The 54,618-nt window shown below is 58.3% G+C and carries 63 protein-coding genes and 5 tRNA genes (2 of these 68 only partly in view); 44 read left to right on the forward strand and 24 right to left on the reverse strand.

What is annotated here, in order from left to right; genetic code table 11:
- The 3 genes from SBC1_RS04210 to SBC1_RS04220 all read left to right on the forward strand — a co-directional run.
- A protein-coding gene (locus SBC1_RS04210) for a replication-associated recombination protein A (RefSeq protein ID WP_165087271.1) crosses the window boundary here: on the forward strand, positions 1 to 929 show its 3' portion. Its footprint begins 385 nt before the window's first position; only the last 929 of its 1,314 coding nucleotides appear in the window; its start codon lies off the left edge, out of view; its stop codon occupies positions 927 to 929.
- 178 nt (positions 930 to 1,107) lie between these two features.
- Entirely contained in the window at positions 1,108 to 2,406 is a 1,299-nt protein-coding gene (serS, locus tag SBC1_RS04215; RefSeq protein ID WP_165087273.1) for a serine--tRNA ligase, read from the forward strand.
- Between the two features lie 176 nt (positions 2,407 to 2,582).
- Positions 2,583 to 2,672 (forward strand) — tRNA-Ser (locus SBC1_RS04220).
- A gap of 147 nt (positions 2,673 to 2,819) precedes the next feature.
- Here SBC1_RS04220 and SBC1_RS04225 read toward each other — a convergent pair.
- Entirely contained in the window at positions 2,820 to 3,185 is a 366-nt protein-coding gene (locus SBC1_RS04225; protein ID WP_165987399.1) for a hypothetical protein, read from the reverse strand.
- A 381-nt stretch (positions 3,186 to 3,566) separates the two neighbouring features.
- On the opposite strand from SBC1_RS04225, the gene SBC1_RS04230 reads away from it, so the two are divergent.
- A complete protein-coding gene (locus SBC1_RS04230; RefSeq protein WP_241202020.1) occupies positions 3,567 to 4,109 on the forward strand; it encodes an outer membrane beta-barrel protein in 543 nt (180 codons plus the stop codon).
- Positions 4,110 to 4,198: 89 nt separating this feature from the next.
- On the opposite strand, the gene SBC1_RS04235 is transcribed toward SBC1_RS04230, so the two are convergent.
- Complete coding sequence (locus tag SBC1_RS04235) at positions 4,199 to 4,549, reverse strand: hypothetical protein (protein WP_165087574.1); 351 nt, start codon at positions 4,547 to 4,549, stop codon at positions 4,199 to 4,201.
- A gap of 275 nt (positions 4,550 to 4,824) precedes the next feature.
- Between SBC1_RS04235 and map the strand changes: the two genes are divergently transcribed.
- The 6 genes from map (at position 4,825) to SBC1_RS04265 (ending at position 9,002) form a co-directional block, all read left to right on the forward strand.
- Positions 4,825 to 5,607 carry a type I methionyl aminopeptidase gene (gene map / locus SBC1_RS04240; RefSeq protein WP_165987401.1) on the forward strand — a complete coding sequence of 261 codons (783 nt, stop codon included), beginning with the start codon at positions 4,825 to 4,827 and terminating at the stop codon, positions 5,605 to 5,607.
- 183 nt (positions 5,608 to 5,790) lie between these two features.
- Positions 5,791 to 6,321, forward strand: coding sequence for a GNAT family N-acetyltransferase (locus SBC1_RS04245; RefSeq protein WP_165987403.1), 531 nt, complete (start codon positions 5,791 to 5,793; stop codon positions 6,319 to 6,321).
- 199 nt (positions 6,322 to 6,520) lie between these two features.
- Positions 6,521 to 7,276 carry a septum site-determining protein MinC gene (gene minC / locus SBC1_RS04250; protein ID WP_165987405.1) on the forward strand — a complete coding sequence of 252 codons (756 nt, stop codon included), beginning with the start codon at positions 6,521 to 6,523 and terminating at the stop codon, positions 7,274 to 7,276.
- Positions 7,277 to 7,372: 96 nt separating this feature from the next.
- Positions 7,373 to 8,188 (forward strand): septum site-determining protein MinD, encoded by an 816-nt coding sequence (gene minD, locus SBC1_RS04255; RefSeq protein ID WP_165087588.1) that lies wholly within the window; start codon positions 7,373 to 7,375, stop codon positions 8,186 to 8,188.
- 9 nt (positions 8,189 to 8,197) lie between these two features.
- Positions 8,198 to 8,452 carry a cell division topological specificity factor MinE gene (gene minE / locus SBC1_RS04260; protein ID WP_031359136.1) on the forward strand — a complete coding sequence of 85 codons (255 nt, stop codon included), beginning with the start codon at positions 8,198 to 8,200 and terminating at the stop codon, positions 8,450 to 8,452.
- 244 nt (positions 8,453 to 8,696) lie between these two features.
- On the forward strand, positions 8,697 to 9,002 hold the full coding sequence (locus SBC1_RS04265) for a YXWGXW repeat-containing protein (RefSeq protein ID WP_165087594.1): 306 nt from the start codon (positions 8,697 to 8,699) through the stop codon (positions 9,000 to 9,002).
- A gap of 232 nt (positions 9,003 to 9,234) precedes the next feature.
- Here SBC1_RS04265 and SBC1_RS04270 read toward each other — a convergent pair whose 3' ends face one another.
- Positions 9,235 to 10,605 carry a chloride channel protein gene (locus SBC1_RS04270; RefSeq protein ID WP_165987407.1) on the reverse strand — a complete coding sequence of 457 codons (1,371 nt, stop codon included), beginning with the start codon at positions 10,603 to 10,605 and terminating at the stop codon, positions 9,235 to 9,237.
- Between the two features lie 305 nt (positions 10,606 to 10,910).
- A complete protein-coding gene (locus SBC1_RS04275; protein ID WP_062080859.1) occupies positions 10,911 to 11,090 on the reverse strand; it encodes a hypothetical protein in 180 nt (59 codons plus the stop codon).
- A 196-nt stretch (positions 11,091 to 11,286) separates the two neighbouring features.
- Between SBC1_RS04275 and SBC1_RS04280 the strand changes: the two genes are divergently transcribed.
- Entirely contained in the window at positions 11,287 to 12,420 is a 1,134-nt protein-coding gene (locus SBC1_RS04280; protein ID WP_165987409.1) for an OpgC domain-containing protein, read from the forward strand.
- Positions 12,421 to 12,475: 55 nt separating this feature from the next.
- Here the strand turns inward: SBC1_RS04280 and SBC1_RS04285 are convergent, their stop codons facing one another.
- On the reverse strand, positions 12,476 to 13,792 hold the full coding sequence (locus SBC1_RS04285; RefSeq protein WP_165087606.1) for an MFS transporter: 1,317 nt from the start codon (positions 13,790 to 13,792) through the stop codon (positions 12,476 to 12,478).
- Here SBC1_RS04285 and SBC1_RS04290 point away from each other — a divergent pair.
- On the forward strand, positions 13,728 to 14,045 hold the full coding sequence (locus tag SBC1_RS04290; RefSeq protein WP_165085157.1) for a hypothetical protein: 318 nt from the start codon (positions 13,728 to 13,730) through the stop codon (positions 14,043 to 14,045). The genes SBC1_RS04285 and SBC1_RS04290 overlap by 65 nt on opposite strands.
- A 68-nt stretch (positions 14,046 to 14,113) precedes the next feature.
- Here the strand turns inward: SBC1_RS04290 and SBC1_RS04295 are convergent, their stop codons facing one another.
- The gene (locus SBC1_RS04295) at positions 14,114 to 14,593 is read right to left on the reverse strand and encodes an energy transducer TonB (RefSeq protein WP_165987410.1); all 480 of its coding nucleotides are present in this window, start codon (positions 14,591 to 14,593) and stop codon (positions 14,114 to 14,116) included.
- A gap of 123 nt (positions 14,594 to 14,716) precedes the next feature.
- Here SBC1_RS04295 and SBC1_RS04300 point away from each other — a divergent pair, with 123 nt between their 5' ends.
- The 13 genes from SBC1_RS04300 to SBC1_RS04360 all read left to right on the forward strand — a co-directional run bounded on the left by SBC1_RS04300 (position 14,717) and on the right by SBC1_RS04360 (position 22,868).
- Positions 14,717 to 14,875 carry a hypothetical protein gene (locus SBC1_RS04300; protein WP_165085161.1) on the forward strand — a complete coding sequence of 53 codons (159 nt, stop codon included), beginning with the start codon at positions 14,717 to 14,719 and terminating at the stop codon, positions 14,873 to 14,875.
- 358 nt (positions 14,876 to 15,233) lie between these two features.
- Positions 15,234 to 16,466, forward strand: coding sequence for a site-specific integrase (locus SBC1_RS04305; RefSeq protein ID WP_165987411.1), 1,233 nt, complete (start codon positions 15,234 to 15,236; stop codon positions 16,464 to 16,466).
- Positions 16,463 to 17,065 (forward strand): hypothetical protein, encoded by a 603-nt coding sequence (locus SBC1_RS04310; RefSeq protein ID WP_165987413.1) that lies wholly within the window; start codon positions 16,463 to 16,465, stop codon positions 17,063 to 17,065. The genes SBC1_RS04305 and SBC1_RS04310 overlap by 4 nt, the downstream gene beginning before the upstream one ends.
- Before the next feature lie 84 nt (positions 17,066 to 17,149).
- Positions 17,150 to 17,353 (forward strand): AlpA family transcriptional regulator, encoded by a 204-nt coding sequence (locus SBC1_RS04315; protein ID WP_165987415.1) that lies wholly within the window; start codon positions 17,150 to 17,152, stop codon positions 17,351 to 17,353.
- Between the two features lie 12 nt (positions 17,354 to 17,365).
- Positions 17,366 to 17,722, forward strand: coding sequence for a helix-turn-helix domain-containing protein (locus SBC1_RS04320; protein ID WP_165987416.1), 357 nt, complete (start codon positions 17,366 to 17,368; stop codon positions 17,720 to 17,722).
- Positions 17,723 to 17,725: 3 nt separating this feature from the next.
- A complete protein-coding gene (locus SBC1_RS04325) occupies positions 17,726 to 18,190 on the forward strand; it encodes a hypothetical protein (RefSeq protein ID WP_165987418.1) in 465 nt (154 codons plus the stop codon).
- A gap of 232 nt (positions 18,191 to 18,422) precedes the next feature.
- Positions 18,423 to 18,800 (forward strand): hypothetical protein, encoded by a 378-nt coding sequence (locus SBC1_RS04330; RefSeq protein WP_165987420.1) that lies wholly within the window; start codon positions 18,423 to 18,425, stop codon positions 18,798 to 18,800.
- Positions 18,797 to 18,934: a hypothetical protein gene (locus tag SBC1_RS04335; RefSeq protein ID WP_165987422.1), complete on the forward strand. Its 138-nt coding sequence runs from the start codon at positions 18,797 to 18,799 to the stop codon at positions 18,932 to 18,934. Before SBC1_RS04330 ends, SBC1_RS04335 begins: the two co-directional genes overlap by 4 nt.
- Before the next feature lie 2 nt (positions 18,935 to 18,936).
- The gene (locus SBC1_RS04340) at positions 18,937 to 19,764 is read left to right on the forward strand and encodes a hypothetical protein (protein WP_165987424.1); all 828 of its coding nucleotides are present in this window, start codon (positions 18,937 to 18,939) and stop codon (positions 19,762 to 19,764) included.
- Positions 19,761 to 19,943, forward strand: coding sequence for a hypothetical protein (locus SBC1_RS04345; RefSeq protein WP_165987426.1), 183 nt, complete (start codon positions 19,761 to 19,763; stop codon positions 19,941 to 19,943). Before SBC1_RS04340 ends, SBC1_RS04345 begins: the two co-directional genes overlap by 4 nt.
- Positions 19,944 to 20,238: 295 nt before the next feature.
- On the forward strand, positions 20,239 to 21,261 hold the full coding sequence (locus SBC1_RS04350) for a hypothetical protein (RefSeq protein WP_207958425.1): 1,023 nt from the start codon (positions 20,239 to 20,241) through the stop codon (positions 21,259 to 21,261).
- A gap of 115 nt (positions 21,262 to 21,376) precedes the next feature.
- A complete protein-coding gene (locus tag SBC1_RS04355; protein WP_165987428.1) occupies positions 21,377 to 22,036 on the forward strand; it encodes a hypothetical protein in 660 nt (219 codons plus the stop codon).
- Positions 22,037 to 22,424: 388 nt separating this feature from the next.
- Complete coding sequence (locus SBC1_RS04360; RefSeq protein ID WP_165987430.1) at positions 22,425 to 22,868, forward strand: hypothetical protein; 444 nt, start codon at positions 22,425 to 22,427, stop codon at positions 22,866 to 22,868.
- Between the two features lie 16 nt (positions 22,869 to 22,884).
- Here SBC1_RS04360 and SBC1_RS04365 read toward each other — a convergent pair whose 3' ends face one another.
- On the reverse strand, positions 22,885 to 23,223 hold the full coding sequence (locus SBC1_RS04365; protein ID WP_165987431.1) for a hypothetical protein: 339 nt from the start codon (positions 23,221 to 23,223) through the stop codon (positions 22,885 to 22,887).
- Between the two features lie 521 nt (positions 23,224 to 23,744).
- On the opposite strand from SBC1_RS04365, the gene SBC1_RS04370 reads away from it, so the two are divergent.
- From SBC1_RS04370 to SBC1_RS04385, 4 genes are all read left to right on the forward strand, one after another.
- Positions 23,745 to 23,984: an AlpA family transcriptional regulator gene (locus SBC1_RS04370; RefSeq protein WP_165987433.1), complete on the forward strand. Its 240-nt coding sequence runs from the start codon at positions 23,745 to 23,747 to the stop codon at positions 23,982 to 23,984.
- 203 nt (positions 23,985 to 24,187) lie between these two features.
- Positions 24,188 to 26,107, forward strand: coding sequence for a glycosyl hydrolase family 28-related protein (locus tag SBC1_RS04375; RefSeq protein WP_165987435.1), 1,920 nt, complete (start codon positions 24,188 to 24,190; stop codon positions 26,105 to 26,107).
- A gap of 11 nt (positions 26,108 to 26,118) precedes the next feature.
- On the forward strand, positions 26,119 to 26,796 hold the full coding sequence (locus tag SBC1_RS04380; RefSeq protein WP_165987437.1) for a hypothetical protein: 678 nt from the start codon (positions 26,119 to 26,121) through the stop codon (positions 26,794 to 26,796).
- Between the two features lie 7 nt (positions 26,797 to 26,803).
- On the forward strand, positions 26,804 to 26,965 hold the full coding sequence (locus tag SBC1_RS04385) for a hypothetical protein (RefSeq protein ID WP_165987439.1): 162 nt from the start codon (positions 26,804 to 26,806) through the stop codon (positions 26,963 to 26,965).
- 91 nt (positions 26,966 to 27,056) lie between these two features.
- Here SBC1_RS04385 and SBC1_RS04390 read toward each other — a convergent pair whose 3' ends face one another.
- Both SBC1_RS04390 and SBC1_RS04395 read right to left on the reverse strand, forming a co-directional pair.
- A complete protein-coding gene (locus tag SBC1_RS04390) occupies positions 27,057 to 27,506 on the reverse strand; it encodes a hypothetical protein (RefSeq protein ID WP_165987441.1) in 450 nt (149 codons plus the stop codon).
- A 207-nt stretch (positions 27,507 to 27,713) separates the two neighbouring features.
- Complete coding sequence (locus tag SBC1_RS04395; protein WP_165987443.1) at positions 27,714 to 27,941, reverse strand: Arc family DNA-binding protein; 228 nt, start codon at positions 27,939 to 27,941, stop codon at positions 27,714 to 27,716.
- Between the two features lie 96 nt (positions 27,942 to 28,037).
- Between SBC1_RS04395 and SBC1_RS04400 the strand changes: the two genes are divergently transcribed.
- The 4 genes from SBC1_RS04400 to SBC1_RS04415 all read left to right on the forward strand — a co-directional run bounded on the left by SBC1_RS04400 (position 28,038) and on the right by SBC1_RS04415 (position 29,765).
- Entirely contained in the window at positions 28,038 to 28,241 is a 204-nt protein-coding gene (locus SBC1_RS04400; RefSeq protein ID WP_165987445.1) for an Arc family DNA-binding protein, read from the forward strand.
- 32 nt (positions 28,242 to 28,273) lie between these two features.
- Positions 28,274 to 28,864 (forward strand): hypothetical protein, encoded by a 591-nt coding sequence (locus SBC1_RS04405; RefSeq protein ID WP_165987447.1) that lies wholly within the window; start codon positions 28,274 to 28,276, stop codon positions 28,862 to 28,864.
- Positions 28,857 to 29,207, forward strand: coding sequence for a hypothetical protein (locus SBC1_RS04410; RefSeq protein WP_165987449.1), 351 nt, complete (start codon positions 28,857 to 28,859; stop codon positions 29,205 to 29,207). The genes SBC1_RS04405 and SBC1_RS04410 overlap by 8 nt, the downstream gene beginning before the upstream one ends.
- A gap of 81 nt (positions 29,208 to 29,288) precedes the next feature.
- A complete protein-coding gene (locus SBC1_RS04415) occupies positions 29,289 to 29,765 on the forward strand; it encodes a hypothetical protein (RefSeq protein ID WP_165987451.1) in 477 nt (158 codons plus the stop codon).
- Positions 29,766 to 29,890: 125 nt separating this feature from the next.
- Here the strand turns inward: SBC1_RS04415 and SBC1_RS04420 are convergent, their stop codons facing one another.
- From SBC1_RS04420 to rph, 6 genes are all read right to left on the reverse strand, one after another.
- Positions 29,891 to 30,397: a hypothetical protein gene (locus tag SBC1_RS04420; RefSeq protein WP_165987453.1), complete on the reverse strand. Its 507-nt coding sequence runs from the start codon at positions 30,395 to 30,397 to the stop codon at positions 29,891 to 29,893.
- Positions 30,398 to 31,514: 1,117 nt separating this feature from the next.
- Positions 31,515 to 31,604, reverse strand: a tRNA-Ser gene (locus tag SBC1_RS04425).
- A 111-nt stretch (positions 31,605 to 31,715) separates the two neighbouring features.
- Positions 31,716 to 32,906: an MFS transporter gene (locus SBC1_RS04430; protein ID WP_165988801.1), complete on the reverse strand. Its 1,191-nt coding sequence runs from the start codon at positions 32,904 to 32,906 to the stop codon at positions 31,716 to 31,718.
- Between the two features lie 40 nt (positions 32,907 to 32,946).
- Positions 32,947 to 34,194, reverse strand: a complete 1,248-nt coding sequence (gene hemW, locus SBC1_RS04435; protein WP_165087613.1) for a radical SAM family heme chaperone HemW — start codon at positions 34,192 to 34,194, stop codon at positions 32,947 to 32,949.
- Positions 34,191 to 34,814, reverse strand: a complete 624-nt coding sequence (gene rdgB / locus SBC1_RS04440; protein ID WP_165987455.1) for an RdgB/HAM1 family non-canonical purine NTP pyrophosphatase — start codon at positions 34,812 to 34,814, stop codon at positions 34,191 to 34,193. The genes hemW and rdgB overlap by 4 nt, the downstream gene beginning before the upstream one ends.
- Positions 34,807 to 35,553 carry a ribonuclease PH gene (gene rph, locus SBC1_RS04445; RefSeq protein WP_243830277.1) on the reverse strand — a complete coding sequence of 249 codons (747 nt, stop codon included), beginning with the start codon at positions 35,551 to 35,553 and terminating at the stop codon, positions 34,807 to 34,809. The genes rdgB and rph overlap by 8 nt, the downstream gene beginning before the upstream one ends.
- 375 nt (positions 35,554 to 35,928) lie before the next feature.
- Here rph and SBC1_RS04450 point away from each other — a divergent pair, with 375 nt between their 5' ends.
- From SBC1_RS04450 to SBC1_RS04470, 5 genes are all read left to right on the forward strand, one after another.
- Positions 35,929 to 36,861, forward strand: a complete 933-nt coding sequence (locus tag SBC1_RS04450; protein WP_165987458.1) for a YicC/YloC family endoribonuclease — start codon at positions 35,929 to 35,931, stop codon at positions 36,859 to 36,861.
- 7 nt (positions 36,862 to 36,868) lie between these two features.
- Positions 36,869 to 37,537, forward strand: coding sequence for a guanylate kinase (gene gmk, locus SBC1_RS04455; protein WP_165987460.1), 669 nt, complete (start codon positions 36,869 to 36,871; stop codon positions 37,535 to 37,537).
- Positions 37,538 to 37,594: 57 nt separating this feature from the next.
- Positions 37,595 to 37,798, forward strand: a complete 204-nt coding sequence (gene rpoZ / locus SBC1_RS04460) for a DNA-directed RNA polymerase subunit omega (protein WP_031359151.1) — start codon at positions 37,595 to 37,597, stop codon at positions 37,796 to 37,798.
- A 62-nt stretch (positions 37,799 to 37,860) separates the two neighbouring features.
- A complete protein-coding gene (locus SBC1_RS04465; protein ID WP_165087635.1) occupies positions 37,861 to 40,293 on the forward strand; it encodes a bifunctional (p)ppGpp synthetase/guanosine-3',5'-bis(diphosphate) 3'-pyrophosphohydrolase in 2,433 nt (810 codons plus the stop codon).
- Positions 40,294 to 40,409: 116 nt separating this feature from the next.
- On the forward strand, positions 40,410 to 40,901 hold the full coding sequence (locus SBC1_RS04470; protein ID WP_165087638.1) for a phage protein NinX family protein: 492 nt from the start codon (positions 40,410 to 40,412) through the stop codon (positions 40,899 to 40,901).
- A gap of 122 nt (positions 40,902 to 41,023) precedes the next feature.
- Here the strand turns inward: SBC1_RS04470 and SBC1_RS04475 are convergent.
- Together SBC1_RS04475 and SBC1_RS04480 are read right to left on the reverse strand one after the other, a co-directional pair.
- Positions 41,024 to 41,100 (reverse strand) — tRNA-Arg (locus tag SBC1_RS04475).
- Between the two features lie 86 nt (positions 41,101 to 41,186).
- Positions 41,187 to 41,263 (reverse strand) — tRNA-Arg (locus SBC1_RS04480).
- A 139-nt stretch (positions 41,264 to 41,402) separates the two neighbouring features.
- On the opposite strand from SBC1_RS04480, the gene greB reads away from it, so the two are divergent.
- Entirely contained in the window at positions 41,403 to 41,963 is a 561-nt protein-coding gene (greB, locus tag SBC1_RS04485; RefSeq protein WP_165987462.1) for a transcription elongation factor GreB, read from the forward strand.
- A 112-nt stretch (positions 41,964 to 42,075) separates the two neighbouring features.
- On the opposite strand, the gene SBC1_RS04490 is transcribed toward greB, so the two are convergent.
- Positions 42,076 to 43,218, reverse strand: a complete 1,143-nt coding sequence (locus tag SBC1_RS04490; RefSeq protein ID WP_165087646.1) for a porin — start codon at positions 43,216 to 43,218, stop codon at positions 42,076 to 42,078.
- 557 nt (positions 43,219 to 43,775) lie between these two features.
- Entirely contained in the window at positions 43,776 to 44,033 is a 258-nt protein-coding gene (locus tag SBC1_RS04495) for a hypothetical protein (RefSeq protein WP_243830278.1), read from the reverse strand.
- A 375-nt stretch (positions 44,034 to 44,408) separates the two neighbouring features.
- On the opposite strand from SBC1_RS04495, the gene SBC1_RS04500 reads away from it, so the two are divergent.
- Positions 44,409 to 45,554 carry an exonuclease domain-containing protein gene (locus SBC1_RS04500; protein WP_165087649.1) on the forward strand — a complete coding sequence of 382 codons (1,146 nt, stop codon included), beginning with the start codon at positions 44,409 to 44,411 and terminating at the stop codon, positions 45,552 to 45,554.
- Here SBC1_RS04500 and SBC1_RS04505 read toward each other — a convergent pair.
- The 5 genes from SBC1_RS04505 to pepN all read right to left on the reverse strand — a co-directional run bounded on the left by SBC1_RS04505 (position 45,551) and on the right by pepN (position 51,328).
- The gene (locus SBC1_RS04505) at positions 45,551 to 46,114 is read right to left on the reverse strand and encodes a chorismate mutase (protein WP_371826746.1); all 564 of its coding nucleotides are present in this window, start codon (positions 46,112 to 46,114) and stop codon (positions 45,551 to 45,553) included. The genes SBC1_RS04500 and SBC1_RS04505 overlap by 4 nt on opposite strands.
- A 307-nt stretch (positions 46,115 to 46,421) precedes the next feature.
- Entirely contained in the window at positions 46,422 to 46,571 is a 150-nt protein-coding gene (locus SBC1_RS04510; protein WP_160312545.1) for a hypothetical protein, read from the reverse strand.
- 678 nt (positions 46,572 to 47,249) lie between these two features.
- Positions 47,250 to 47,325: transfer RNA gene (locus tag SBC1_RS04515), tRNA-Thr, on the reverse strand.
- A gap of 54 nt (positions 47,326 to 47,379) precedes the next feature.
- Positions 47,380 to 48,405: a class 1 fructose-bisphosphatase gene (locus SBC1_RS04520; RefSeq protein WP_165087657.1), complete on the reverse strand. Its 1,026-nt coding sequence runs from the start codon at positions 48,403 to 48,405 to the stop codon at positions 47,380 to 47,382.
- A 214-nt stretch (positions 48,406 to 48,619) separates the two neighbouring features.
- Positions 48,620 to 51,328: an aminopeptidase N gene (pepN, locus tag SBC1_RS04525; RefSeq protein WP_165987464.1), complete on the reverse strand. Its 2,709-nt coding sequence runs from the start codon at positions 51,326 to 51,328 to the stop codon at positions 48,620 to 48,622.
- Between the two features lie 254 nt (positions 51,329 to 51,582).
- Between pepN and SBC1_RS04530 the strand changes: the two genes are divergently transcribed.
- The 4 genes from SBC1_RS04530 to SBC1_RS04545 form a co-directional block, all read left to right on the forward strand.
- Positions 51,583 to 52,323 (forward strand): DUF4136 domain-containing protein, encoded by a 741-nt coding sequence (locus tag SBC1_RS04530; protein ID WP_165087665.1) that lies wholly within the window; start codon positions 51,583 to 51,585, stop codon positions 52,321 to 52,323.
- A gap of 195 nt (positions 52,324 to 52,518) precedes the next feature.
- Entirely contained in the window at positions 52,519 to 53,217 is a 699-nt protein-coding gene (locus SBC1_RS04535) for a CDP-alcohol phosphatidyltransferase family protein (RefSeq protein WP_165987466.1), read from the forward strand.
- A complete protein-coding gene (locus tag SBC1_RS04540) occupies positions 53,214 to 54,032 on the forward strand; it encodes a 2OG-Fe(II) oxygenase (protein WP_243830271.1) in 819 nt (272 codons plus the stop codon). Before SBC1_RS04535 ends, SBC1_RS04540 begins: the two co-directional genes overlap by 4 nt.
- On the forward strand, positions 54,029 to 54,618 hold the 5' portion of the coding sequence (locus SBC1_RS04545; RefSeq protein WP_165987469.1) for a flippase-like domain-containing protein. Its footprint extends 418 nt past the window's final position; 590 of the gene's 1,008 nt are visible here — the first part of the coding sequence; it begins with the start codon at positions 54,029 to 54,031; its stop codon lies beyond the right edge, outside the window. Before SBC1_RS04540 ends, SBC1_RS04545 begins: the two co-directional genes overlap by 4 nt.

Raw genomic sequence — 54,618 nt, forward strand, 5'->3', positions numbered from 1 at the left:
TGTTCGTGTTCGTGGGCGCGACGACCGAGAATCCATCGTTCGAGGTGAACAGCGCGTTGCTGTCGCGGGCAGCCGTTTATGTGCTGAAAAGCCTGGAGGCGAGCGAACTCACCGAGCTGCTGGACCGGGCGCAAGGCGAACTGGGCGGCCTCACATTTACCGATGAAGCCCGAGACGCGCTGATCGGCTCCGCCGATGGCGACGGCCGCAAGCTGCTCAACAATCTCGAGATCGCCGCGCGGGCGGCGGCGCAGCAGAAGTCGACGCATATCGACGGGGCGTTGCTGGGCAGCGCGCTTGCCGAGAATTTGCGTCGTTTCGACAAGGGCGGCGACGCGTTCTATGACCAGATCAGCGCGCTTCACAAGTCGGTGCGCGGCAGCAATCCGGACGCGACGCTTTACTGGTTTTGTCGAATGCTGGATGGCGGCGCTGATCCGCGTTATCTGGCGCGACGCATCGTGCGCATGGCATGGGAAGACATCGGTCTCGCTGATCCGCGCGCAGGGCGGATTGCGCTCGATGCCGCCGAGACCTACGAGCGGCTGGGTACGCCGGAAGGTGAGCTGGCCTTGGCGCAGGCGCTGATTTATCTGGCGGTCGCGCCGAAATCGAATGCGGGCTACAAGGCCTATAACGAGGCGCGTCGGTTTGTCGGCAAGGATCAGTCGCGCGGGGTGCCGGTGCACTTGCGCAACGCACCGACGAAGCTAATGAAGGAGTTGGGTTACGGGCACGAATACCGTTATGCCCACGATGAACCCGACGCGTTCGCGGCGGGGGAAACGTATCTGCCGGACGGCATGCGCGATCCGCACTGGTACGAGCCGACGCCGCGCGGCCTGGAGGGCAAGATCGGCGAGAAGATGGCGAGGCTGGCCGAGATGGACGCGCAATGGCGGCGCGAAAACAAAGGCGAGAAGAAATGATCGCGGCCGCTCTGCATTGTTGACGATTCGTGGGGTGGTCAATTTCAAGATGGTTTTTTCTGGAACGGAAAACGTCCCGAACGTCAGGTCGAACGGCTAACGCGGCCAAAGCGCGCCAATAACCCTCCAGTGCTGAGCTAAAATCGCGGATTCGTACCTACTAAGAACCGGCCCTGCCATGCTCGACATTCAACTTCTGCGCAAAGACCCCGACGCTGTCGCCCAGCGCCTGGCCCAACGCGGCTATACCCTCGACGTCGCTGCGTTCGCGGCACTGGAAACAGAACGTCGCGAGATCCAGACGCGGACCGAAGAACTGCAGATGCGTCGCAACACGTTGTCGAAGCAGATTGGTGCAATGAAAGGCCGCGGTGAAGACACCGCTGCGGTGATGGCGGAAGTGAGCGGGATTGGCGACACCATGAAAGCGTCGTCGGCACAACTCGACGACATCCAGAAACGCCTCTCCGACCTGATGCTCGGCGTGCCGAACTTGCCGCACGAAAGCGTGCCGGTTGGCCGCGACGAGACGGAAAACGTGGAGCTGCGCCGCTGGGGCACGCCGCGTTCGTTCGATTTCGAGGTAAAGGATCATGTCGATGTAGGCGCTCCGCTCGGCCTCGACTTCGAGACCGGCGCCAAGCTCTCTGGCGCGCGTTTCACGCTGCTGCGCGGCCAGATCGCGCGGCTGCATCGCGCGCTTGCCCAGTTCATGATCGACACCCACACCGAGCAGCACGGCTACACGGAGGCGTACACGCCGTATATCGTGAATCCGGAGATCCTGGTCGGCACGGGACAGTTGCCCAAATTCGCGGACGACATGTTTCGGGTGGAGAAGGGCGGCGAAGAAAACACGATCACGCAATATCTGATTTCGACCTCCGAGATTTCGCTGACGAACACGGTACGCGAAAGCATTCTCGAAGCCTCTGCGCTGCCGGTGAAGCTCACCGCGCATTCACCCTGCTTCCGCTCCGAAGCGGGCTCGTATGGCCGCGATACGCGTGGCCTGATCCGCCAGCATCAGTTCGATAAAGTGGAAATGGTGCAGGTTGTCTCGCCGGAAAAATCGTACGACACGCTCGACGAAATGGTCGGACACGCCGAAGCAATCCTGCAGAAGCTCGAACTGCCATATCGCGTGATTACGTTGTGCACTGGCGACATGGGCTTTTCGGCGACGAAGACGTTCGACCTGGAAGTCTGGCTGCCGGCGCAGAACACCTATCGCGAGATCTCGAGCTGCTCGAACACTGAAGCCTTCCAGGCTCGCCGGATGCAGGCGCGGTTCCGGAATGCCCAGGGCAAGCCCGAATTTGTTCATACGTTGAACGGGTCGGGATTGGCGGTCGGGCGCACGCTTGTTGCGGTGCTCGAAAACTTCCAGAATGCGGATGGATCGGTGACGGTGCCGGCGGTTTTGCGGCCGTACATGCGTGGTGTCGAAAAACTGGAAGTACCGGGATCGAAATAAGCGATGGATTGAGCCGGTGTGTTGTAACCGGCTCACGAAAAGGGGTTGGAAATCGATTCCGAGTCGTCTATAATCTTTCTCTTCGCTGAGCATCGACCCGCTCAGCGAAGGCCGCAAAGGGCTTGTAACGAAGTGAGTAGCAAGCCGTAAGAAGCAGCAAGGCGGTTGCAGTAAATGGAAAGGTGGCAGAGTGGTCGAATGCGCTGGACTCGAAATCCAGTGTACGTTTAGGCGTACCGTGAGTTCGAATCTCACCCTTTCCGCCAAATTTAAAAACCCCCGCTGATCGAAAGATCAGCGGGGGTTTTGCGCTTCTGGCGCCGCTAGAACGTCTTGTAAAGCGTGCGACTCAGGCATCACGTAGACATCACCCAGGCATCACATTAATGCGCCGCGCCCCACGCGCGCTCATCTCAGCACTTCGGCAGCAAGTGCTCTATATCGAACGTCGACTTGCCGTCGGGATTTCTACCGGCCGAACTCCGCGCCAGGTTATTCGATGTCCGGCAGGCCCAGTTGTCCGGCTTCTCAAGACTGGGCGTCTGCTTGCTTGACGAAATGTCGGTGCCGGATGAGGGTACCGGTTCGGATGGCGGCGACGTCCCGACGATAGAGGGCGAGCGATACACATGCACAGGCGCCACAGACAGCGAAACTGGCTTGTCGTCGGGCGGGGCGACCGGGTCAGTGGCCCGGGCATCTGCCATGAAGCAAAGCGATCCAGCAGCCACGGCTGTCGTCAGCAAGCTGATGCGGACGTTGCGAGCGAGGTGGTTCATGCGTGTACTTCCGTTGTGAGGGTCCGGTGGAATGGCGGTATAGGCTTCGACGGACACATCCGGGCAACGGCGAAGCGTTTCAAGCAATGAAAATCTCATTTCACTTATTTAGACTAGTTTTATCTTTTCAATCGATAATTAGCTGAATTCGTTTAAGTTAACTCTATAGGCCTGCGGATAACGACCGTTGCAAATAAAGAACAAAATAATCGCAACATCCTGCCATCCGGGCGAATTTGAAACAAATTTTTATAAATAATAACGCCAAAAAGGTAATTAGGATCGTTCTGATTGGTCTTGCATATCTTTGCAATTTAATCTTTCGATTCGTTGCGAGATTCGGGTCAATGTGAATTTATTTTCACAATTGAGCGTGCACGAATGTGGCAATTAAAGCTGTTTTCCGATCTAAATTTACGTATCAATTCCATGTCCAATCTAAAGAAGTTTTTTGCCGCACTGGTTATCGCCCTGACCGGAATTTCGTGCGCACAAGCAAGCGAGTTCGCAGGCCCCTACGCCGGCTTTAAAGTCGGGGAGAACTGGTCTGACGCGTCTGGCGTCGTCAACGTCAAGTCCCATGCCACAACGTTCCCCGGCCTGACCGCAGGCTTCGGGTTCGATGTAAAGCAGTTCATGATCGGCGCAGAAGTGTTCGCGGACTTCCACAACGGTTCGACCACCTACAAGGACGGCGGAGTCGACCTCAAAGTCGGAATGCCATTCAACACGATCATGCCCTACGCTCGCGTTGGTATGACGGGCAGCTGGCCTAATGGGCGGCTTCACGGAGGCTTGGGCGTTGAATACAAGTTCGCGAAGCAATTCAGCGTGGCCGGTGAATGGACCGCCGATTCAAGTAATCACGAAGGAACCAAACGTAATAACAATAGCGTCACGGTTGGGGTGCATTACTATTTCTGATTATTTGAATTATTATTCAAATAAATGTTAAAAATCCCCGGTAGATCATTGATCCGCCGGGGATTTTATTTGGCTGATACCAATCGAATTCAAGTCGTGCAGCGTGCAATATCGAAGCGCATTTCCGGCTCTGGTAATCCGCCATAATCTGCTGAAGATTTTTGCACCTTTACCGTTGACCCATATTGCGACGGCGTGAGCGTAACCAGCCATGCGTTCGGGCCAACCAGCAATTCCGAGGCGCTGCCCAGCTTCGACGTGGACACCGAAGGCAGTTTGTCCTCAAGGCAGTTCAGCACGTCACGGGGCTGGCGGTGCGACGACACGTAGATCACCGGACTCGAAGCGCGAAGCTCAGGAACGCTCGCGGAACTACACGCAGCAAGCGCGAGCACGGACGCTAACAAGGCGGTGAACGGGACAACTCGGCGTGAGGGCATAAGCAATGGGCGTCAGTGGAAACAGGGCAACAAACAGGGCGGCAAACCAGCAACATCAGAACAAAAACAGGCCGCAAAACAGGGGCCAAAACAACCCGCGCAAGCAAACTGGATCAAGCTGCATCAGAGCCTAATGCATGACGTCGCGCAGTCGCAAGACAATCGAACACGCCATCGAAAAAAGAGCAGAAAAGCGCGCGATGCTATCATCGCCGGCATCCTGAATTAATGCGTCAGCGATACATCGATATCGCGCGCGGACACACCAACGCTCCATGGCCATTACACTCAAGTCGCCTGCCGACATAGAAAAACTGCGTATTTCCGGGCGCTTGGCCGCAGAAGTCCTCGCGATGATCGGCGAGCATGTGCAGCCGGGCATCACGACGGAAGAGCTGGATGCGATCTGCAACCGGTTCATCGTCGAAGAACTGAAGGCGATTCCGGCAAACGTGGGCTACATGGGTTTTACCAAGACCATTTGCACGTCGGTCAATCATGTCGTCTGTCACGGTATTCCCAGCCCCCGTGCGCTGAAGGACGGAGACATCATCAACATCGACGTCGCGATCATCAAGGACGGTTATTTCGGCGATACCAGCCGCATGTACTACGCCGGCACGCCGAGCCGTGAGGCCAAACGGCTGTGCGACACGACGTATGAAGCAATGATCGCCGGCATTCGGGCGGTGCGTCCAGGTGCGACGCTGGGCGACGTGGGTTATGCGATCCAGTCCATCTCAAACCGAGAAGGGTATTCGATCGTGCGCGAGTATTGCGGACACGGCATTGGCCGCGTGTATCACGAGGATCCACAAGTGCTGCATTACGGACAACCGGGAGCCGGGTTGCGTTTGAAGCCCGGACTGGTTTTCACCATTGAGCCAATGGTCAATGCGGGCCGCGCTGCAACGCAGCAATCGCGCGATGGCTGGACCGTGACTACCAAGGACCGGTCGTTGTCGGCGCAATGGGAACATATGGTCGTGGTGACGGAAGACGGCTTCGAATTGCTGACACCCTGGCCCGACGGCACAGGCGAATACGCAGCACCCTGATGCATGCGAAGCACCATGAAACAAGCGAGATGGTGGGCTGCAAGGCCCACGATAAGGGCACCTCGCGTATCGATTGCAATAATAATTTGACTCGTTCGCCTGTTCGGTTGAAGCTATTAAATAGACCAAGCCGGCTTAAGAAAGCTTAAGAAGCTTGTGAAAGCTTGAGAGAAAAACACCCGCATGAGTCCTTCACTAACTGTTCGCAGGATCACCGCGCATCAAGGTGCAGTCCTGCGCGAGCTTCGCACGGCCTCATTGCGCGAGGCGCCTTACGCGTTCGGTGAGACGCTGGAGGATGCGTTGTCCGCCGACGTCGCAAGCTTCGACGAAACGGCCGACCGCCACGCGAATTCACCTACCACTGCGTCGTTTATCCTGTACACCGAAGGTCATCCTGCGGGCTTGGTCGGTGCGTTTATCGATGAAGCGCCAGCACCGCGTGCATTCGTCTACGCGTTGTGGGTGGCTCCTGCGGTGAGGCATCTGCGCGGTGGCGAGCTGCTCGTGAATGCCGCTACGCAATGGCTCGCGGAGCGGCGTGTGCATGACGTCTTTGCCTGGGTCGCCGACGAAAATCGCAACGCCATGCGTTTTTACGAGCGCCTGGGCTTTGGTCCTACCGGTGAACGTCGCCGGATTCCAGCGCATCCCGAGGAATATGAAACGCTGCTCGTGCGCCGCGTGAGCGATTCCCGTGACCTGAACGTATGACCTGAACATCTGCGTTGCCAGCGTTTGCCGTGGTCGGATTGGTCACGGCTCGCGTGGTTTGTCTGCTCCGGCTCATCTCGCGGTCCTCTGTCTTGCCTCTCTCGTTTCACATCATGCGGCCCGCGTTCGGGCGGCAATCTGAAATATTCCGTTTGCTTGCCTCACGCCTGTAAAATACGCAAAATTTTTGGCTTTACCTATGTCGCTCAAAAAAACGCCCTTTTTCGAATTGCGCAGCGGCTCTGTCGACACGCTTCTGTTTGTCGTCAAGACTACCGACCTCGACGCGCTGCGAACGGAACTCACGCGGCGCTTCGAAGCGACTCCCGAGTTTTTCGCGAACGATACCGTCGCCATCGACGTGCGCCGTCTGGCTGCCGACGAGCGCATATCGATTCGCGATCTCGCGGCGTTGCTCGACAGCGTAAGCATGCGCCCGATCGGTGTAGTGGCGTCGGGAGACCAGGCATGGGCGGCGGAAAGCGCCCTGCCGTTGCTTGAGGCACGAGACCGGCGCGGTGCACCGAAGCCGTCGGTGGACGCGGGGGTCGAGAACACTGAGGCGGCCGCTGTGATTGAAGCGGCCGTGGCGCAAATGCCTGCGCCCACGGCGCCGGTGCCGAAGACGACCATCATCGACCGGCCGTTGCGTTCAGGTCAGCAGGTCTATGCGAAGGGCGATCTGGTCGTGCTGGGGCTGGTGAGCTACGGCGCGGAAGTGATCGCGGAAGGCAACATTCATATCTATGCACCGTTGCGCGGCCGGGCGCTCGCGGGCGTGCACGGCAACCTCGACGCGCGCATTTTCTGCACGTGTCTGGAGCCGGAACTGATCTCTATCGCTGGTATTTACCGGACGATGGAAACACCGCTCGGCCCGGATGTCCTGGGCAAGCCGGTGCAGATCTGGCTCGACGAAGAAAAACTGATGATCGAACCGCTGCGGCTGACCTGAGAGGCCTGAGACGAATCAGCCAGGCGCGCCTGATGGGGACGGCGCGCTCTCGGACGGGACGCGAGCGGATTTAATTGACGAACACAAGGTACAGGAATGGCAAAAATCATTGTGGTGACTTCGGGCAAGGGCGGCGTCGGCAAGACGACCACCAGCGCGAGCTTCGCATCGGCCCTCGCGTTGCGCGGGCATAAAACGGCTGTTATCGACTTCGATGTCGGCCTGCGCAATCTCGATCTCATCATGGGCTGCGAACGCCGCGTGGTGTACGACCTCATCAACGTGATCCAGGGCGAAGCGAACCTCAACCAGGCGCTGATCAAGGACAAGAAGTGCGAGAACCTGTTCATCCTGCCGGCCTCGCAGACCCGCGATAAAGACGCGCTGACGCAAGACGGCGTTGAGAAGATCATCAACGACCTGATCGCGATGGACTTCGAATACATCGTCTGCGACTCGCCGGCGGGGATTGAATCGGGCGCGTTGCTGGCCATGCACTTCGCCGACGAAGCATTGATCGTGACGAACCCGGAAGTGTCGTCCGTGCGTGACTCGGACCGCATTCTGGGTATTCTTTCGTCGAAGACGAAGCGCGCGATTGAAGGTAAGGAGCCGATCAAGGAACATCTGCTGATTACGCGCTACAACCCGAAGCGCGTGAGCGAAGGCGAGATGCTCTCGCTGACCGACATCCAGGAAATCCTGCGGATCGAATTGATCGGCGTGATTCCTGAATCGGAGGCCGTGCTGCATGCGTCCAATCAGGGTCTGCCGGCTGTGTACCTCGATGGCACTGACGTAGCTGAAGCCTACAAGGACATCGTTTCGCGCTTTCTCGGCGAAGAAAAGTCCCTGCGCTTCACCGACTATCAGAAGCCAGGTCTGTTGCAACGCATCTTTGGCAACAAGTAAGGGGACGCAATGTCGATTCTTTCGTTTTTGCTGGGCGAGAAAAAGAAGTCCGCTTCGGTCGCGAAGGAACGCTTGCAGTTGATCATCGCGCACGAGCGAGCGGGCGGACATGCCCCCGCCGATTATCTGCCGGCGTTGCAACGAGAACTCGTTGCCGTGATTTCCAAGTACGTAAAGATTTCGAGCGACGATATCCGGGTAAGTCTGGAACGTCAGGATGATCTCGAAGTACTCGAAGTGAAGATCGAAATTCCATCGGTTTGACGGTGGGTAGCGATTTGAACCAGCGCTGAGGTGTTTCCTTTGCGCGCAGCATCCAGAGGCCGGAATCGCTTGATTCCGGCCTTTTCACATAGTGCGCCTGCACCTTTAAGTCGCATAAGCGACTTACATCAATATTCCGTTGCAGTTTAGCCATTGCCGTTACACGGTCGCTGTCGGCCAAACCGTGTCCTCGCGCATTGAGTGTGTATCGCCGATACAAGGCGACCAACTCAAGAGGCCGATCATGAAAATACGTTTGTTCATTGCCCAGGCGGCGATTGTTGTGGCCGGCGTCGCGGCTGTCGCAGGAAGTGCGTCGGCTGAAGTCATTATCGTGGCGCCGAATGCGCCGCCGCCCGTGCGCGTGGAATCCGTTCCGCCGGCTCGGGTAGGTTATGTGTGGGATAACGGCCACTGGCGCTGGGAACACGGTCGGTACGTGTGGAATCCGGGGCATTGGCAAGTCGAGCGCGTGGGGTATCACTGGGTGCCGGGGCACTGGGTCGCACGCGGCGGTGCATGGCGCTGGATGCCTGGACACTGGGCCTGAAACTCATCAAGGCCCGGCAGCTTAAGCGCTGCGACACCCCGTTAGCTTCACGGGCGGCTGCTTTAAGCGCCGCCCCATCCGCTGAACCCGTTTCCGGAGTTCCACATGAAAACCAAACTGTTGATTATCGGCTTGCTCGCAACCTTGCTGGGTGGCTGTATTGTCGTGCCGGCGCATCCATATGCTTATCATCCGGTGCCGCGCGTGTACGTTTATTAAGCTAGCGTGAGCCTTATTTGGTGACTGGCTCTTCGTCCTCGACGGGAGTTTCAGGCACTTCGGGCGATGCCCGGGGCACGGGCAAGGGCAGTGGGGTCATGTAGCGCTCGGCCAACGCTTCGTAAAGCGGCGGCGAGAAGAGGCGCGACACCCGGCTCGCAATCAGCGCTGTTGCCATGAGCGAGATCACCAGCGCATGACCGTTGATCATTTCCACCACGATCACGAACGACATGATCGGCGACTGCGTGACGGCCGCCAGATAACCCACCATGCCGAGCGCAATCAGCATCGACAACTGCATGTGGCTGAAGACCATATGGAGCACGTTGCCGAAGCCGGCGCCAATCGATAACGACGGCGCGAAGATGCCGCCCGGAATGCCGGGCAGATACGAGCCAATCATCGAGACCATCTTGAGCAGCGGATACAGCGGCGAGAGCTGCTCGTGGCCTTCCAGCAGGCCGCGCGCCTCGGCATAACCGCTGCCGAAGGTAGTACCGCCCGACACAACCCCGACCACGGCGATGATCAAACCGCAGAGCGTGGCGAACACAACCGGACGTGTCGCGTGCATCTCGCGCAGACGTGCCGGAATCCATTTGGACGTATTGAGCAGCAACCAGCAAAACACGCCGCCCGCGATGCCCGTCACGATGGCCGTGATCAGCACCGCGACCGCCAGCAAGCTGGGGAAATGCGCGCTGACCTCGATGGTGCCGAAATACGTGTAGTTACCGTTCAAGCCCAGCGCCACGATACCCGCGAGGATGATGCCCGTGATCAGCACGCCGCTCGTACGCGCTTCGAAGCTGCGCGTCAGTTCTTCGATTGCGAACACAATGCCGGCAAGCGGTGTGTTGAATGCGGCCGATAATCCTGCCGCCGCGCCGGCCAGCACGAGTTGCCGCTCGATGCGGGCGTTTGAGCGGGGAAACAGTCGTCGAAGGTTGTACATCAGCGCTGCGCCGACCTGGACGGTCGGGCCTTCGCGGCCAATGGTGAAACCACCGAGGATGGCGATAAACGAGATCCCCATCTTCGCGATCAGGATGGCTGGTGACAACAACCGGATCCCCAGTCCCGGCGGACTGTGCAACACGGCGATAACCTGTGGAATGCCGCTGCCTTCCGAGCCGCGAAAGAACTTTCGCGTGAGCCAGACGGATAACGCGGCCACCGCCGGCGTCAAGATCAGCGGCAACCAGACATGGTCGTGCTGAACGGCACGAAACGCGTTATAGCCCCAGTCGATGAGCTTCGCGTACAACACGGCGACCAGCCCCACCGCGATTGCGCCAACCCAAAAAATACCGTAGCGGTGCCAGAGGCTGCGCGCACGTCGAAGAGTAAATCGGGGGAGAGAACGTAACACGCGAATCATGTGCAGTGAGCCATGCGACCGGCTGTCGGCAAAGCGGTGATTATACCGATCTGTCTCAATAATCGAGCCGATTGGTGCCCGATCGCGCGTTTTGAAAGCGCTTTGAAAAAGAAACGGGGCGCAGCTATGAGCCGGCGCCCCAAAACACTCTCGTCGGGGTGGCGAGAGCGGAGAGAAGAACGTAATTAATAAGTAATGTCTTGTTCAGGTTTTTGAATGACACGCAAACGTTTCAACGATTGCCCAGGGAGATTGAAAGTTTTATCAATTACTGTATTAGGGCGACGTGAAGCGCTTACTGAAGATCAGGTTGTCATGACTTCGAAGGCGACTACGGCGGCAATGGCGCCGGCATTTGCAATCAACGCCTGCAGCACGATCCCGCGCCAGCTCGTGGTCCGGAAACGCACGGCCAGCATGAGTGCGGTGAATAGCGCGATGGCGATTATCGCAACAACATCAGCACTTTGAAGATGAATGCGCATGACGTAAGCCTCGCGAATGTTCAGTCTTTATTGAGTATAGGCAGCACGTCCCGGTACGCAAGTTGCACAAAAATACGCAAGAGCCCGGTCGGCGGATTTATCTAATGATCCGATGGGAATTTTCCGGGCGCAGTCCGTACTAACCCGGGTTGGTATTTTCCCGTGCAGGGCAAAGCTTATCCACGGAGTTGCATTTATGAATTCCCCGAATCGCCGTTCTCTCGAAGTGGATTTCTTCCGGGGAGTCGTGTTGCTGGTGATTGCAGTCGATCATATTTCGGGAAGCGTCTTATCCAGATTTACACTCCATAGTTACGCGTTCTGCGATTCCGCAGAAGTTTTCGTGTTCCTGGGTGGATATGCGTCGGCAGCCGCTTATACAACGCTGGCAGCGAACCGGAGCCACGGGGCCGCGCGTCTGCGCTTCCTGAAGCGTAGCTGGGAGATCTATCGGGCGTACCTCTTCACGGCCGTGATGATGCTGCTCGGCGGGGCACTGTTGATGTGGCTGCGCATTGACACCCCGATGATGCAGATCACTGAATGGCCGTCGTTCCTGGCCCGGCCGCTAGGGCTGACGTTTGATGTCGCGACCTTGCGGCATCAGCCGTATTTATCGGCGGTGTTGCCCATGTACGCCATCTTCGCGCTCGCCGTGCCGTTCGTGGTGCCGTTGGCCGGAAGTAAGCCGGTTGTCGTGTTGTTTGGCAGTCTCGGCGTATGGCTTTTTGCATCGTCGCTCGCGCAATGGCTGCCGTCGGCTTACGCGGAAGGGTGGTCCTTCAATCCGTTCGCGTGGCAACTGATGTTCGCGCTCGGCATCCTCGCGCGCATGCAGCCGATCCCTGCCGAATTCCACGATTCGAAAACCGCGCGCTGGATGACCCGCGCGGCAATTGTCGTGTTCCTGACGTTTGCGTTCGCGAAGCTGTTCCTGGAGACGCAGGCGCCCCCCGGATATATGAAGCAGAACCTGGCGAGTCTGCGCATTGTGAGTTTTGTGGTGATTGCGTGGCTGTTCGCGCAGGCAGTGCACGCCGGATGGATCAAGGCGCTAGCGAAGAGCTTGCCGAGCGTGGTTAACATCGGCAAGCAGGGGCTGGTGTGTTTTATTGCGGGCGCGTGCATGTCGCTGGTCATCGATACCGCCTTGCGGCTCGTATCTCTTGGCCAATACCAGTGGATGGCGGGGCTCGGCGGCGACGTCATCGCGATAGGCAGCCTGATCTGGCTCGCGGCGTTCTGGCGCGACCGTAAGGAGGCTCAGCGGGCACGGTTGCCGAAGCGCCCGACGGTTCCGGCGCATGCGACCAACCGGCGCGACAGATAGTTTGAACAACGCGTGCCGGTGAGCTTTACAACGCTTCACCGGCACGCAAAACGCGCTATGAAAGCTTGATGTCCCGCGTTTCCCGCATGCACAGCACGCCGAGCAGGCTGATCGCCGCCGCGACGGACACATACCCGCCGACCCACGCCAAACCGCCGCGATTCGCCAGCAATTGCGCAATATACGGCGCCACCGATGCACCCAGGATCCCGCCCACGTTATACGCGACGCCCGCGCCGGTATAACGCACGTTGGTCGGGAACAACTCGGGCAGCAGCGCGCCCATCGGCGCAAAAGTCACACCCATCAGGAACAGTTCGATGGTGAGAAACAGCGCGACCGCGTAGGTGTTGCCGCTGCCGAGCAGCGGGGCCATTGTGAAGCCGGACAGGATAGCCGCGATACAACCCACAATCAGCACCGGCCGACGACCGAATTTATCGCTGGCCAAGGCGGAAATCGGCGTAGCGATAGCCATGAAAATGACCGCGAAACAGAGCAGCCCGAGGAATTTCTCGCGCGTGAAATGCAGCGTCGAGACGCCGTATGAGAGCGAGAAAACCGTCGAGATATAGAAGAGCGTGTAGCAGACGATCATCGCGACCGCGCCGAGCAGCGTGGGTTTCAGGTATTGGCCGAACAGCGTCGCGATAGGCACACGCACGCGTTCCTTTTTCTCGATAGCTTCACGGAACGCCGGCGTTTCGGCAATTTTCAGGCGCACATAAAGCCCGAGCGCCACCAGCACGGCGCTCACGATGAACGGCACGCGCCAGCCCCAGCTACGGAATTGTTCGTCGGTGAGCGAGAGCGCCAGCCCGAAGAACAGTCCATTCGATGCCAGGAAACCCACCGACGGCCCGAGCTGCGGGAACATGCCGAACCAGCCGCGCTTGTTCTGCGGCGCATATTCGGTGGCGAGGAGCGCGGCACCGCCCCATTCGCCGCCGAGCCCGATGCCCTGGCCGAAGCGCAGGATGCACAGCAGCACCGGCGCGAGGCTGCCGATAGACGCGTAGCCCGGAACAAAGCCAATCAGCGTGGTTGACACGCCCATGACGAGCAGCGAGGCGACAAGCGTTGATTTTCGCCCGATGCGGTCACCGAAATGGCCGAAGATAAACGAGCCGATCGGCCGCGCGATAAACGCAATGCCAAACGTGACGAACGCCGACAACGCTTGCGCCGCGGGCGAGCTATGCGGGAAAAAGACCGGGCCGATAACCAGCGCAGCGGCGGTTGCGTAGACATAGAAATCGTAGAACTCGATCGCCGTACCGATAAAACTCGCGAAGATGACGCGGGAAGTGCTCATTTTCGCGTCGCTTGCGGGCGATGCGGGCAACGAGCCCGAGGGTGAGGCTGATGACATGGCGTCTCCGGTTCGCCCTTCGTGTCGCGCCCAGGAATGGGAACGTGCGTCGGGACACTTTGTATTGAATGCGCAGCGAGCAACAGGCCTCGGGCGTCAGGCGCTCGAGGCGGTGTACGGCGGTGACAACGAACCGCGTTCGACTGCGCGTGGTATGTCGCGGAGTCGAACGGTCAGGCGCCGGCTCAAGCGCTGGATGGGCGACGGCGACGGCTTTGCCGGCATGGCCGGCGTGGGGTATCGAAAATTATAACGATCGTGCGCGGCGGCCGGCAAGGAAACCGTATTGATGAATGCACCAATAGTTCCGCTTAGTTTCGCTCAATCGATGGTTGTCGCCTGCGGTGAATGGATGCTGCGCAGCTGGAACTGGCCGTTGTCGTTGAAGAGCCAGTCTTCGAACAAATCTAGCTGGCCGTTGCCGTCAAGCAGACGCGCAGGCGGCGTGGGCAATGGCGATGCGCGTCGTAGCGACGCGAGCGCGGTGGCTTCGGCTTCGTCGTCGCCATTGGTCCGGTAGACCGACGACCGGATCACGCGGCCGTTGCGGTCCACGGTGAACGCGACCACGACTAGCGAGCGCAGCATGGCTTGCGGCGTGCCTTTGAGTACCAGGGAAGGATTGCGCTCGAAGATGTGTTGCGCCACGCGCACCTTGTACTGATCGAGCGTCGCGCTGCTCACGGCGGCGGCTGGTTTGGATTCGAGCGCGCTGGGCGGCGGGGTGATTGTGCAGGCGGCGATGGTTGCCGCGATCGATAAGGTCAGCGCAATGCGCGCTGTTTTTAAGCTGGAGGTCATGATCGACGAAGCTCCTGCGAATTCTGTGCATTCGTTGCACCCATACTTAACAATACGCGGCGGGTCCGGGTCTTGCTGCCAATTTTGCATGTCCACTGCATTTTGATGCGCAAGGAGAAGACCATGAGCAACGATTCCACCGATGTGAAAAATCCGAAGCCCGCCGAGCATAGCGATAACGAGGCAAGCAAGTTGCCGGATCGCGCGGACGACGACCGTAAGCAGGCCCCAAGCGATAAGCCCGGAAAAAAGCCGGGGGAGGGTGAGCCGGAAGTGGGGTGAGGTTTGGCGGTGTGGTTGGTACGCTAACCCCGCATCGGCGACGATGCGGGGTTTTTTATCGTGGTGCGGCGCTCAAGACTCACTCGCCGGACGAATTGGCGGTGTGAAGCGCTTGGCTATCAAGGTGCGGAATTTGAGGCGAGGAGTTTGAAGCAGAGGTCTGCAGACAAGCCGGAATGCTGGTTTTTGGCGGAAGCGGTGTCCGCCATAACAGGAATTCATCGGAATATACCGGAATAACGTTAAGCCTTTTCCAATAAGGCTTTCGTAAATGCATTGTCCGCTGCGTACCGGGATGGTAGGATCAAATCCTGAAATGTATGGCGGGTACGATGATGGGTTTACGGGAGCAGTCGAAATGCCGAAGGTAGCTAAAGAGCTTGGGGCGCTGGCGGTGTCCCGACTTACTCAAGAAGGAATGCACCCTGTCGGCAAGGTGGCGGGGTTATACCTGCAGGTAACCGGTGCTAAATCGCGTTCGTGGATCTTGCGCGTTAAGGTGGGTGACCGCCGGCGCGAGATCGGGCTCGGCGCTTTTCCTGCAATCTCCCTCGCTGATGCGCGCTTAAAAGCTCAGTTCGAGCGCGACAAAATCAGAACTGGCGTCGACCCTATCCTTGAGCGTCGTGAAGCTGCGAGTCGCCTTAAAGCAAGCCAAGATCTGGAAATGACGTTCGAGGCTTCCGCCAAAAAGTTTATGGAAGCGAAGTCTTCCGAATGGAAAAATCCGAAACACGGCGATCAGTGGCGTAACACGCTGGAAACCTACGCTTATCCGTTCATCGGACGGCTCTTCGTTCGCCACATTGCCCGCGATCACGTGATGCAAGTTCTCGATCCGATCTGGCTAACTAAAAATGAAACCGCATCGCGCCTTCGCGGCCGCGTCGAGGCAATTCTTAATTGGTGCAAGGTGAAGGGTTATCGTTCGGGCGAGAATCCGGCAACCTGGCGTGGCAACTTGGAAACCCTGCTGTCGAAACCGTCAAAGGTTCAGAAGGTCCGTAACCATCCGGCGCTTCCGTTCTCGGAAATGGGCACGTTCATGCAAAACCTCCGAAAGATCGATGCCGTCGGCGCTCGATGCTTGGAGTTTGCGATCCTGACGGCTGCTCGCTCCGGAGAAGTTCGCGGCGCCCGCTTCAGTGAAATCGATCGAGAGACAAAGGTTTGGCGCGTGCCGGGCGAGCGCATGAAGGCTAAGAAAGAACACCGCGTGCCGCTTTCAGAAGCTGCATTTGCCTTGATCGAAAAGATGCCTCAATCCGAAGATGACGGACTGATATTTCCGAGCCCACGTGGCAAGGTGCTGTCTGACATGACGTTGCTCATGATCGTTCGGCGTATGGGCGCTGATGCCGTGCCTCATGGCTTCCGGAGCACTTTCCGCGACTGGGCCGGAGAGATTACGAACTATCCTCGCGAGCTGGCCGAGGTCGCGCTTGCACACGTGAAGGGCGACGCCACAGAGGCAGCTTACTGGCGCAGCGACATCCTGGAAAAGCGCCGGCGCATGATGGATGATTGGGCGCGTTTCATTGCGGTACCGATGCCGAAGGGGTCCGTAATCCCACTTCACAAACAAGCATGACCGACACAACTCGCACCGCGATCGAGGCGGCCTTTCGGAAACTTGAGTTGCTTCCGGGCGTCGAATCTCAGATTTCTACAATGACGGACATGCTTGTGCCGCTATACGGCGGCGATAGGCATCCGTTTCCTGCTCACCTACGCGTTAAAGATCGCAAAACAGCTAACCTGGAAATCGACAAGATATCTAGCGTTGCTAATAAGCTAGCGCTTCTCTTGGACGACCTTTCAGAGCCATCGATAGATGCCTTAGCTGACAGTGGGCTCCTTCAAATCATCCACCACGATCAACTTTCTGCAATCCTAAAACAAGTTGCCACAATCGCAAGGAAAGCTGATTTATCAAAGGCTGCGAAAACGGGAGATCGAGGGCCTGCGAATCATCTCGCAAAAGGAATTGCATCGATTCTTGCGCACGGCTTCGAGACATTGACTGGCAACGTACCGACCCTCGTTACACCCGCTGATACAAGACAAAAGAAGTACAGTCCTTTCATTACCTTGGTCGGCGACGTGTTCTCCGCTCTTAATATCGATGCTAAGCCTGAGGGATATGCAAAAGCTGCGAAGGAAAGTTATCGGCCAAAAGCCGAGAAATAACCTCCTTTCGATTTAACGACTCCAAGTCTCTAAATTCGGTCATGTGCTCCGGGCAGTTCCGGAGCGGTTCACTTGAGGTGAAACATGACCGAGCAATACCGCACTTCTCTCGCAATTCTGCGACGCAAACAAGTCGAAAATGAAACCGGGCTTGCCCGTTCGACGATCTATGACCGCATGAAGGATGGCACTTTTCCGCCGGCGATCAAGATCGGCGTGAAGGCTGTTGGTTGGAGAGCCGGTGACATCGACAGATTCCTCGCGAACCCTGCTGGATTCAGGGCATAAGGGGAAGCGACGATGACCACCAGAAACAACAAGGGGCACGCTGGCAAGAGCGCACCCCCAAAAAAGACCACCGAGAACGATTCTAAGCAGAAGCCGGCTCGGTTGCAAGACATGAGCAGCGCCGCGCAGCGGAAACGCGTTCTCGAATACCTGCGTGCCTCGCCGCAGACCACATACAGCCTTCGCGCCCACGGCATCTCGCACCCTGCACAGCGGGTTCGTGAGCTGATCTGCATTGATGGCTACCTCATCAACAGCGACCCCGTAGTGGCGGTCGACAGCGACGGCTACAGGCATTCGCGCGTTGCTCTCTATTCGCTCGGTGGCGAGCCCGATACCCGTGACCTCTTTGATCTGGAGGTCGCGTGATGTATGGCCAAAGAAGACAAGAACTGGAGCGGCGTAGCACATGTGCGCATCCGGCTCGACATTCTGCACTCACCCGCGTGGCGCACGCTCAGCTTCACGGCGCGCGCGCTGTTCATGGACATGCGTGCCAGTCTGCGATCGACAAACAACGGCGACATCAACGCAGCGCTGGGAACGCTGTCTCACAAGGGCTGGACCTCACGCACGACGATCCTAAAGGCCGTCGCGGAGCTGACCGCATTGGGGTTCATCGCCAAGACCAGGCAGGGCGTGGGCGGCCCGACGACAGGCTCGTGCAGCCTTTTTCGCTTTACCGACGTGCCAACGTTCGAGCAACCGCGGTTAGGGGTGAGCGCTTGCAAGGCCACGTTCGAGTACTTGGTGTTCAAAACGCTCGACGAGGCGGAGCAAGCGCTGCGGGATCTGGCGGCAAGCGAGGCAAAAGCCAAGGCCTCGAAAACAAAATGACCCGCCAGATTCTGGACTCGACCTGTTCAGATTCTGGACTCGATCTATACAGATTCTGGACTCGATGCCATTTATCGCGTTCATTTTCTGGACTCGATAAAACGGCTCAAAGCCTTTCTGTTTATGGCTTGGACCCGGTTTCGGCCCATTTCTCCATCGAGTACAGATTCTGGACACCTTTACTACTACCAACAGAGAGTGCGATTCCTGTTGGCCGGGCGGAGGGGGCAGCATGAGCGAAGTCCAAACCAACTCCCAGATGTGGGCTGCGATCGATGGGACCCTGACCAACGACCCGCACAGACGCAGTCCGCTCCAGCGCACGCTACGGGCGAAGTTATCCGCAATTGATGCAAAGGGAAACGAGGTCAGCGTGCGGCTCATCACTCGGGCCACCAGTCCCTACTACTTGGACATGCTGGGATTCCGCAATGGCGATCGGGTCCGAGTCATTGGGATGATGGGTATCTCCGTGAATCCCGTTGCAGGTAATCCGCCGCATATTTCAATCGATGTAGATAGTGCCGTGCGGCTAGAAGGCGCTGAACGCACCAAGCACACACCTTTTGAGCGCCTCACAGAACGTTTTAAATTTTGGAGCACTAAATGAATCTTTGGCAAATCACAACCAACGGCACGGTAGTTGTTCAAAACGTTTCGCACGCGATCGCCTGGGACCTTGTCCAGCTGCTCGAAACGACATACAACCTGCCCAATTTGCAACTCTCCCTGATGGTGGCCTAACCATGCAAGAGCCAGCGGTTTTCAAAGTTGTTTCCGGCGACGGCGAGGTGCATGCCGAAAACCTGTCGTCGACGGCGGCCTTTCAAATGGCGTCGTTCTTGGTCACGAATCGCAATCTCCAGCACGTCCGCACCGAGCCGATGGCTACGCCCGTGAAACCAACGGGGCAGATCGTGGCGCCGCACATCGTGGCGACCGCTACGCCCCTGCCGCATATCGAGCCGGGTAAAGAGCGGGACGCGCTGCGTGAGGCCGTTGAGGCGCACCTGGACGCCTCGGCGCGACTCGATGACGCCAATCAGGCGGTGGACCGTGCACGGGCCTTTGTGGCTGCCCGTCAGGCCGAAGTCGATGCGCTGCAGGTCGAGCACGATCGCGAGGTGCAGGCATCCGGCGAAACGCTCGCTGCGATCCTGAAGGCCGGCGGCATCACGGCAAGCGCCGGTCATGCGGTTGACCGCAGCGCGCTGACTAACGCGGAGATCCGTCGCAATACCGCACGGGTGGCGCTGGAGCATCTGGCGGCAGAGCAAACGGCGGCCGGATCGGCTCACACGTCCGCAGAAAGCTTTGTCAGGCTCGCCGTGATGGCAGTCAAGCGAGCAAACGTCGCGGAAATGGTTAAGCGCCTAGACGAAGTCAAAGCCCAATTTACGGCTTTGGCGACAGCGATTGACGCCGCACGGTTTAGCGACGTGCCGGTGACGCCTGAAGCGGAGCTTGCGATGCGCATTGAGATTCCCGCGGTAGACGAGGCTGCCCGGGGATGGCATCGCTATAGCGCCGCCCTCCGTGACGACCCCGAAGCAGTGTGGGAGGACTTCGCATGAAAGCCCGAACCATGAAGCGATTCACGTGTGACGCCCTGATCCGGCTCGCGGTCCAAAAGCGAAAACAGGCCGATGTAAAGCCGGAAGCGCTCACTACTGATGCGGTACTCACCGAGGACCGCGTTGACCTGAACGAGATCCATCGCCGTTTCTGGGCAAAGCTGGCCGGCAAGGAATAAGCAGTGTCCAGGCGGATTAGTCGGCGAGTGCCGCCCTCCGCAAAACCCCGACAGCCGGCGGGCGAACCTCATGGCGCCGCGGCCGGCACCCTTATTTTGGAGAAGTTATGGACGAACGATTGTGGTGTGTGTGGGTGGACGGCGTAGTGCAGGGCATCTACCCGCGAGGGATGGCGTGGGACTTTGCAGAAAAGGCACGCCAGCAACAGCCTGAGTCGAGCGTCGCCATGGTTAGGTGCGATTCGACATTGCAGCCTGTCCCGGGCTGGATATTGAAGTCCGAGGGGGACTAACCGTGGCAAACCAATTCGGCCGCAAGGCTTCACTCATTGTCAGTTCCGGTACAACCGGACTCGAATTGTCGGAGTTACGCTTCGCCTTCAAAACGGAGAATTCAGAAGCGCAGACACCGAACATTATGCGTGCGCGCATTTACAACCTGAAGAAAGAAACCGCAGCGAAGATAGGCGGCGAGTTCAATATGATCACGCTTCAAGCGGGGTACGAAAACGGCAACTTCGGGATCATATTTCAAGGCACGATTAAACAGACTGCAACTGGCCGTGAGCGCAATGTCGATTCCTATGTTGACGTCTGGGCCGCTGACGGGGATGACTGGTACAACTTCGCGGTAATTAGCCTAGCACTGAAAGCCGGGCAGACGCCGGCGCAGATTATCACGGCGATCCAAAGCTCTCCGTCCGTCAACGGAGTTCCTGTCGTGAATTTCGCCGGCGATGCGACGGAACTCATCGCCGGGGCCGCTGCCGGGACGCAACAGGCGCTATCGCGTGGCAAAACGATGTTCGGAATGAGCCGCGAGTACGCCCGTGACTGGGCGAGCAAGTACGGCTATAGCTGGTCACTACAGAACGGTCAGTTTGTCGTAGTACCAATCACCGGATATCGGCCTGGTGAGGCCGTTGTGCTGTCGTCCACCACGGGGCTCATCGGAATCCCTGAGGCCACGGCTGATGGCGTCAAGGTTAGAGCGTTGCTTAACCCATTAATCCGCATTGGCTGCCTGGTGCAGATCGCTCAAGGCGATATCAATCACATCACAATGCAGCAGCAGGGCCTGAGCTATAACCCGTCGACGCCCGCCGTAGCTGGGTTGGCGACTGCGCAGGGTTTCTATCGGGTGATGACAGCAGAGTTCGAAGGCGATACACGGGGAAATGCCTGGTACGTCGATCTCATCTGCCTTGCCGTCGATATATCGGCGCCGGATCAGAACAACTCCGTATCGGCAACGGGCCTGACGCAGGGACCGGTAGAGCAGCGTCAGCCCGACGGAACTTGGAAGGCGGTCACTTGAGCGGAGCGTCTGTCCGCATCGAAGCGCGGCGGCGCTTGGCTTGCGCGCGGTCCTGAACAGGAACCCGCCATCCTTCCCACCATTGATAACCCTGTTATTTGCAGGAGAGAAACAGATGAGTAAAGAAAAGCATTCCACGCCGGTGACTTCCGACGCAAAGACGGAGTTGGACGCAGTTCCTAGCGCTAACCTTGCGCGTGCATCCGTTAGGCCGTCAGTTAATAGCGCGATCACGCGGACGCATTTTGTTCATGAATCACAGTCCAAGGTGAATTTTGGCGATCATCATGCAGAGGTTGCCAAGCAATGCGCAGACGTTGTAAATGGCGAGATGCGTCACGTTGAAGCCATGCTGATGGCGCAGGCGCTATCACTCGATGCAATTTTCAACGACTACGCGCAAAAGGCCACGACCAGATCGACCGTTCCCCATGTGGAGGCGTACATGCGGATGGCTATGAAGGCTCAGGCCCAATGCGCTATGAGTTTGCGGGTCCTGGGTGAGATCAAGTCTCCCAAACAGGTCGCGTTTGTGAAACAGCAAAATGTTGCGCATGGTCACCAGCAGGTAAATAACGGCATGCCTGGGCCATCGGCGCCGGCCGTTCACACGCAGGAGAATCCAGAAAATGCAGTTGTGACAAACGAACTATTAACCGACGACACAGAGGCGCAACATGCCGCGACGCTGGACACCGGAACAACGAGCAGCGCAAGCCGAGAAAATCAAGCATTGGAAACCGTGGGAGCGATCGACCGGCCCGAAGACGCCTGAAGGCAAAGCAGCTGCGGCTCAGAACGCGTTGGTGCACGGTCTCCGCGCTAAACCTTTCCTCGATCGTCGTAGGCGGTTCAATGACATGATCCGCGAGGTTCGCGCGCTGGTGAAGCGGCACCGAGGGATCTACTAGCTGCGCACTTACTGCCCACCAGTCGCGCTGGAATCGGATTCCACGCTATCTTATCCAAGCACTTGTTTCCGCAGCGACTGTTTCCACTGGTGTTTCCACAGTTTGAGGGGGTGCGGTTTGAAATCGCACCCTTGCTCTCAAATTTGAGCCAACGAAATCAACGACTTAGCAATGGTAGCTTTTCTCGCGCGACCCTTTTCAACTTAGGATTATGATGAGCGCTCCACAATAAACGAAAAGAGGGCCACTCACATGAATACTGAAGAGTTGAGAATTATGTTGGAGCGCGGTATTGCAATCGAGGCGGCCGTTGCTGCCATGTCGTCTTCGATTTGTGCACCTAATAAGTCGAACCCGTATGCTGCACCGGGGCTTGTTTATGAGCCGGTTGAAAATGGCATGGGGTTTAAGGTCCGCCTGCACGGATTGGCGATTGTGCCGAAATATGAGCAAGTGAAAGATGGCGAGGGTCAATTTCCCGCCCTCTTCGGGAGGATAACGCTTTGTTTTGCTGACGACGAAGGGTACCCCGGAAAGCCGTTACTCAAGATCCTGATCAATCCGCGAGGCCACTTTTCGCTTGATGGCACCAAAAACTTCGACTATGGAATAGGCGAGGATGTGCTTGACCATGCCCGGCTCCGGCTGTCTCTTACCATTGCCGAAGCCGTGCAAGCAGAGATACCGATCCTTTAACGAGGTAGATCAACTGCTAGCGATCCACCATGGCCGGCAAAGTGACGCCGCTGAACCGCCGGCCGTTCGGTAGCCTTCCAGATACCACTGAGACATAGTTGCCCGGTTCGAGAGCCATGGGTGTGCCCACGGGAACGAGCACGCATCCGTAGTCGGAAAGCCGCGGCTCTTTCGACTCGTCGTAACCTTTGATCAACGCGTCCTGCCTGCGAAGATCCGGCGGCAGATGCGCTTGCATGTGCCTCGCCACGTTAATGCGCCCGTAAATGTAATTGGTCAGATCGAGCGAGCTGCAGACGATGGCTCCATCGATCGAGCCGTCCATCAATTCCATTCCCTTCGCTGTCGGCTGCACTACTGGCGCTCTCTTTCGGAAGGTCACTTGGCCAGGCTGCGGAGCTGGCGTGATGGATATAGGCGCTACATCTGTTTGCGAAACTTTCGCGGGTACCGCTTCTATGTAGTTTCCGTCAGCAGCAATCGACTCGCGTGGCCAATGCAATTCGTTCGCGCATCCAGAAAGCAGAAGCGTCACGGCAAATATCAGTGTTTTCATTTTTGTTTTGGGTTTCACGAGCAATAGTGCAACGTTGCACTTTTGCTCAGCAGTCAGGCAAGAGATATTTTTATAGGCGGATCATCCTTCCGCCTCATCTCCAAGCCAGTAAACCGTCTCCGCAAAACATCCGAGACGCACCCGCCATACACCCCGCCAAACTAAGGATCTTATTCCGCTAGGAACGCAGCAATAAGCTCCTTTATCATTTATTAGGACAAGAAAACAAAATCGTATGCAGGCTGAGTCACACATCAACTTCGCAGCACGCAGCGCACAAGCATCGCTCAGCCCGCGCCCCGTTGCTGCTGAGACTGCATATGACAAGCGCACTTTCGAGCGCGGGCGTGGCGCCAGAGGTCGAACACTTTGACCGGCTGCCCGACGCGGCTCACGTAGACGTGGGAGTGGTAGCGGCCATCTACGGCATCTCCGTTGCCACTGTTAAACGCCGCGTCAAAGACGGCAAGCTACCGGCGCCGCACGAGATCTGCGGCATGAAACGCTTCAAGGTCGGTGACCTGCGCGCCCACGTCCAGGGGGATCGCGCATGCCCATAATCGGCGAACAGCTTAAGCAGTTCCCATCGGCCGCGCCGACGCAAGACGCGGATTTGCTTTACACCTCACAAAGTGGGTCGGAAGCCGCGACTCCCGCCTCGCAGCTTGCTGCCTATGTCAACGCGAAGGTCAATCCGGGCAATCTCCCATCCAGAAATACGCTTACCGGATCTGAAAAGCTGGCGATTCTGCAAGCTGGTGCGTTGGTCGAAGCGACGGTCAACGATCTGACCATCACTAACGCCACCCGCGAGACCTTTACGGTCGGATCTGGCTTCGCATCGGGCGCGTCATCAATCACGCTCGCGGGTACCTACGGGTCAGTCAACAATATCCTCGTGTTGTTCGACAACACGATCCAGACCGATTGTGCGCTCGTTGGCCAAGTTCTCTCTTTTAATCCCACGGTTCCTGCCGGTGTGCAGCAGATCGTCGTAATCGGTGGCCAGTCGCGCACGATTGGCGCGCCTAGCGCTGGAACAGTGACGGCGCCCACGATCGCGCCTGGAGCCGTTACCGCACCCGCCATCGGGCCGTCGGCAGTCACTGCTCCCGCGCTCGCGGCTTCCGCAGTAGTCGATGCGTCCGTTGCTGCCGGCACGAAGCTCTATAACCGCATCATCAACGAGATCAACGTCTGCGATCCGCCTTTTAATGCAGATCCCACGGGTGTTGCGGATTCATCGGCCGCCTTTCAAGCCGCGATTAATCTCATTGAGGCATCGGGCAAAGCGGGCGTGATTTACGTCCCGCGCGGGTACTACACCGTCTCCACTCAACTGGCGATGGATAGATCCACCATATCGACGAACGGCACCGTCAGCTTCCGCGGCGCTGGCTCCGATGCTACGCGCATCACCTATACCGGAACCGGCAACACAGCGCTCTTTTATGTCTCGGGCAACTCTGGCGCTGGCGGTCCGACCACGTACATGAAATTTTCCGGGATGACCCTTTTGGGGACCGGGCAAGTCGGTACGGCGCCGTTCCTGACGCTCTTGTGCTCGTTCTTCCACTATGAGGATCTGCACATCGAGGGTTTTGACTACTGCTTCTACGGGCAGGACATCGACCATACGCTGTTCCAGATGGTTACCTGGCGGTTCAACCTTCGCGGCTTCTTCGCGCAGCAGAACCCGACTCCGACCGCAAACAGCACGTGCCCGAACCAGTTGACCTTTGTTCAGTGTCAGTGGGGGGTGAACTCGGCCTATGCGGTTGACCTCGTCATGGGCGCCGGAAATGTCTTTATCGGATGCCAGTTCGAGGAAAACGGCGTGGCCGGGCCGGCCGGCTTCGGTGTGCAGCTAACTAACTCGTCGTATCAAGGTGGACCGGCCGCGGCCTTCTATGGCTGCTACTTCGAATCGACCAACGGCATCGCCGACGTTATCCTCGTCAATATCGCGACAAACCTCACCCCACCGATCACTGATGCGACGTATGTCTTTAGCGGCACGTCGTTCAATCGCGCCAACCCAGCCAGTTTTGCGACAAACAGCATACTCACCAACTTCGGCCCGCAGAGCGTCGTGGGTCAGCAGATACTCATTCTGACCGGCTGCACGTTCAAGGACTACAACGCCTACGTTCCGAGCGGCACGCGTCCGTACATCAACTTTAGCGGCACGCAGACACAGAATAAGAACAACTTCATATCGTCAGGGTGCGTCTACCAAAATGCGCTCGAAGCTCCGACGGCAGTTCAAAACTCGAACAAGTGCTACGTCGAGATCGGAAAGCTTGCGAATCAATCCATCCCGAACGCGACGCCAACGGCCTGGTTGATAGACACGATCGCAACCGGATTTTCTTGGGCGACGTCGATCTCCAGCAATGCGATCACCATCCCAGAGCCTGGCTGCTACAGCATCTCAACCAATCTGGTATTCACTGGCGCCGTGAGCGGGGTAAGCAGCCTTTCCATCCTCAAGAACGGCATTGCCATCGGTTACGGAGAAGCGACCGGCAGCGGAATCGTTGCAGCGCATTGCATGAAAACCATGTCGGCCGGCGACGTCATTACCGTCTCGGTCACTCAATCGTCGGGCTCGGCCGCAACGGTAGCGGGAAGCGCCAGCGCGAACTCTTACATCGTCCTCACCAAAATGATTGACGGCTAATGATGAAATCCATGAAAAAACTACTTCTCGTCTTGGCCGCGGCGCCCCTGTCGCTGTCGGCTTTTGCGACAACATACACTCCGCTTTCGGTGCTGAGTCCGTTCGGCTCTCTCGCGGGGCAAGTGATTGCATCCACGGGCCCAACCACCGCGCCAGCATGGACGACGGTTACGCTTTCCGGCCTGGGTGGTCTCGCAAAGGCGAACAACCTGTCAGACGTGACAAGCACCGCAACAGCGCTCTCCAATTTGGGCGGGCTGAGCACGACCACAGCTGCGTCCACCTATGCCACGATCACCAACCTGGCGCTGAAGGCTGCGCTCGCGGGAAGCACGTCTCAGGCTTTCAGTGTTGCGAACGCCACGGCGGGCACGCAGGCGGAGGCGCTCGGCCAGTCACTCACCAGCGGAACGGTTCAAACGGAGACGGGCAGCCGCGCGCTGTCAACGACCTACACGAACTCGACCGCGCACCCGATATTCGTCTATGCGACTGTTATTACGTCGTCCGCTGTCGCTACCACTCTGCAGGCGACCGTCTCTGGAATTGTGATCGGACTTTCGAACACGTCAGCGGCCCAGGCAAGTATCGCGGTGGCAATCGGCTTTATCGTGCCAGCGGGCGCCACTTATGGGGTGGCACTAAACGCCGGTGCGGCGACGTTGAATAACTGGTCCGAAGTGCGGTAACGCCTACATGATGAACCAAACCATTCCTGAGGCCGACGACCTTGCGCCGGCGATCGCTTTCGAGAGGATCGTTGCCGCTTGCCTGGAGCTGGAGTGGCAGATTATGCCGCGGGTGTACCAGCGGAGTGTGAAGGCGGTACGCGAGCCGGCCGAGGAGAAATCGGATTAGATGGGGGGACGAGGGCGGGTAGAGTGGTCAGGCGTGCCGCTCTGCCTTGCTGATACGCAGGGAGTGGCGGAGACAGGCTCCGCCGATTTCACTACAAAGCGAGGCGCGCCACCTCAGCCTGTGACCATTGATATAGCGCGTTATCGAAGTCGCTTAGAACGAGTGGCCACTCACCCGACGTCGTATGCACGGAACCGCAGGCACGCTCATCGCCGCCTTTCACGGCAACATATAAGCCTTGTCCATCAATGCGGAAGGTAATTGGGATCTCGACCAGCAATGATTCGTAGTTTCCTATGGGGAACTGGACCATCACCGAAAAAGCGATTTGATTGGTGCCTTGATCGGCCTCGAACACCCTTTGTTCCCGGAAGGAATTCTCAGTATGAATCCCTACCTGAAGCAGTCTGTCTTCAACGTCAAGGTGCTTTAGCAGTGAGATCTTAAACAGCGGAACCAGTGCGTTGAGGGTGCTCAGCGCATTGCGGTGCTCCGCTACTGCTTTTGTAAGACGCTCGCTTATTGTGCGGTACATGCTCATTTTTAGCCTTGTCTCGTAGGGTGGAGCGCAGTACAAGCCTAGCACAAGCGAAAAAAATCCCGCCGTCTAACGGGCGGGTCGGGCGTCGACGCTGAGAGGGCCATCGCCTAAGGACGTCGATATTTTATCGAAGCGCACTCTGCAGCGTGACAACGAAGGCTGCAACATCATCTGCATTTCATGAAACGATCGGCCGCCGGCTGGCGCTCAAACCTTCTTCCGCCTCTTTTCCCGCTCGTCCAGCGCTTTGACGACCTTCTCCGCGAACAGATCGAGGGTGTACTGATCGATTGACGCACTGCCTGAAAAACTTTCCTGTAGGCGCGACACGACCTCGGCATTTAGCGACCGATTGTTTGCGATAGCTGCATCCGCGAGCATTTCCTTCAGCTCGTGCGGAAGCCGCAGTTTCATTTGAGGATCTTCACGTGTCATGGCACGAATAATGATGGATCACGGTGGTGTTGACAATGGGACCACGGTGGTCTATCTTGTACGAAACGGACCACGGTGGTCCATAAGGAGGTGTCGATGAGTACGGCTGCACAGTTTCCTCAGATGAAGCTTCGATTGCCGGCAGCGCTGAAAGACTGGTTGACCGCCCAGGCGGACATGAATCGTCGAAGCGTCAATGCCGAAGTGGTGTTTCGCCTGCAGAACACCTTGATGACAGGCGCCGACCCGCGCGCCCAAATAGAAAACGCCCCGCTGGCTGCAACCGGCGAGGCGTTGTGAGTGAAAATCCCCTCTAGAAAGGAGCATTCATCATGATGGACCGTAACACGACGGGTTTGACTGGTGTACAACAGGTAACAAAAATGACACTTCGTTCACACGCGATGGCGGATAGCGACCGGCTCGCTGAAATCACGCGTGCGGTGTGCGCATCACCAGCCGTGCGGAAGGAGGTAGCACGCGGCGATCGAAACACTCGTAAGGCGGCGACGCCGAAGCATGTTACGGGTCACCGCAGCGATCAGGATCGGCCGGCGATTGCTTGCCATTTGGTGTTCATCGCGCCATTCAGCTTTGGCCTTACGATTGACGGAAGGGCAACACGACAACGGTTCGATAAGACGCTCCCTGACGCACTTCGAGGTCTCGCTGAGGACTGCAAGCGTGCGCGCCAATTGTTGGCCGAGCATCCAGGCGAATCAGGCGACCATCGTCCTAATGCAAGCCTCATTGGTGATGATGAGCATTTCTATTGCGGCCGCATCAACCTCCCCCCGACAATGACCGACGAAGCCCTCGCTGAGTTAATGCCGGAAATCGAAGCCAAGGCGCGCGATCTCTTCGACCGGGCGTCGCGCCGCACCCGCCGTGCAATCGCCAACAAGGAGGTCTGCCATGCATAACGACGCCCGTAACTTCGCTGAAATGGATCGTCAATCGATGCTCCCCGCTGTGTTTGTCAGCCGCGTGGTTCACGCCAACATGGCTCCCCGGCATAAGCAGGGGCATTTCGTGCTGTTCGAAAAACATGAGCCTGTGCACTTGGGGGGCGATATCTTCGTAGTCTTAATCGATGGCACGTCCATCATATGGAGGCTCGATGGCATTAGCGACACCGAGTTGACGGTGCACAGCTATGCGCCTGAGATGACCGAGACCGTTCCGCGTCGACTTATTAAGGAGATTTACCCGGTCATGTGGTCTGTGAAGGGCATCGAAGGAGCGGACCTCGGAACCGACCTGTGACGCGCGGCACTGGGGCGGAGAAAACTCGAACATGACGCGATGCTTTTTCGGCGGTCGTTGGTGGAAGAGGTCATTTAATGTATGAGCGACCGCTCAAACCGCGCCAAGACGGCTAAATCAAAGCGTGATGGCCCCGGCGGGGCCGTCATGCTTATTCCTCATGTGGTTCTCTTCAGCGACGCTTTCCTGTCCCTCTCGGGCAACGGCGTGAAGCTACTCGTCGACATTACGCAGCAATACAACACTCGGAACAACGGAGCACTTCTTTGTTCATGGCGGTACATGAACGAAAAGCGCGGCTGGCGTTCGCCGGAAACGTTGAACCGGGCTCGTCTGGAGCTGATGGAAAGGGATCTGATTTTCCAGACTGTTCAAGGGCGTATGCCGAACAAGGCGAGCTGGTATGCGATCACGTGGGCAGCGCTCGACAAGTTGGACGGGCTAGACGTGTCTCCAGCCGTCTTCCCGCGCGGCGCCTATGCGCGCTGGAAGCCATCCACCAAGCCCGATCAAAAAACAGAGTCTACTGTACGGAAACCGTATATGGTAGCCGCCTGATAGATACGAAAACCGTACATGGGGCTTCTCTCATATGTACGGTTCCCGTATCTATCTGTGGCATTCGAGAGCCATGCCTAAGTACGGTTTTCGTACACCTTCTAGTATTGCCACTCCATACCGATTTAAGCACCGCCCATCCGAACGACCTTGGCGCGAATGCGCCGAATGATGCTCTTGTCGGCCGCAGCAAAGACCTCGCACTGGTGAGGGGTGCTCTCGCCCAGCAGATGCCGCCTCAATCCCTCAGGAAAGGCGAAACCACGCGTGTTGCCGGGGCCATTTGTGCTTCCTCGGCAAAGCGGACAAAGAGCACGCTCCCCATGTCCATAAGCTCCCATCTGCAACGCTGGCCGCGGGTCAGCAGCATTTAGCACTCGATCGAGTGCCTGACGTCTCCATGCCACTAGGTCTTGATGATCCTCCAGCCCCTCATGACCATCCAGTAAGCCCTGGACGTCCATTAGTTCGATGATCGCGTAGCGCGACATCGCCAGATCGCTTTCTAGCGAACGGTTATCTAACGCAAGCCTCTTGTTTTCGGTCTCAAGCCTAGCCAGTTCACGTTCCAGCTTGAGGAAGTCGGCGAGTTTAAGTTCGCGAGGTTTTCGGACGGTCCGAGTCACGGCCATGGCGCACCTGGGCACGAATAATGGGCGCTCAGATTAGCTCAAAACTGGCGACGGTTGATGCTGGAAATCACACATAGGTCCGGTTACCGTTTTGGTAGCCGTTCCTGATCTAGTAACCCCCCTTATATCCCCCCTTCGAAGGCCCATCGATGCCCCTTGGTTGTCAAATCAACAACCCCAGTTGTCAAAACGACAACCGTTGCCGAATCAGTAACCCATGGCTTACCCATAGGTTACCCGTGGGATAACGGTGAGTTCACGGTGAGTTCACGCGTCACGCTGCGTCACTGACGCGTCACCGTTACGTGTAACGCTACGTGCGTTGCAGTGCGTTGCATTTCGTTGCGACAGACTCTGTCGGCGCTCTGTCACAGAACGCCCACCGACGGTGGAAGGTGCCATTTCTAATTCTGCGTCGGCGCAGTTTTGCGCTCAGTGGCATAACAACCCCCAACGGGGGAAGACGTCTCCCCAAAGTCGGGGCGGCCGGGATTCTAATTACGGAGATTTCCCCAAATCGGGGGAAAAGGTTTGGGGAGGGTGTCGTTGCCCAGAACGAGGCTGGGCAAACGCCAGATCTGGCGGCAGATCTAACTACCGGAAATCCGGCAGTTCGGCCGATCCTTCAAGGAGGGCTCAAGGAGTCGTCATGGAATCCTTGAAGCAATGCTTGGAGCATCGAGCTAAGTCAGATTTGAAATCCCGATCGGCGTTTGAAACGCTGTTGGAGTTTTACGACTTGATCGCAGAAGTCGCGTTTCAAATTGCACTTGCTTAGCAGATGCCGAGCACTGGCAAGGCACATGCGAGCATGGTGCTAGAACCGGGAATTCCCGCTAATCAACTCGGCAGGCTCAAAGCCGGCACGGTCCCCCGACTGGGTGACCTCGGAGACGCATCGGTAGACGGTGATGCGTCTACACCGATGCCTACCGGATGCCTACCTTTGGTGAAGGCAAGAGTGCCGTTTTTGGGAGGCTTTGGCGATGGAACAGTGCCGTTTTCGGTACTGTTCGCGGAGCGCAGTTTTGCGCCTGAACAACACTTTTCTGATTGGCGGGATGTTTGGCGGGTAGAGATCGAAAGTTTGCTGTGAGCCTTTTAGAGTAAGGCTTCGTGGCGGAAGCGGTGAGATTCGAACTCACGGACGAGTCACCCCGTCGCTAGTTTTCAAGACTAGTGCCTTAAACCGCTCGGCCACGCTTCCACGTTTCATACACAGCAACTACGAGAAAAGTGCGCTCAAACCGCGTCGCACCTTCCGGCAAGGCGCGTATTGTAGCGCAACTTTCGCTGGAGTCCATCAAGCAAAACCGCCTCACCCTTCCAGCGACCGGGTTGCACGCAAACCCGGAAACAATCGCATCCATAGCAACGCAACCACGATGGTCCCCACGCCGCCAATCAGCACCGCCGGTACCGCGCCGAACAGTCCCGCCGTCATCCCAGACTCGAACTCGCCCAACTGATTCGATGTCCCGATAAACAGCGAATTGATGGCGCCCACTCGTCCTCGCATATCGTCGGGCGTTTGAAGCTGCACGAGCGACATGCGCACGACGACGCTGATCACATCGGAGGCGCCTAGCGCGGCCAGCGCGATCAGCGAAACATATAAATTCCGCGATAACCCGAACACAATTGTCGCAATGCCAAACGCGATCACGCCGCCGAACAACGCTGTCCCGGCGCGCTGTCGCAGAGGAAAATGCGCGAGATATATCGATCCGGTCAGCGCGCCGACCGCAGGCGCCGCGCGCAGGACGCCAAGCGCCCACGGGCCGGCGTGCAAGATATCGCGGGCAAAAACGGGCAGCAATGCCGTTGCGCCGCCGAGCAATACCGCGAACAGATCCAGCGATAACGCCCCCAGGATCACCGGCTTGCGTCGAATGAAGGCGATGCCGGAGAAGAGCGACTCGAACGTCAGCGGCGTACGCATGCGCACCACTTGTTCGATCTTTATCGATGACAACGCCACGGCCGCCCCAATGAACGCGACTGCTACCGCACCGTACACCGTAAGCGCCCCGAGGCCGTAGAGCAGACCGCCCATTGCCGGGCCGAGGATCTGTGCGGTCTGGTTAGCCGACGTCGACCACGCGGTCGCATATTGCAATTGGGCGCGCGGAATCAGATTAGGCAAGAGTGCAGCCATCGATGGCGACTCGAACGCGCGTGCCGACCCGGCAACAGCTGCGATCAGATAGATCAACCCCTGGCTGGTCACCCCGCGCCACGTCGCGATGCATAGCGTCAACGCGGCCACGCCCTGAATTGCCTGACAGACGAACGCGATCGTGCGCCGGTCGTAGCGGTCGGCGACATGGCCCACCACCAGCGTGAGCATGAACATCGGCAGGAATTGCGAGAGGCCGACAAGCCCAAGCGCGAACGCGCTGTGTGTGATCGAGTAGATCTGCCAGCCGATTGCCACCGACATCATCTGGAACGCAACCGATGACATCACCCGAGCGCTCCAAAAGAGCGCAAACGGCCGGTGGCGCATCACGGAGCCAGCGGTCAAAGCAGGGGCGGACGCGTCCAATTTAGCGGTCTTCCTTGATTTTTATCGATGGCGTGTCCCTGAGAAAGAGCGCTTGCAGGTCGTTGAGAAAATCCTGCCCGCGCTGCGTTGGCGCGATGCGTTCAATGTCGCGCGTGATCAAGCCACGACGCTCCGCTTCCACCAGTCCCGGTTCGATCGCGGACATCGCAAGCCCGGTTCGTTCGTTGAACGAATGCACCGGAAACCCTTCCACAAGCCGCAACGTATTCAGCATGAATTCGAATGGCAGGTCGCGCGGCCCGACTTCGTGCTCTTCCTGCACCGCCGCGCCGCCAAGCGCTTCATCCATGTACGTTCCCGGATGCTTGTAACGCACCTGACGCACGATTTTCTGCGGAAACGACAGCTTGGTATGCGCGCCCGCACCAATGCCGAGATAGTCGCCAAAACGCCAGTAGTTCAGGTTGTGCTGGCTCTTCCTGTGCGGCTTCGCGTAGGCAGACACCTCGTAGCGTTCATAACCCGCTGAAGCCGTGCGCTCGTGAATCCAGTCCTGCATGTCGGCGGAAGCGTCGTCGTCGGGAACGGGCGGCGGGTACTTCGCGAACATCGTGTTCGGTTCGAGCGTCAGGTGATACAGCGACAAATGCGGCGGCGCGAAACTGATCGCCGTTTCAATATCCGCACGGCACTCGTCCAGCGTCTGCTTGGGCAGCGCGAACATCAGGTCGAGGTTGAAGTTGTCGAAGTTCTTTGCCGCTATTTCCACTGCCTGACGCGCTTGCGTTGCATCGTGAATCCGGCCGAGCGCCTTCAGATGCTGCTCGTTGAAACTTTGAATGCCTATCGATAAACGATTCACGCCGCTCGCCCGAAACTGCGCGAACTTCGCGGCTTCGAACGTGCCGGGGTTAGCTTCGAGCGTGATTTCGGCGTCGGCGTCGAGCGGCAGCAGCGCGCGGGCATCGGAGAGCAGACGGTCAAGTCCTTTCGCCGACAGCAAACTCGGCGTGCCTCCGCCAATGAAAATAGTGTGCACCTGGCGGCCCCAGACCATCGGCAATGCGCGCTCCAGGTCAGCGCGCAAGGCATCGAGATAACGGTCTTCGGGGAACGTCTCGCCTTTCCATTCGTGCGAGTTGAAATCGCAATACGGGCATTTGCGCACGCACCACGGGAAATGCACATACAACGACAGCGGCGGCAGCGACGTCAGCCGAATACTGCCCGGCGACGTGAACGCCTTGATCACGTTGATCGCCTGAGGACCGCTTGAACTGGCCGTCACGATACTTCCTTCAACCGCGCCAACAAATGGCGAAGCGCAATTGCCCGATGGCTGCTGGCGTTTTTCACGGCGGGATCGAGTTCGGCGGCGGTTTGTCCGAGCGACGGCACCAGGAAATGCGCGTCATAGCCAAATCCGTTTGCTCCGCGCGGGGTATCGATGACTTCGCCATGCCAGCGGCCTTCCGCAATCAGCGGTTCGGGGTCCGCTGCATGGCGCACCAGCACGAGTACGGAGAAGAAATACGCGCGCCGATCTGTTTCATTGGCGAGATCCTTCACGAGCCGTGCATTGTTCGCGGCATCGCTTTTCTCTCCACCGTTGAGCAGTTGCGCATAACGTGCCGAATACACGCCCGGTGCGCCGCGCAACGCATGCACGCAGAGGCCGGAGTCGTCAGCGAGAGCAGGCAATCCTGTCGCCGCCGATGCATGCCGTGCCTTCGCCAGCGCATTCTCGACGAACGTCACGTGCGGTTCCTCAGCCTCGGACACACCCAGCTCGCCTTGCGTCACGAGATCGATGCCGGCGGTGCTCAGCAGTGCTGCGAACTCGCGCAATTTGCCGGGGTTATTGGACGCGAGTACGACGCGTTTCGATGCGTTATCGGAATCAGGCACTGAGCAACTCCAGCGCGACTTTTTGCTTCGCGATCAACGTTTCAATGCCGCTTTGCGCCAGATCCATCAGCGCGGTCATTTCGGCGCGCGTGAACGGTACGCCTTCGGCCGTTCCTTGTACTTCCACGAAACCGCCTGCGCCGGTCATCACGACGTTCATGTCTGTGTCGCACTGTGAGTCTTCGTCGTAGTCGAGATCGAGCACCGGCTGGCCGTTGTACACGCCGACCGAGATCGCCGCGACAAATTGATTGATCGGCGATTCTGCGATCTTGCCGGCCGCCAGCAGCTTGGTTACTGCATCGTGCGCCGCGACAAACGCGCCCGTAATGCTTGCCGTGCGCGTGCCGCCGTCGGCCTGGATCACGTCGCAATCGATATGCAGCGTGCGCGCGCCCAGCTTGCTCAGATCGAATACTGAGCGCAGCGCGCGCCCGATCAAACGCTGGATTTCCTGCGTGCGTCCGGTTTGCTTGCCGCGCGCGGCTTCGCGGTCGTTACGCGTGTTGGTGGCCCGCGGCAGCATGCCGTATTCGGCGGTGAGCCAGCCTTGGTCGCGTCCGCGCAGGAATTCGGGCACGCGCTCGGAAATGCTCGCGGTGCAGATCACTTTGGTATCGCCGAATTCGACGAGAACCGACCCTTCCGCATGCTTCGTGTAATGCCGCGTGATGCGCACGTCGCGCAATTGGTCCGCGCTACGGCCGCTCGGGCGGTTGAACGGGGCGGACGGGTTCAGCGTGGAGTCGGTCATGGAGGAGGCAAGGTGAAAGAAACGCAGTGAAAGGAGCTTGGGCGCACAGTAAAAAAAGCGTAAAAACCGCGCCAAGGTTCGAATTTTATCCGCAATCCGGGTGAGCGTCCGGTGCGGTGTCCCGTGTTCATCTCGTGTTGATCTGCGCGCGCCGCATGGCGGCGTTGCGTTTCCACGGGCGGGATCGGCAAAAATGGGATAATGCCAGCTTCCTCGCCCGGCCAACATTGCCTGCCATTCTCGCGCAGCTTCACGCCGGGCGTTTCGAAGCGAACTGGCCGTGCCGCGCTAGCAGCCAAGCGATAAGCAACAAGCGAGCAAGCAGCAAAGCCGCCACGGCCTTCAATCACGGACGCGACAATGATCTACAGCATGACAGGCTACGCAAGCGCTACGCGCGAAGTAGCGTCGGACGGCGCGGGCGCCAATGGCTCGGGCGTGGGGGTATCGGTGGAATTGCGCACAGTGAATTCGCGCTTCCTCGACATGAATTTCCGCATGCCCGAAGACGTACGCGTCTGCGAGCCGCAATTGCGCGAAATGCTGATGAACAAGCTCTCGCGCGGCAAGGTCGATATCCGCATCAACCTGAATCGCGCAGAGCAGACCACCATTGCAGGCGTGCTTAATCGCGATGCACTCTCGCAACTCGCCGCGCTCGAGCGTTCGGTGCTGGATATTTTCCCGGAAGCCGAACGCATGCGCACGGGTGAAATCCTGCGCTGGCCGGGCATTTTGTCGGAGAGCGGGGTATCGGCGGAAACGTTGCGCGACGCGGTCCTGGCGTGCGGCAAGCAGGCGATTGCCGAACTTATCGATGTCCGCGCCCGTGAAGGCGCCGCGCTCGCCGCCGTGCTGATCGCGAACGTGACGGAAATGGAGGCTATCGTTGCCCGGGTCACGCCGCTTGTGCCGGAACTGATCACGAAGCATCAGCAGAAAATTGTCGAGCGTTTGCAGGATGCGCTGGGGATCGCGTCGCCGGAAGGCACGCAAACCAGCATCCCGCGCGAGGAAATTGCGGAACGGATTCGCCAGGAAGTGACTATGTACGGCATCCGCATTGACATCACTGAGGAATTGCAGCGTCTCTCCGCGCATCTGGCGGAAACACGCCACGTGCTGCAAAAGGGCGGGAAAGTGGGCAAGCGGCTCGACTTCATGATGCAGGAGCTGAATCGCGAAGCGAACACGCTCGGTTCGAAGGCGGCTGCGAAAGAACTCGCGGACTCGTCGATGACGCTCAAATTGCTCATCGAACAGATGCGCGAGCAAGTGCAAAACCTGGAGTAACGCTGTTATGAACGACGCACAACAACGCAACACCTACGCCGGCGTTTATCCGGGCAACCTGTTCATGGTCGTGGCGCCGTCGGGCGCGGGCAAGTCGACGCTGGTCAACGCGCTGCTCGCGCAGGACCAGGCGATCCGCCTGTCCGTGTCGTACACCACGCGCGAACCGCGTCCGGGTGAGGAAAACGGCGTTCAATACCATTTCGCTTCCGTCGATGACTTCATGGCGCGCCACGCCGCCGGCGAGTTCCTCGAAAGCGCGGAAGTGCACGGGAACTACTACGCCACGTCGCGCGTGTGGATTGAAGAGCAAATGAAAAGCGGCCACGACGTGCTGCTCGAAATCGATTGGCAAGGTGCGCAACAGGTCAAGAAGCGCTTTCGCAACGCGGTGGAAATCTTTATCCTGCCGCCGTCGCTGGATGCGCTGGAAGAGCGCCTGAAAAAGCGCGGCCAGGATGCACCAAACGTGATCGTGCGCCGTTTGCTGGCAGCCGGCAGCGAGATGGCGCATGCACCGGAAGCGGAATACGTGCTGATCAACGAGAACTTCGAGCGTGCGCTCGGCGAGTTGCAATGTCTCGTCGCAGCCACACGGCTACGTTTCGGTTCACAGTACGCGCGTTATACGCAGTTGTTTGTTGAGTTAGGCATACACTCGCCGCACGCCGAGTGAACGGGGCTTTCCGGTCACATAAGGTAGAATGAAGAACATATCGAGAAGGAATCAACCATGGCCCGCATCACCGTCGAAGACTGTCTGAAAATGATCCCCAATCGCTTCGAGCTCGCGCTCGCGGCAACGTATCGCGCGCGCCAGCTCGCTCAAGGCCATACGCCGAAGATCGAAAGCCGCGACAAACCGACTGTTGTTGCGCTGCGCGAAATCGCAGCCGGCCAGGTCGGCGTCGAGATGTTGAAGAAAGTGCCGGTTTGATTATCGGTCCGGACGTCTACGCGCATTGTCACTAATCGCGTCAGCTAACCACGGAGGCGACCATGAATCCTGTTCCATCGTCCGTCTCTGTGGATCCGCATAACGACGTCCTCAGTACAGAGTCACATTCCGGGTCACATTCTGGAAACCACGCGCACGATCATGACACTGCTCATGATGCCGATTCTCCCTCGGCGGCGCGCAAGTACATCGACGCAGTCCTCGAACAATCGTTTCGCCATCTGTTCGGGCCAACTGCTACCCCGGAAAAGCCGCGCCGTCACGACGTAGTTTCCATCGCGAAACTGACCACTGAGCTGGCCGCGTACCTTTCACCGGAAGAAATCAAGCAGGTCAAGCTGGCTTTCCATTTCAGCGATGAAGCCCATCTCGGGCAATATCGTCAGAGTGGCGAGCCGTACATCACGCATCCGGTCGCGGTCGCGGAAATCTGCGCCAGCTGGAAACTCGACGATCAATCGATCATGGCAGCGTTGCTGCACGACGTGATCGAAGATCAGGGCGTGACGAAGACCGAGATTGCTGAGCGTTTCGGGCCGAAGGTTGCAGAACTCGTCGATGGCTTGTCGAAACTGGACAAGATGGAGTTTCGCAATCGCGAGGAAGCGCAGGCGGAAAATTTCCGCAAGATGCTGCTCGCCATGGCGCGCGACGTCCGCGTGATTCTCGTCAAGCTGGCCGACCGGCTGCACAACATGCGCACGCTGGGTGCGGTGCCGCCGGAAAAACGGCGTCGCGTGGCGCGTGAAACCATCGATATTTACGCGCCTATCGCGCATCGGCTTGGGTTGAACAACACGTATCGCGAACTGCAGGACCTGAGCTTCGCGAACTTCAATCCGCATAGGTACGCCACGCTCGAACGCGCTGTGAAGGCCGCGCGCGGCAACCGGCGTGAAGTGGTGGGCAAGATCCTTGAAGCGGTCCAGCGCACGATTGCGGACGCGAAAATCAAGGCCGACGTGACCGGCCGCGAGAAAACCATCTTCAGCATTTACAAGAAGATGCGCGACAAGCAGTTGTCGTTCTCGCAAGTGCTCGACGTCTATGGCTTTCGCGTGGTCGTGGATACCGCGCTCGAATGTTATACGTGCATTGGCGCGCTGCACGCGCTCTATAAACCGGTGCCGGGCAAGTTCAAGGATTACATCGCCATTCCGAAGGTGAATGGCTATCAATCGTTGCACACCACGCTGGTAGGTCCGTTCGGTGCGCCGATCGAGTTCCAGATCCGCACGCGCAAGATGCATGAAATCGCGGAAGCGGGCGTGGCTGCACATTGGCTTTACAAGAATGGCGGCGCGGATCTGAACGACGTGCAAAAGCGCGCGCATCAGTGGCTCAAGTCGCTGCTAGACATTCAAAGCGAAGCAGGAGACTCCAGCGAATTCCTCGAACACGTCAAGATCGACCTGTTCCCCGATGCTGTTTACGTGTTCACACCCAAGTCGAAGATCATGCCGCTGCCGCGAGGCGCGACGGCTTTGGATTTTGCGTATTCCATTCACAGCGACCTGGGCAATCAATGCGTCGCGGTGAAGATCAATAACGAGTTGCTGCCGTTGCGCACCGAGTTGAAGAGCGGCGACATTGTCGAAGTGATCACGGCGCCTTATTCGAAGCCGAATCCCGCGTGGCTGGGTTTCGTGCGTACCGGCAAGGCGCGTTCGGCCATTCGTCACTATCTCAAGACCATGCGGTTGAACGAATCGGTTCAACTGGGCGAACGGCTCGTCGATCAAAGCCTCAAGGGCTATGGCCTGGCGTTGTCGGAAGTGACGCCGGAAGTCTGGGAAAGGCTGGCGCAATGGACGGGCAACAAGAGCCGTCAGGAAATTTTCGCGGATATCGGCCTGGGCCGGCGCGTGGCCGCCGTGATGGCGAAGCGCATTGAAGTGCTGATGACCGGCCGCGACGACGACGATTCCCCGCGCGAGGGCCTCAGCACGAATACGGCACCGCCGGTTGTGATCACGGGCACCGAAGGGATGTCGGTGCAACTGTCTGCCTGCTGCCGCCCGATTCCCGGCGACAACATCATGGGTTACATCGGCATTGGGCTGGGCATGGCGATCCATACCACCGAATGCCGTGTGGCCCAGCGGATTCACAAGCGCGATCCGGGCCGATGGATTGACGTTGCCTGGGCGCCGCAGCCGGGCCGTCTGTTCGACGTATCCATCAAGGTGCTCGTCAGCACGTCGAAGGGCGTGTTCGCCCGCGTAGCAGCCGATATCACGTCCGCCGATGCCAACATTGTCCACATCGCCATGGACGAGGACGTGACGCAGGAATCGACCGTACTGCGTTTCGTCATCCAGGTCAGCGATCGCGTGCACCTGGCGAATGTCATGCGGCGCGTGCGCACGAACCCGGACGTGATGCGCATCGCGCGTGAGCGGCCGAGTGACGAGCCACATCATCGCAATACCGAAGGTGGCATGCGGATCGATCGCGAACGCGGCGATTATTAACGCCTGGCGTTCGCCTCTTGGCGCGGCGGCCGGCGGAGTCTAGGTCTGAGCTCGATCTGCCGCCGCTCGAAAGCGACCTGCTTGCCTGTACCCATTCTGCGTACACAGGGGCACTTATGAAAACATCAGAACTGGAAGGCGCCGGGCTCGACTATTGGGTCGCGCGCGGGCTGCATGACTTCATCCGGGAAATTCATTTCACCGATGGTGGCCAGACGCTGTCCATCCGCGGCAATGATCGTGGCCGGGCGTGGGACGGGCGCTTCCTGCCGTCGACGTCGTGGGAAGCGGCGTCTGTCGTGCTTGAGCGTGCGTGCCGGCTGGAGATGAACGACCACGGACGTGGCGAAGTCGTGTGCACGGCAGTATTCGGCAAGGCCGGCGCGGAAGTGGAGGGGCGCGGGCCGTCGTTGCGTATCGCCTTGCTGCGGGCTTTTTTGCTGCATGCGTTCGGAGACACAGTGGACGACGAGTTTCCGCATCGTTCGCAAATGCTGCTCGGAGAGCGGGCTGAACTGCTGGGCGAGCAGAGTGCGGCCGCAACGATTGAAGATGCACCGTTGCCGGACGGACGCATAGGCGATATTGGGTCGACTGCGCGGCAGTAAGCGGGTTCGCGGTCCGTACCCCTGGAAGCTGGCGAGCGCCAAGTGCAAACCCGCCAGACGTGTGCGCGACTTTCGCCCGCAGAAAGAAAAAGGGCCTTCCGTGAGGAAGGCCCTTCTAAAACTGGTGCGGCTGGCAGGATTCGAACCCACGACCCCTTGGTTCGTAGCCAAGTACTCTATCCATCTGAGCTACAGCCGCGCACAAAGCAGGGTAATACAAAAAACTGATTCAGGAAACGCTTGCTTGAAACAAAACAACTAAAACGTCTTGAAGCTTTGAAGAAGTGGTGCGGCTGGCAGGATTCGAACCCACGACCCCTTGGTTCGTAGCCAAGTACTCTATCCATCTGAGCTACAGCCGCACGCGAGACCAAGAGTATAGCCAAGCTCTCCCAAAAAAGGAAGCGTTACGCTGCGATTTCTGTAATACCGATCTCCTTCGTGTTACCGTGCACAGGAGCTATCTCGCTCCTCTTCACGTTATTTTGAGCGGTTTGCACCATGAACAAAGCATTTGTAAAGGAATCGGACGAGAGCGACGAAGATCTCGACCTCGAGCAACCCCCCGGCGTCCCTCCCGGCACCAAGAACTACATCACGCCAGCCGGGCACCAGCGTCTGCGTGACGAGCTGCTGCATCTGCTGGACATCGAGCGGCCGGATGTCGTGAAACTGCTTTCCTGGGCGGCGTCGAATGGCGACCGTTCGGAGAACGGCGACTACATTTACGGCAAGCGGCGCTTGCGCGAGATTGACCGGCGGATTCGCTTCCTGACCAAACGGCTCGACAAAGCGGAAGTGGTGGACAGCAGCCGGCAGGAAAACATCGACCAGGTGTTTTTCGGCGCTACCGTGGACTACGCCGGCGACGATGGGGAAGCGCACACAGTGACAATCGTAGGCGTGGACGAAGTCAATCTGGATGTCGGACACGTGAGCTGGATCTCGCCCATTGCTCGCGCGTTGCTCAAAGCCAAGGTCGGCGATACGGTCACGCTGCATACGCCCGCTGGTGTCCAGCAGATCGATATCCTCGACGTACATTATCCGCCGAAGGCCTGAGGCGCTTCATCTTGAGGCGCTTCATCTAAAGCAATAACGTAAGGAACCTCAGGACGAAAAAAAGGCGCCGCAAGCGGCGCCTTTTTCACATCGGTACAACTTTGAACAAGACTTAGAAGCGGTGGCGAATGCCAACCGTTGCCGAGACTTGGTTCGGGGTCGACGACATGCCTACGCCGTTGATCGGAGCGCCAATGCCGCTGTCGCCCAGGTCCAGTGCGTGGACGTATTCGCCTTGCAGGTACACGTCCGTGCGCTTCGACAGCGAATAAGCTGTTTGCACGCTGAACTGATGGAACGACGGCTTTTCGCCATCGAGACGGGCATCGGTGTACGTGTACGCGCCAGCCAGGCTCAGGGCCGGGGTCAGGGCATAGTGAGCGTTCAGCTCATAGTTGTTGAAGCGAGCGTAGTTGCCGATTGCGATGTTGTTCGAGTTGCCAACCGTAGCGCCGTTGATGCTTGCCGCATCTTCAAGCTTGGTTTGCGTGAACACGAAACCAACCGTTGCCGGGCCGAACGCGTAGTTCAAGCCAGCACCGAACGTGCGTTGCAGGCCTGCGTTGAACGTGTTGTCGCTAGCAACAGCGCCGCCCGTGTTGTTGATCACGCCAGCGGTCAGGTCGTTGTTCAACTGCAAGTAAGCTGCAGCAATGTTCAACGGACCGTAGTTATACGATGCGCCAACGCTGTAAGCGCGGTTGTTCGAGAAACCAGCAGCTTGGTTCGAGAAGCCATATTGCGCGCCGAACTTGAAGCCCGCGTAGTTCGCGCTCGTGTACTTGACTGAGTTGTTGATACGGAACGAGTTGTCGAGGTTGTCGTTGTCGAACGGGTGCGCGAACTGCGTGCCACCGTATTGCGTGCCAGTCAGAGCCAACGGGCCCAGGTAATCGACCACGGAGTCATATTGACGACCGAGGGTCACAGCACCGTACTGGTTGCTCGACAGACCGACAAATGCTTGACGGCCAAACTCACGACCATTTTGGCCCAGCGTGCCGTTAGCAATGCTGAAGCCGTTTTCCAACGTGAAGATTGCCTTCAGGCCACCACCGAGGTCTTCAGAGCCGCGCAGGCCCCAACGGCTGCCGTTCACCGCGCCGCTCGTCATCTTGAAGTTATGTGAACCGTTTTGATTGTTTGTGTACGTCAGGCCAGCGTCGATCAAACCGTACAACGTCACGCTGCTTTGAGCATGAGCGGCGGTTGCAAATACGCCCGACAGGGCGGCGACCATGAGAGTCTTTTTCATCTTTGTAACTCCGAGAGCAATTTGGGTCTGACAACCCAGGCTTGAAGGAAACCTTCACTCCAACGCGCTGCGAGAGGCGCAGTCAGGTGATTTCGTGTGCCAAGAATAGACACAGTCGTTTCCGGACCAGACGAAGTGTAAAGACGGTGTTACAGCGGTGGCATTCCGATTTACGCAATAAAGTATTCTGCGATCGGCAATGATTGGAAAAAGCAATCTGAGCCTTTACTGGCAAGGCTTTGCGGGGGAATGGCAGGAGTAAATACAGAGTGTCAACAGAGGTTCGTTGCGCAATTGCGACATGCACTATCGTTAAAATACAACGCGAATAATCCTAAATGTCGATTGTTGACGGAACTGCAATAGATGATTGCCAGATCTGTTGGTGATTTCGATAAGGCGCGTCGTTATACTTTAACGGCTGCTTTCCGAAGCAGACTTTTTCGTTGACGGAAAAGATCTCCAAACCTTGTCGGCGCGACTTCCCAGTCGCGCTTTTTTTCGCCTGAACGGATGCAATGTCCGAAGCCTGTTGCAGGTGCTGTTTACCTTCTTAGTTAGTTAGCTACTTCCAGCTCTTCTTCCGGCTCCCCTTCAGCTTCATTCCCAACTTCGGATGATTCTGCGCCGCCGTTGCTATCGAATGTCAGCGGACTCGATATTGTCCAGTCTTCCATCACATAACGACGCGCATCCATTGGCGAGGACAGAAGGTTCTGCCAATGATCGCCATGCCATGCAGGGTCGAAATCCAGAGCTGAATGCGATTCCACAACTGCTCGGGGCGCTACCAACGTCCTGATCCACGAAAACATGCTTTTGAGTTCGGTCGTCACAGCAATGACCTCCTTTAAAGTGCTTGCGGTACTCATTTATGATGGCGGCAGCTGATTTCGGTAACAAGGCTCGTAAACGCTTACGATTCGACAATAATGGTTACAGGCTGAGTAAATATTTCCTTTTGAGGGATATGGTCGGTTTAATTCGGAATTATTACGACCGATTGTTCTCTTTTCTGCCCTTGCGGTTCGAACACCAGCCTTCGAAACTCCTCCCTCGTGTGCAGCCCGGGCTAGTGGCTGGGAACGGCCTGGAACCGTCGGCGCTCGAATGCACGTGAGCTAAAATGACCCATCGATACGCCTTTTCTTGCGCGGATCGCGTCCATTCCTCTTTTAGCGGTCAGCGCTGTGCTCCCAATCCTTACTAATAGTGTTAGTGCAGAACCGCTGGTTTTCGTCGACCTCGAAACCACGGGCGGCACCTTCGGCGTGAATCGCATCACTGAAATCGGCGTGGTCGAGGTTGGGCCGGCTGGTGTGACGCAGTGGAGTTCGCTCGTCAATCCGCAGCAGCCGATTCCGTTCTTTATCCAGCAACTTACCGGTATCAGTGATTCGATGGTGCGCAACGCGCCAACGTTCGAGGCCATCGCGCATGATTTGCTGGCCCGCCTCGATGGACGGCTGTTTATTGCCCACAACGCGCGGTTCGATCATGGCTTCCTGCGCAGCGAGTTCAAGCGTGCCGGCATCAAGTTCCAGCCCGACGTGTTGTGCACGGTCCAGTTGTCGCGCGCCATCTACCCGGCGGAACGTCGGCATGGACTCGATGCGCTGATCGAACGGCACGCGCTCGTGCCTGCGGCGCGCCATCGCGCACTTGCCGACGCCGATCTGCTCTGGCAATTCTGGCAGCACCTGCACCGCGCATTTTCCGCCGATGTCCTGCATGGCCACATAGAACAGGTTGCCCGGCGTTTCCGGCTTGCCGGCGATATTGACGAGGACACCATCGAACAGATTCCGGCCGGCTGCGGCATCTACGTGTTTTATGGCGAGGACGATGTGCCGCTCTATGTTGGACGAAGCGTGCGTTTGCGCCAGCGCGTGCGTGCGCATCTGTCGGGTCCGAAACGGTCGGCGAAGGATCTGCGGCTCGCGGAACTCGTCCGGCGGGTGGAGTGGACCGCGACGGGCGGCGAGATCGGCGCGATGCTGGCAGAAGGGCGCTCGGTCGCGCGGTTGCGCCCTGCCCATAACCGGCTGTCCAAAGCACGTCGCGATGACCCGGGCCAGGCGCCCTGGACCTATCCTGGCGCCATCGCGATAGAGGAAACGGACGCCGCGACCAGCGCGCGGGTGTGGCATGTCGTCGATGGCTGGCAGTATTTCGGCATGGCCTCGTCGCTCGCCGAGGCCGCGCAATTGCGAGCGGCGGTATCCGCAGCGTGTTTCGAGTTATCGACGTATCGGATTCTCGGCGAACGTCTGTCGCGCGGGCTGACAATCGTGCCGCTTGCAGCCACCGCCTGCCTGTCAGGCGAGCCGGTCTAGCCGACCGCGCCCACGCCACCCGACGCACACACGTGCGACAACGCGCGCGCAAGCGGCGCATTCTGGGCGGAATCGTAGCGGGTGAGATGTTTCCAGCGCGCGATGCTGTCGGCCAGTCGCAGTGGGCAGTCGTCGGCATGGCGCAGCGGCTCGACGCCCGCCAGCGCGGAGAGCAACGCGTTAGTCACGCTATCGAGCTTCGGCCGGGTATCGCGGGACAGATCGGGTGCCGTGCCTTCGGGCGCGCGCGATTTACGCCAGTTATCGAAGAGGGCGTTCTGCACGTCCTTGCTTGCCTCTATCTGATCGCGAAAGAAGAGCTGCGCAAACGCCGGGTCGATGCCGGCGGATTTCGCGCGGCTATTGATGCCGGCCAGCAACGCGGCTTCACGGGGTTTATCGGTGATGGGCTCGTGATGCGCCCATTTCCAGCGCGCGACCGGATCGGCAAGCGCCAGCCGTTGCGACGACAACGCAATGAGATTGGTGAAGGGCGTGTCGTCGCCATCTGCCAAGGCCGCCGAGGAGCACACGGTGAGGGTGATAACAAAAGCGGCCATGGAAGCCACGGCGCGGAGAACTTGGAGAAGGGAATGGCGAAGCATGAATACCGGAGCCAGAACGAGAAAGCCGCAGCTTAACGTAAGACGACGCGGTAAGACGCCGCGGCATGACGCGCAGGGCGCGCGCATGGTGACCATGAAACCCGCCACGCTCGTGGCGTTATAAGGTGAAACCGGTCGTGCTATTAATACCCGCGTGCGAATCCGGCGCTGCTGCAAAGGCATGCTGCGACGATCAAGCGTGCAGAAACCGCGGCTCGCACAACATCTGCAAACACCGTGGGCGTACTACTCATTTCAGCAATTACTTCGGGTCGCACAGGTTACGTTGTTCGTCGAAGAACGCCCGCACATATTCGGGCAACTCTGCGAGGAATTCGACCCCGACCGGTTCTTGATCCGGACATTCCACCTTGTCGGGCGTCGGGATTTTCGTCGGCTTGGCGTCCATCATTTTCTCTCCTTGTGTAGGTCGATTATCAATCTCGACTCTGGCTTCGCGCTAGCGTCGAATGCGCGGTTGGGACATTTCCCCATTTCTGTGTTGCTTTAACGGAACACCCGTCGGGTGACTTAAGGCTCGGATAATTTAAGGCTCTGAATTTCTGGTTCAGCCGCCGATATTTTTCCGTGCCTCACGATCCGTTCGTCAACTAATTTTCCGACGATTTACGCTGATTAACTCGGCGCTCGCTTATTGCCGGTACTTTCCGATATCTGGTCGCCGCAGCTGAAACATTTCGCAAACTGCTTCAAAGAATCCGGTCGTCGTCCTGGGCGGATTCAGTGTTCATTCAGTGTTCACAAGCGCACGACGTTGCATAAAAGCGAGTCCCCTCAATAGTGATAACGGCACGATTCAGTTGCGGTTGACCGTTTTATCTATCTTTAAAAAAATTTAACGCTTTGCTGTGTCTGAAAGCGCACGTATTCATGCAAACGAATGTTCGCAAATCAATCGAGAAGGAAGCATCGGGGAAACGACGGGAAGTTTATGAATTGCGCTCACTTAAAGTTTCACTTTAAGTACGTGAACTTACCGATTGATCTTGAAGATCATTTTTGAGATGAAGTCCAAAAATTAAAAAACCCGCGAAGCCTGGAGGCAACGCGGGTTTCTTGAAATGAAGCTTGGTGCCGGAAAGAGGAATCGAACCCCCGACCTTCGCATTACGAATGCGCTGCTCTACCGTCTGAGCTATTCCGGCATCAGAGAAACGAGATTATAAGTACCTTCCGGCGAGTTTGGCAACACCCTACGCTCAATTAATTTCCGAGTGATAGCGTGTCACGCGTTCAACCTCGTTTTTCGATCCGAGGAACACTGGCACGCGCTGATGCAGGTTGGTCGGAACGATGTCGAGGATGCGCTGCTCGCCGTCCGTCGCAGCTCCGCCCGCCTGTTCGACGATAAATGCCATCGGGTTCGCTTCGTACAACAGGCGCAGCTTGCCGGGGCGATCAGGCGTGCGTTTGTCGGCGGGGTACATAAACACGCCGCCGCGATTCAGGATGCGGTGCACGTCGGCGACCATCGACGCGATCCATCGCATGTTGAAGTCCTCCTTGCGCGGACCGTCCTTGCCTTCGTTCAGCTCGTTCACATATTTCTGCACCGGCTCGTACCAATGGCGGCTATTCGATGCGTTGACTGCGTACTCGTGCGTGTCGGCGGGAATCTGCATGTTGCTGTGCGTGAGTACCCACGAACCCAGCTCGCGATCGAGCGTGAAGCAGTTCACGCCGTAGCCGGTGGTCAGCACGAAAACGGTCTGCGGACCATATACCGCATAACCGGCCGCAACCTGCGCCGAGCCCGGCTGCATGAAGGCCTGTTCGCTCGGCTCCATGCCGTCCGGGCAGCGGAGCACAGAAAAGATCGTGCCGATAGACACGTTCACGTCGATATTCGACGACCCGTCGAGCGGATCGAACGTGAGCAGATAGTTGCCCTTCGGATACCGGTTGGGAATGGGGAAGATCTTTTCCATTTCTTCCGACGCCATCGCGGCCAGGTTGCCGCCCCATTCGTTGGCTTCGAGCAGGATCTCGTTCGAGAGAATATCGAGTTTTTTCTGCACTTCGCCTTGAACGTTCTCGCTGCCGGCGGTTCCCAGCGCTTCGCCTAACGCGCCTTTGCTCACTTGATAGCCAATCTGTTTGCACGCGCGAGCGATCACTTCGATCAACAGCCGAAGGTCGGCGGGAAGGTTTTGATGCTCCCGCTGCTGCTCGATCAGATACTTGGTCAGCGTCGTGCGGCGGGAAATGGATGAGGGGGTCGACATTGCGTTGGGCTCCAGGAGCGTTAGACGAATGCCTCAGATTCTACCCGCTCGGAATGTGTCTCCCGATGTCACAGAAATGTGGCGCACATTCCCCTGCACGGGGCGAGCATCGCGATGGCTGATTTTCGAGATACGCGAACACAAAAAAACCGGCGCCGAAGCGCCGGTTTCCGATGGGTCGGGATAAAGGATTAAACCCTTACGGATTAAACCCTTAGCCCAGTGCTTTTTCCACAATCTCGCGTACATCGCGGGATTTCACCTTCGACGCCACCCGTTCCAGAGCCACGTGCGCCTTTTCGCTCAAGGCGGGCGTGTACCGGCGCCATTGTTCGAGCGTGCGAGCAAGGCGTGCAGCCACCTGAGGGTTCATTGCGTCGAGCGCAACAACCTGTTCGGCCCAGAACGCGTATCCGGAACCGTCTGCGGCGTGGAATTGCGCCGGATTCGCACCGCAGAAGCTGAAAATCAGCGAGCGGGCGCGATTCGGATTTTTCAGCGTGAACGCGGGGTGTTGCATCAGCTTGCGCACGATGTCGAGCACATTGCGCTTCGGTCCGCCGCGTTGCGTGGCTTGCAACGCGAACCATTTGTCGATCACGAGCGGTTCTTTCTCGAAGCGCTGGTAGAAATCACCAAGAGCCGCATCGGCGACGCTGGTATCGACAGAACCTGACGCGCCGGCAGTCAGCAACGCGGACAACGCAGCCGACCGGTCCGTCATATTGTTCGCGGTGTCGTACTGGGCGCTTGCCAGTTCGATGGCGCGGGTGGGATCGTCAAGCTGGCTCAGGTAGCCGAGGGCAAGATTCTTCAGCCCGCGCTTGCCGGCGTCGTCCGGCGTCGCGCGATATTCGCCTGGCGTGCGGTTCGCTTCGTACACTGCGAGCCAACGGTCACGCAAGCCCGTGGCGAGGCGACGGCTGACGAACACGCGCGCAGCGTGAACGGCAGCGGGGTCCGACACAGCCATTTGTTCTGCAAGATACCCCTCCGACGGCAACATCAGCGCCAATTCCTGGAATGCCGGCGTAAGCGTGGTGTCGTCGAGTACCTGGGCGAATGCGGATACCACTTGGTCGTCGAGCGTCAGTTCCTCACCTTTCGATGCCCGATCCGCCAGCGCAAGCAGTTCGCGCGTGGCGAGGCGCTGCCCGGCTTCCCACCGGTTGAACGGGTCGCTGTCATGAGCCAGCAAAAACGCGAGCTGCTCGTTCGTGTAGTCGTAATCAACCACCACCGGTGCCGAGAAGTTGCGCAGTAACGATGGCAACGGTTCTTCGGTCACATCGGCGAACGTGAAGGTTTGTTCTTGTTCCGTGAACTCCAGCACGCGCGTGGTGCCTTGCGGCTCTTTCTCACCCTCAAGCTTCAATGGCAGGTCCGCTCCGCTCTTGCCGATCAGCCCGATGGAGAACGGAATCACCAGCGGACCCTTTTGCGTCGCGCGCGCGGCCTCGGACGCTTCGCCGTAGCCTTGCGTGAGCGTCAGCGTATAGCGCTTCGCGGCTGCATCGTAACGCGTGCGGACCGTGATCCGGGGCGTGCCCGCCTGGCTGTACCAGCGCTCGAATTGAGCCAGGTCGCGGCCGTTCGCGTCGGCCATTGCGTGGCGGAAGTCGTCGCAGGTGACTGCCTGACCATCGTGACGCTGGAAATACAGGTCCATGCCGCGCCGGAAACCGTCGCGCCCGAGCAGCGTCTGATACATGCGCACGACTTCCGAGCCTTTTTCATAGACGGTCATCGTGTAGAAGTTGTTGATCTCGGCGTAGCTTTCCGGGCGCACCGGATGCGCCATTGGACCCGCATCCTCGGCGAACTGCATCTGGCGCAGCACGCGAACGTCGTCGATCCGTTTCGTGGCGCGCGCCGCGTCGCTGGCCGCGCCCGGTTCGAGTCCGGCGGCCATGTCGGCTGAGAATTCCTGGTCGCGGAATACGGTCAAGCCTTCCTTCAGGCTCAACTGGAACCAGTCACGGCAGGTCACGCGGTTGCCCGTCCAGTTGTGGAAGTACTCATGGCCGACCACCGCTTCAATATTGCTGAAATCCACGTCCGTAGCCGTCTCAGGATTCGCGAGCACGTATTTCGTATTGAAGATGTTCAAGCCCTTGTTTTCCATTGCGCCCATATTGAAGTCGCTCACGGCAACAATCATGAAGCGGTCCAGGTCGAGCTCCAGCCCAAAGCGGCGTTCGTCCCATTCGATTGAATGAACCAGCGAATCCATGGCGTGCTGGGTCTTGTCGAGATCGTGAGGTTCGACCCAGACCTGCAGCAGTTTTTCCTTCCCCGAACCAGTCTTCATGCGCTGCTCGAGCTTGACGAGCTTGCCGGCCACCAGCGCAAACAGATAGCTTGGTTTCTTGAACGGGTCTTCCCAGCGCGCAAAGTGCCGGCCATTGTCCAGATCGCCTTCTTCAATCAGGTTGCCGTTCGACAGCAGCACCGGGTACGCAGCCTTGTCCGCCCGCAACGTGACGGTGTAGGTGGCCATGACATCAGGGCGGTCAAGGAAATAGGTGATGCGCCGGAAGCCCTCGGCCTCACATTGCGTAAAGAAATTGCCACCGGACACGTACAAGCCCGACAAAGTCGTGTTCTCAGCCGGATTGCATGTGCTTTCCAGAATCAATTCAAACGCATCGGGAATGTTGCTCACCGACAAACCGTTCTCAGTGACGCGGACATCCGCATGCGGGCGCCCGTCCAGCGTTGCGCCAATGAACTCCATTTGCTCGCCGAGCAACTCCAGCGTCGCCGCAGGCGCGGCGTCCGGATTGCGGCGCAAGCGCATGGTGTTGCGCACCACCGTGCGTTCCGGGACGAGATCAAATTCGAGCGCGACGGTATCAATCAGGAATGCGGGCGGCGTGTAGTCGGCACGGCGGATTACGGCAGGTGCGGTCGAGTTGGACATGGCGGTTCTGATTGAGTTGAGCGGATGCCTTTGCTTTCCAGGCGGCCTTGTGTCGGATCATTGTACAAAGCCTCGCGGGATCGTGCGCTCGATTCGGGGTCAGCCGAATGGCCTATTCCCCGAACTTCGTTTATCTGTGACGGTCTTTAAACAGACGGAATCAGGCGGTTGTCGTGCGGTGCGTGCGACACTTCACGGTTGCTGTTTGACACATGACATCGCAACAAAAATCAACAAGACATATGAGGTCGGCCATGACGTTGGAACGGTTGTACGGGGAATGGAAGGGTGCGTTGCGCGTGATGCTGATCGCGGGGTTCGCGTTGCTCGGCGGTTGTACGACCTACGTTCAGACGCAGGTGGCGGTGTTCTCTGACTGGTCCGGGACCGACGCCACTCGGACCTATGCGTTCGTTCGCTCGGCGCCGCAGCAAAACAGCATTGAACAGAAGACGTATGAGGTGCTCGCCGCGAACGAGCTCGCCACCCATTCGTTCAAGCAGGTTCCCGATGCCAGCGCGCGTTATCTCGTGGAATTGTCGTACTCCATTCGCGGCGACATGATCACTGTGCGCCAGCCTGTCTATTACGATCCGTGGCCGATGTACGGCGGCTGGTACGGCCGGCCATACGGCGGGTGGGGAGGTTGGGGCGGTTGGGGCGGCTGGGACATGGGGCCGGCGGGTTATGTCGACCAAAGCTACCCGATCTTCGTCCATTCGCTGCAGATTCGCATGACCGAGCGTGAAAGCGGGCGCGAAGTGTACAAAGTGAGCGCGAGCAATTCCGGCGGCGAATCGTCGCTGGTCCGGGCCATGCCTTATCTGATCCGCAGTGCGCTCGCGGATTTTCCGCTGGGCAACGGCACCGTGCGGACGGTGAAAATCCCGCTCGGCAAAACGGGCGGTGTCAGCAATGAAGGTCCGGCTGCAGTAGGGACGAACGAGAAGGCCGCCGCCCTGGCGCCTGTTCCAGCGCCGGTGCCCGTGCAGTAGCCGTCAAGTCGGAGCGGCTTTTGGGCGCAATTTGAGAAAAATTTACCGCTACGGCGGCCGGCTGTCCGATCCGGTCGCCGCCTTCGTTGCGGTCAGCGAAACGCTCGAATTCTGGTTGGGAAATCACCTTTCTTACACGCGTGTGGCAGAGTGCCCTTGTATGCAATTAAATTCGAAACGAGATATATTTCGAGGATGAACAAACCCCGCAACGCCCAACCACATGCGCTTCCTGAGCCCGCAACCTGGGATGCGCGGCTCGCCCGGCGCCTCGTTACACCGCTCATTGGCACCCCGATTACACCGAATCACCTGACCACCCTGCGCTTGCTGATTGGCATTGCCGGCGCTTATTACCTGTCGGTCGGCAGCTTCTGGTCGTGCAGCTTGGGCGCCTTGCTCATCGCGCTCTCCAATTTTGTCGACCATACAGATGGCGAACTCGCGCGAATCAGCGGGCAATCGAGCAAAATCGGTCATTTTTACGATCTTGCGTGCGATTCCATCGTGACCGTGCTGCTGTTTGTTGGCCTCGGGTTTTATGTGAGCGTGCATCATCCGGCCATGATCGTGCCGGCTGAATGGCTTGGCGGGATTGCAGGGGTTGCCGTCGCGCTGATCTTCTTCCTGCGCATGCGGATCGAATCAATGGCGGGTAAGAACGGCACGAAGCAGGCCTCCATGGCGGGCTTCGAGACCGAAGACGTCTTGTATTTGCTGCCGGTAGTGACGCTGCTCAACGGCATGACGCCGTTTCTCGTGGCTGCTTCAATTGGTGCACCGTTGTTTGCCGTCTGGGTCGTCGTGGATTACCAGCGCGCACTGCGACGTTTCGCCCAGGCCACAGCGCGTAACAAAGACGCTGATGGTCAAGATTTGCAGGCTGTTCAATGAATTCATCTGTCGATTCCCTATCTTCCCGTGCGGTTGGCGCCAAGTCCGCGGAGCGCAAGAGTATTCACGCTCTCGACGAGACCCTGACCGCGCATCTTCAGCGCCTGTCTCCAGAGCGCCAGACCGCGAGACTGCACGAAACGTTCGATAGCCAAGGTGCGTTCCTGTATCTGGACGACTTTCTGCCACGCGAATTCACCGAGAAATTGGTCGCGGCTGTCCATGCCGTTACGCCCGCGATCAACCGCAATTACCTGCCGGGACACAAGCAGGGCGGCAGCGTCAGCCGTCATTCGATCGACGAACTTGCGCCGTTCATCGCCGAGTTGTACCGGTCGCCAGCGCTGATCAGCTGGCTGGAGAAAATCAGCGGCGACACGCTCCAGGAGTCGCCCGCTGACGATCCGCACGCATACGCGCTGTATTTCTACACCAAGGCGGGTGACCATATCGGCTGGCACTACGATACGTCGTACTACGAAGGTCGCCGTTATACGCTGCTGCTCGGTGTGATGGACGATTCGTCGTGCCGTCTCGACTATGAGCTGCACACCCGCACGCCGGAGATTCCCGACCAGCCGGGTTCGGTGCAGATTCCGCCGGGCGGTCTGGTTTTCTTCGATGGCGACAAACTCCGCCATCGCATCACGCCGGCTCGCGCGAACGAATTCCGCGTGTCGCTGACATTCGAGTACGTGACGAATCCGAACATGCGGCCGTGGCAGCGTTTCATCTCGAACATGAAGGACTCGATCGCGTACTTCGGCTTCGGACAGGTTTTCCGCCGCAAAGGCGGGAAGAACAGCGCAGCATGAGCCGCGCTGGAACGGTCCTCCTGTCGCTCGGCGTGGTGCTGTTCATCGCGCTGCTCGGCTGGCAGGGCTTCGGTTCCGTCGCGACCGCGCTCGCGGCCGCAGGCTGGGGCCTGCTTGCGGTGGCGGTATTCCATCTGCTGCCTGTCGTGATCGACGCCCTGGCTATCGAAACGCTGTTTCCCCGCAATCAACGTGATGTGAGCTTCCGCGACGCGCTGCTCGCGCGCTGGACCGGCGAGTCGGTGAATAGCCTGATGCCCGCTGGACAGATCGGCGGTCCAATGCTGATGGTGCGTTATCTCTCGCAGCGCGGCATGCGGGCGCGCGACGCCGCGGCAGTCATCACCATCAGCACGACGATGCAAACCGTCGGCCAGATGATCTTCGCGCTCGTCGGCGTGGCGTTGCTGAGCAGCTATGTGTCGGGCGTGGGCATGCTGCTGCCGGTGCTGATCGTGATCGCAGTGTGCTCACTGATGGTCGTCGGGTTTTTCTTCGCGCAGCGCAAGGGTTTGTTCGCCCGCGCGACGCGCTTTGCTTCGCAATTTGCAGCGCGATTTTCGAAGAAGCGCGACTGGTCGTCGCT

Source organism: Caballeronia sp. SBC1 (assembly GCF_011493005.1).
Classification (GTDB): Bacteria; Pseudomonadota; Gammaproteobacteria; order Burkholderiales; family Burkholderiaceae; genus Caballeronia.

Coding starts and splice junctions, on each gene's coding strand:
- SBC1_RS04510 (WP_160312545.1), bottom strand. CDS start 46,571: ATGATGGACGCCAAGCCGACGAAAATCCCGACGCCCGACAAGGTGGAA.
- SBC1_RS04325 (WP_165987418.1), top strand. CDS start 17,726: ATGGCCAAAGAAGACAAGAACTGGAGCGGCGTAGCACATGTGCGCATC.
- SBC1_RS04400 (WP_165987445.1), top strand. CDS start 28,038: ATGAGTACGGCTGCACAGTTTCCTCAGATGAAGCTTCGATTGCCGGCA.
- SBC1_RS04265 (WP_165087594.1), top strand. CDS start 8,697: ATGAAAATACGTTTGTTCATTGCCCAGGCGGCGATTGTTGTGGCCGGC.
- pepN (WP_165987464.1), bottom strand. CDS start 51,328: ATGTCCAACTCGACCGCACCTGCCGTAATCCGCCGTGCCGACTACACG.
- SBC1_RS04540 (WP_243830271.1), top strand. CDS start 53,214: ATGAATTCATCTGTCGATTCCCTATCTTCCCGTGCGGTTGGCGCCAAG.
- SBC1_RS04415 (WP_165987451.1), top strand. CDS start 29,289: ATGAGCGACCGCTCAAACCGCGCCAAGACGGCTAAATCAAAGCGTGAT.
- SBC1_RS04495 (WP_243830278.1), bottom strand. CDS start 44,033: ATGTTTTCGTGGATCAGGACGTTGGTAGCGCCCCGAGCAGTTGTGGAA.
- minE (WP_031359136.1), top strand. CDS start 8,198: ATGTCGATTCTTTCGTTTTTGCTGGGCGAGAAAAAGAAGTCCGCTTCG.
- SBC1_RS04385 (WP_165987439.1), top strand. CDS start 26,804: ATGATGAACCAAACCATTCCTGAGGCCGACGACCTTGCGCCGGCGATC.
- SBC1_RS04285 (WP_165087606.1), bottom strand. CDS start 13,792: ATGTCATCAGCCTCACCCTCGGGCTCGTTGCCCGCATCGCCCGCAAGC.
- SBC1_RS04380 (WP_165987437.1), top strand. CDS start 26,119: ATGAAAAAACTACTTCTCGTCTTGGCCGCGGCGCCCCTGTCGCTGTCG.
- SBC1_RS04315 (WP_165987415.1), top strand. CDS start 17,150: ATGACCGAGCAATACCGCACTTCTCTCGCAATTCTGCGACGCAAACAA.
- SBC1_RS04230 (WP_241202020.1), top strand. CDS start 3,567: ATGTGGCAATTAAAGCTGTTTTCCGATCTAAATTTACGTATCAATTCC.
- SBC1_RS04490 (WP_165087646.1), bottom strand. CDS start 43,218: ATGAAAAAGACTCTCATGGTCGCCGCCCTGTCGGGCGTATTTGCAACC.
- SBC1_RS04360 (WP_165987430.1), top strand. CDS start 22,425: ATGAATACTGAAGAGTTGAGAATTATGTTGGAGCGCGGTATTGCAATC.
- SBC1_RS04335 (WP_165987422.1), top strand. CDS start 18,797: ATGAATCTTTGGCAAATCACAACCAACGGCACGGTAGTTGTTCAAAAC.
- SBC1_RS04390 (WP_165987441.1), bottom strand. CDS start 27,506: ATGAGCATGTACCGCACAATAAGCGAGCGTCTTACAAAAGCAGTAGCG.
- SBC1_RS04450 (WP_165987458.1), top strand. CDS start 35,929: ATGATCTACAGCATGACAGGCTACGCAAGCGCTACGCGCGAAGTAGCG.
- serS (WP_165087273.1), top strand. CDS start 1,108: ATGCTCGACATTCAACTTCTGCGCAAAGACCCCGACGCTGTCGCCCAG.
- SBC1_RS04310 (WP_165987413.1), top strand. CDS start 16,463: ATGACCGACACAACTCGCACCGCGATCGAGGCGGCCTTTCGGAAACTT.
- SBC1_RS04420 (WP_165987453.1), bottom strand. CDS start 30,397: ATGGCCGTGACTCGGACCGTCCGAAAACCTCGCGAACTTAAACTCGCC.
- SBC1_RS04430 (WP_165988801.1), bottom strand. CDS start 32,906: ATGCGCCACCGGCCGTTTGCGCTCTTTTGGAGCGCTCGGGTGATGTCA.
- SBC1_RS04505 (WP_371826746.1), bottom strand. CDS start 46,114: ATGGCCGCTTTTGTTATCACCCTCACCGTGTGCTCCTCGGCGGCCTTG.
- SBC1_RS04305 (WP_165987411.1), top strand. CDS start 15,234: ATGCCGAAGGTAGCTAAAGAGCTTGGGGCGCTGGCGGTGTCCCGACTT.
- SBC1_RS04330 (WP_165987420.1), top strand. CDS start 18,423: ATGAGCGAAGTCCAAACCAACTCCCAGATGTGGGCTGCGATCGATGGG.
- SBC1_RS04300 (WP_165085161.1), top strand. CDS start 14,717: ATGAGCAACGATTCCACCGATGTGAAAAATCCGAAGCCCGCCGAGCAT.
- gmk (WP_165987460.1), top strand. CDS start 36,869: ATGAACGACGCACAACAACGCAACACCTACGCCGGCGTTTATCCGGGC.
- minC (WP_165987405.1), top strand. CDS start 6,521: ATGTCGCTCAAAAAAACGCCCTTTTTCGAATTGCGCAGCGGCTCTGTC.
- map (WP_165987401.1), top strand. CDS start 4,825: ATGGCCATTACACTCAAGTCGCCTGCCGACATAGAAAAACTGCGTATT.
- SBC1_RS04535 (WP_165987466.1), top strand. CDS start 52,519: ATGAACAAACCCCGCAACGCCCAACCACATGCGCTTCCTGAGCCCGCA.
- SBC1_RS04340 (WP_165987424.1), top strand. CDS start 18,937: ATGCAAGAGCCAGCGGTTTTCAAAGTTGTTTCCGGCGACGGCGAGGTG.
- rpoZ (WP_031359151.1), top strand. CDS start 37,595: ATGGCCCGCATCACCGTCGAAGACTGTCTGAAAATGATCCCCAATCGC.
- greB (WP_165987462.1), top strand. CDS start 41,403: ATGAACAAAGCATTTGTAAAGGAATCGGACGAGAGCGACGAAGATCTC.
- SBC1_RS04405 (WP_165987447.1), top strand. CDS start 28,274: ATGATGGACCGTAACACGACGGGTTTGACTGGTGTACAACAGGTAACA.
- SBC1_RS04295 (WP_165987410.1), bottom strand. CDS start 14,593: ATGACCTCCAGCTTAAAAACAGCGCGCATTGCGCTGACCTTATCGATC.
- SBC1_RS04465 (WP_165087635.1), top strand. CDS start 37,861: ATGAATCCTGTTCCATCGTCCGTCTCTGTGGATCCGCATAACGACGTC.
- SBC1_RS04530 (WP_165087665.1), top strand. CDS start 51,583: ATGACGTTGGAACGGTTGTACGGGGAATGGAAGGGTGCGTTGCGCGTG.
- SBC1_RS04370 (WP_165987433.1), top strand. CDS start 23,745: ATGACAAGCGCACTTTCGAGCGCGGGCGTGGCGCCAGAGGTCGAACAC.
- minD (WP_165087588.1), top strand. CDS start 7,373: ATGGCAAAAATCATTGTGGTGACTTCGGGCAAGGGCGGCGTCGGCAAG.
- SBC1_RS04355 (WP_165987428.1), top strand. CDS start 21,377: ATGAGTAAAGAAAAGCATTCCACGCCGGTGACTTCCGACGCAAAGACG.
- SBC1_RS04345 (WP_165987426.1), top strand. CDS start 19,761: ATGAAAGCCCGAACCATGAAGCGATTCACGTGTGACGCCCTGATCCGG.
- SBC1_RS04520 (WP_165087657.1), bottom strand. CDS start 48,405: ATGTCGACCCCCTCATCCATTTCCCGCCGCACGACGCTGACCAAGTAT.
- SBC1_RS04470 (WP_165087638.1), top strand. CDS start 40,410: ATGAAAACATCAGAACTGGAAGGCGCCGGGCTCGACTATTGGGTCGCG.
- SBC1_RS04280 (WP_165987409.1), top strand. CDS start 11,287: ATGAATTCCCCGAATCGCCGTTCTCTCGAAGTGGATTTCTTCCGGGGA.
- SBC1_RS04395 (WP_165987443.1), bottom strand. CDS start 27,941: ATGACACGTGAAGATCCTCAAATGAAACTGCGGCTTCCGCACGAGCTG.
- SBC1_RS04275 (WP_062080859.1), bottom strand. CDS start 11,090: ATGCGCATTCATCTTCAAAGTGCTGATGTTGTTGCGATAATCGCCATC.
- SBC1_RS04270 (WP_165987407.1), bottom strand. CDS start 10,605: ATGATTCGCGTGTTACGTTCTCTCCCCCGATTTACTCTTCGACGTGCG.
- SBC1_RS04225 (WP_165987399.1), bottom strand. CDS start 3,185: ATGAACCACCTCGCTCGCAACGTCCGCATCAGCTTGCTGACGACAGCC.
- SBC1_RS04320 (WP_165987416.1), top strand. CDS start 17,366: ATGACCACCAGAAACAACAAGGGGCACGCTGGCAAGAGCGCACCCCCA.
- SBC1_RS04235 (WP_165087574.1), bottom strand. CDS start 4,549: ATGCCCTCACGCCGAGTTGTCCCGTTCACCGCCTTGTTAGCGTCCGTG.
- SBC1_RS04410 (WP_165987449.1), top strand. CDS start 28,857: ATGCATAACGACGCCCGTAACTTCGCTGAAATGGATCGTCAATCGATG.
- SBC1_RS04245 (WP_165987403.1), top strand. CDS start 5,791: ATGAGTCCTTCACTAACTGTTCGCAGGATCACCGCGCATCAAGGTGCA.